Source organism: Candidatus Villigracilis affinis, assembly GCF_016705895.1.
Taxonomy (GTDB): domain Bacteria; phylum Chloroflexota; class Anaerolineae; order Anaerolineales; family Villigracilaceae; genus Villigracilis; species Villigracilis affinis.
In genome coordinates this window covers 226,420-271,096 of sequence record NZ_JADJKT010000039.1, presented here as the reverse complement: position 1 = coordinate 271,096, position 44,677 = coordinate 226,420, and the positions used below count along the sequence as shown (strand labels likewise).

Here is a 44,677-nt window from a genome sequence, read left to right as displayed (position 1 = left end):
GGAAATCAGGATCAAACCCGCGCAACACACTCATGTGATACGAAAGCAACTGCAACGGCAGGACTCCCAGCAACGCGCTGATCTGCGCATCAGACTTTGGAATTACCACCAAATCATCGCCGTTGGCACGCAGGCGGGAGTCCTCTTCGCCGATGGTGATCGTGCGTGCGCCGCGGACTTTCACTTCGTTGATCCCGCTGATGATGAGCGGCACATCGTTCGGTCCTGCCACAAACACAATTGGTAATCCCTTGCTCACCGCAGAGAGTGGGCCATGTTTGAATTCAGTTAGAGAGCATCCCTTCGCAATGGGCATACGTGAATTTCTTTTTAATTTCAATGCACCTTCCAAAGCGATCGGATAGGTCGCGCCGTAGCCGAGACAGTACATATCGTTCCATTCGTTGATGTCTTTGCAATCGCTTGATCTGCGGTCCGACCATCTCAATCGTCTGCTCCATCAATTCAGGGATCCGCAAAAGTTCGCTCCGTGTCTTTGCCCGCGAGTCGATACGCCGATACAGGAACGTCACGACCTGGTTGGTAAATGTCTTCGTGGCGCACGCTGATTTCGTATCCGCAGCACAAGGGGTAGGCAGAACGAAGTCGCCTTCGTCAACGTCGAGCCCACCACGTTCGCCAATCCAAAACAAGCCATGCCGCGCTTCTCGGCGGCTCCAACGCATTGAGCACATCCTTGGTTTCGCCCGATTGACTGACGAAAATCCCCACGTCTTCATATCCCACCGCGGGCGCGTATTGCGCGATGAACTGCGGCGCAAGCACGGGGATGGCGGTCAGCCCCGCCAGCTGCGCGATGTACACTGAGTTTATCGCCGCCGCGTGATAACTCGTGCCGCATCCGATCAAATACAGATGACGCGCGTTCTTCATCTTCTCGACCAACGGCTGCACATCGGGCTGCCATCCAATAAGTGGATTAACTCACGGGCGACTTGCGCCTGCTCGTGGATTTCCTTCAACATAAAATGCGGATACCCGCCCTTCTGCACCGCATCCATCGACTCCGTAACTGTTTCTGGCATTCGTTGAATTATTTTTCCATCTTTGACAGAGCGCACTTCCCACGCGGTCTGCCCACAGCGTCACGATCTCCCCATCCTGCGGACGAATGACTTCGCGGGTGAGCGGCAATATCGAAGGCAAGTCAGACGAAAGACAGGTGAAGCCATCGCCGATGCCGATCACCATGCCCGAACCTTTTTGAACGCGTACAACTTATCGTCATCCGCGCGCCCGATGACAAAAGCATAATCGCCTTCGAGGTCGCCATACGCGAGTCGAATTGCATCAATGAATTCATATCCGCGGCTGATATATCTCTCCACCGCATGCACGCATGTCTCGCCATCATTCTGCGAACGGACAGTCATTCCCTCCGCCATAAATTCCAAACGCAGCTCCACATTATTTACAACATTGCCATTGTGCGCCCCGACCATATCGCCATTCGGATCTAAATGCGGCTGTGAATTAACCTGTGAAGGCTCGCCAAACGTCGCCCAACGCAACTGTGTAATCCCGCGCTGTCCGCGCATTTCGGCGATGTTATATTTCGCCGCGACAGAATCCACTTTGCCAGTGTCCTTGCGTAAATCAATCTTTCCATTGTTGATCGTTGCCGCGCCGACAGAGTCATATCCACGATAAGTGAGTCGTTCTGCTGCTGCAATCAAGATTGGTCCGAGCGCTTCTTCTTTGTTGCTAACATAACCGAATATTCCACACATGGAATGTTTCTCCTTGGTAAAGAATTGATGAAGGCATTATATCCCCAGGTATTGCCAAATCCCTGCTGCCAAAGTTAAAGAAAAAATCATCCCAAATGTTTGGGATGATTTTCCATTTCAGGCGGCTTGCTTTGCTTCCGCAACGATGTGATGATCACTTCCAGCGCGAGGAAGGATAGACCGATCGCATAAAACACGCCATCAATGATCAAGCCGATGGGCAGGAGTACGACCAGCCCGAGCACCACATAGGAATTGCTCGATTTTTCGAAATACCAGGTCTCGCCATTCTCAAGCAGGTCTATGTCCAGGTAGAGCGCCTGCTCGGCGAAACTGCAATCCACGCTAACTTGTGCCTTGACCTTATTCGACATCAGCTCGCTTTGGTATGTGCTGTCTGTGATGGGTCTGCACGTGATCCCCGAATATACGTTTTCGGTTTCCTTTACTTTTATCCACGCGAGTTCCGGGTACATCGAAAACTGATACAAACCGCCATCCTCACCCTCTGCAAAGATTTCTCCGGCGTCGCCCACTTTCAAGGTGGTCAGCGGCTCAATTGGAGAGGGAATCTGAACCCACTTTTTTTCGAGTGCCGGGCGCAGGGCGGCGACATAGACGAACCAGATCAAAACTACGGTTCCAGCAAAACCAAGTAGAAAAAAGATGATGGCGGCAGCCCGCGTAATATATTTGAACATTGGATGCCTCTTATGATGGATTATCTTCGTGAGGGCTATCAAAATCCTGTTTATGGGCAACTCACGAACTGCATATCGGCATAGCCCTCGGTTTTTAACCACCAAGGAAATGGAATCAACTTCCTTTGGCCAGCTGCTGACGGAACAACGATATGATTTGATTCTTTCGTAGAACCGATCAGTCGAATTTCAGGTTTCCATTCTCATCAAACGCAAAGAACGGGTTATACGCCACTTCCCAGCGAAAATCATCGGGGTCGGCAAAATAGGAACTGTATCCGCCCCAGAATGCCTTCGTCGGCTCCTTCACGATTTGCACGCCTTTAGACTTCAAATCACGGATGATCTCATCCACTTCCGTTCACTGCGCATTGTATGCCAGGGTGATCCCAGAAAATCCGCTTCCCTCTGGCGAAACCAGCGCATCCTCTGCCAGTGACTCTCGCGGATACAGCGCGAGTACTACACCGCCAGCCTGAAAGAAGGCGATGCCTTCCTGGGGATTCGAAATCTTCCAACCCAACGTGTCCGCATAGAACTTTTTGGATGCTTCAAGATCCTTCACACCCAAAGTGATAATGTGCAGATGCTGATTCATGGCGCTCCTTTTTGGTAATTATATTCCACGGCTTCCGCCCCGCCATGGGACAATCCTCACTTTGATGTAATCGAATTTGTATTGCGAAATACCCGCATTCCCCAGCGGATCAAATTCATAAGACCCCACGTAAACAACGTCACCACCAGCAAAGGGAGAAAAATGAACGAAGCCCAAAACATTTCATTCTGGGTGTACTCCCACCATGAGCAGGGAGCCTGTCCGTCTGTAAAGCCGTGGCAGACTCCATTCCAGTTTATGGCGGCAGACCCCAACCCAAGAACGGGAATTGCCAACAGAAAGCACAGACTCAATCCCACAAATATCCAATTGATGATGCGGAAAGTCTTCATGTCCTGTCTCCTTGATCTACGTTCACCTATGGTTATAAAACTCATCACAGGAATTGTAGCAAACCTCCGCTTGCAAGGGCTGTCAAACCCCACCACCTTTCCCACCAATGGCGGATGATACTCCGCCCGTGTTGTGCTATAAAGGCGCATACCCTTTAATACTGGAGGCTCAAATGAAGAAGAATTTATTCCTGCTTTTGATTCTGCCCAGCCTGGCTTGTTCCCTGTTGACAGGCGGCGGCGAAAGTGCCGACCCTGCCAACCCGCCCTCTGCCACACAAGAGACGGTGGTGCAACAGCCAAACATCCCCGCCGCCACCCCGACTCCCTTCGACCCGTTGACTGGTTCTGGCAATTCGACCCGCACACTCCTCACCTTTGATGACCTGATGTCGGGCGAATCCTCCAGCCCTGTGGATGATTCCGCCTTCGCCATCCCTGCCGATGCCGCGCCGCCCGCATTCACCTTTCAAGGCAAACTTGAGTTAACCGACGAATCGCAGGCAGGCGGTTTCCAATCTTTGCGCGATGACTTTGGCTACTCCGCTGACCCCACCTGGACGCACCTGCCCGAGATGAGTTTTGAATTCGTTCAAAGCGGCAGCCACTTGATCCCCGTGGACCAAAGCCTTGTGTATTCCAATCAACCCACCTGGAATTATATGGTCGCCCCGGGCCGCGCATGGAACGAATCAGGCGACCAGGGTTTTTCGCGGGCGTCTTTTCCATTTGCACTCATCGAGCGGAATCAGAATTGCGTCCACAACGGTGTGATGACCTTTCTTTTCAACGACACGACCATTTCAAATGTCCGCTATCAGGTGACTCAGGAAACCTGCATGTATTTCAAGTTTGACATGTGGGGACAACTCAAAGCCGCCTACACCCCGTCACAGGTTGCAAATGCCGAAGCGGTCACCGCTGCACATTTTGACTGGCTCAAAAATCAATTGCCCACCAAACCCATCAGCGCACTCGCTTCTGATTACCCCAACGCAAAGGTCAATGAAGCCCTCATGTCATCGGGGACCATGCCCGAACATACCACCACCTTTGGCGTGTTCTACAACGGCGTAAACTATATCTCCAACTGCAACACCCGCCACGGACAATATGCCTATTGTTCCGAAATGCGTCTGCCATCCTATTCCACAGCCAAATCGGTGTTGGCAGGCATGGCGTACATGCGCCTCGGTCAACTGTACGATGAAAACGTCGGCGATATCCTCGTCAAAGAGTATCTCCCCGAAGCCGCCGACTGGGATTCAGTCACCCTCGAACACACGCTGGATATGGCCACTGGCCGTTATGAAGCCCCCACCTACATGACCGATGAAGATTTCTCGCCCATCTCAACCAATTTCCTCGTCGCAGAAACCTATGAAGACAAATTGAAATACGCTCTCAGCTTCCCCGCCAACGGCAAACCTGGCGAGCAATGGGTCTATCAATCCACGGCAACCTTTGTTGCCACGCAGACCATGTCCGCATATCTGCGCCAACAAACAGGCAGTGACGCCGACCTCTTCGACATGCTCGTGCAAGACGTCTTCATTCCGTTGCATCTCAGCCCAGGTGCACTCTCGTCCCTGCGAACCGATAACATCCCCACTGGTCGCGCCTTTGGCAGTCATGGCATGTTTTACACGCAAGATGATATCGCCAAGATCGCCGCTTTCCTCAACACGCAATCGGGCCAAATCAACGGCCAGCAAATTCTACATCCAAGCCTGCTCGCCGCCACCATGCAGCGCGATCCCTCCGACCATGGCCTGAGCACAGGCTCCGAACTTTACAACAACAGCTTCTGGGCAAAAGAATATCGCTCCCCCTGCCAATTTTATGTCCCGTTCATGTGGGGCTACGGCGGCATCAGCATCGCCATGCTCCCCAACGGCGCCACCTACTATGCCTTCAGCGACAACGGCGAATTCACCTTCGATGGCGCGGTCAACGAACTTTCCAAACTCTCTTCTGTCTGCCCCTGATTCTTTTTGAGGATGTCTGCCCCGCAGACATCCTCAACCCTTTGACATTATCCGTCCCACGGAGCCACTCCCCGCCCGCGCCCGCTTCGCAACGACCCGAGAACGGGTTCGGCCAACTCAGGCAGAATCTCCGCTGTAGCCGCCAGCAACCCAAAACATCCTGCGATCATCATGTCGCCAAAAGGCACAGCAAAATATGGGCGGAGATTCTCCCTCTCCTTCTGGGAGAGGGCAAACATGCTTCTCCTTGGCCCCGTCACCACCACATCGAAATCGTCTTTTCCGAACTCGAACTTCTCGTTTGAATACATCAACGCGCCATGTCCCATGTCATTGAACACATCTTCATGCTTGAGCGAACCATCGGCCAACGCACGCAAAAGTGACTCGAGCTTCGGCAGGTCAATTTCACCTGTGTGATGCTCAAAAACGCCTTCGATTCCTTTTTCGCCTAAACGAAACGCCAGCGTGTGGAAATTCCCCACATTGCAAACGATCTTGGCTTTACGCTGCGCCACGGCAGGGTCAAAGTCCGCACCCAACACGGCGGCTGGAGCCGTATCCATCACCACCAGCGGACAGGGCAATCCACTTGCCGAATCCGCCACCGATTGCAGACGGGTCATGATTTTGGGAATGTCATTGGAAAGATAAGCGAAGGCTGAAAGAGAATTCTTTGCTTTGATTCTTTCATCCAAATAATCAAACCTAAACTGCCGATCTGAAATCCCCGCGGGTGCATTGCCATGATCAAATACGGCCACAGCGATTGCCCCTAGATCTTTCAGTGAAACACCGTAATCATTGAAAGTCTTGGAGATCAAATTGAAATCGAAGTCCCTTAATTCCAATTCCTCCACATCTTTTATCTTTTTTATTTCATCGTCGGAGATAATGCGTATCCCCAATGCCTCAACTTTATCCAACTCATCATTCAATGTCGTCGCAGCGGAGGGCGTCATGTACACGGGGATGCCCGCGCGCGCCATTTCTTCGATGGCCCATGCCGAGGGGCCGCCCCCCATTTGGTATCCGCTGAGCAGGATCGGGGTCCGCGTGTGAAGCGCCTGCTTGAGACGGCGATGAACCATCATGGTTGGGGATGGCAAAACGAGTTTGAATCCGTTCTCGATGTCGAGATTCGAATCGTAAAGAAAAATATCCTGTGTGCCTGTGCCGATGTCTACCGATAAGATTTTCATGTCAACTCCCCCCTCTCCTTTAGGAGAGGGGCAGGGGTGAGGTAAGAACTAGATTTCAATCCCAAGCCACTGGCGGATAAAGTAGCCAATGACAAATGAGAAAGCCGCCACACTCAAACTCAGGCCTGCCATTTCCATAAACCGCTCGCGGAAAGATTCGCCTTTGGCGACCGAGATGTAATAGTTGAACACTGCGATGATCACGACGGCGGTTGTGAGCGCGATGACCAGATCGAGATAGTAATTTTCAAAAAGGAGATACGGCAGGATGAGCAGGGTCACCGTGATAATGTAGGCAATGCCCGTATAAACCGCCGCGCGCACTGGGTGCTTGCTTGTCTTTTCTGAACGAGTGGATAGATATTCGCTTGCAGCCATCGAGAGCGAGGCGGCGATGCCTGTGATGAGTCCTGAAAGGGCGATCAATTTCACGTCTTGCAGGGCAAGTGTCAGCCCGGCCAGAGCGCCTGTCAGTTCCACGAGTGCGTCGTTCAAACCAAGTACCACCGATCCCGCATATTGCAGTCGTTCTTCATCCAGCATTTCGATGAGTTGATGTTCGTGCTTGTCTTCTTCATCCTGATATTCAATGGCTTTCGGAATGACCTTGGAAACGGCTTCATAATTGACCTGCGCCTTTTCTTCGCCCATTTCCATGAGTTTGACGCCAAAGGTGAAACCGAACAGCATGCTGACAAGATAATAAAACCAGACAAAGAACCAGCGCGGCTGAACTTCTTCGTTGGTGTATTCCTTCCAGCCGTTGTAGTGTCGCAATTCGTCTTCAGCGATCTGGTCGAGGATCTTCGCGTTCTCCACGGATTTGATCCGCTTTGCCAGACGCTTATAGATATGATATTCGGTGATCTCTGTCTTTTGAAAGAGAATGATTTTCTTGCGAATGTCTTCGCTTAGTTGTTGCATGATGAACTCCTTGTGAAAAATGTCATTGGCAATTGTAAGCGATTTAATAAATCAAAAAGGATGCGCCAAACAGCGCATCCTTTTATTCGTGATTTTCGTTATGCCTTTTGCAGGACAAAATACCAGTATCGGCGATTATCCAGGTGAGGCAGGGTGTCCGTCTGATTCGGAGAAACCCCCGCAAAGTGATAGAACTGTTTGCGTAAGATGGCAGGGACATATTTATCCACCAGTGCAACGCGGCGCTCGCGGTCCAGTTCCATGGCTTTCAACACGTTGTCGGTGATGTCTTCCTCTTTGATGAGTTTCATTCCCATGTTTTTCAATTGCGCATGCCAGATCGAAACTTTTTCCTCGTAACGCAGGTCAGTGTAGAGAAAATATCCATTGGGTTTGAGCACGCGTTTGACGTGTTCATAAAATCTTGTGATGTTCGGATAATAGAGCGACGCTTCCACGTTGACAACTACATCGAAGGAATTATCGGGGAAGGTGAGGGCTTCAGCGTTTCCGTGATGGAATTTGAGGCCGTCCATTTTGTAATGGCTGCGGCAGAATTCGACGGCACGTGTGGAAAAATCCACCCCGGTGTAGGAGCGTGGCTTGAAGTAACGCATGATGAAACTCGCGCCTCCGCCCCGCCCGGAGCTGACCTCGAGCGCATCGGTATTTTTCCAGTCAATGTGTCTTGCCACGTGATGATAGAGCTGTAACGGGTAGCGATGGATTTCCTCCTCTTTTGCAAGGGGAATGGGTTCATGTCCCTGATGATGGGCGGTGTAGCCAAAGTTCATGAAGATCGCATTTTTGTCCCTGTCAAAGGTGGAGATCAATTCGTACTGTATGCGCGTGAGCCAACTTTTGATGTTGGGGAAACGGTGAAATAATAGCTTGTTGAGCATTGCTCCTCCTTGAATTGGTTATAAAGAACATCCAGCAAAATGCTGGATGTTCTTTTGTGTGCAGTCGCTGCTATTATAACCCTGTAAAGTTGCCGGGCTTGGCTCTGTTTTTAAAAGCGAAAGCTCTCTGTGAATTATTCAACAAGCCATATTATCTCGGTATGATGCTGGAAATTAATGGCACAAAAAAGCCTCGAAGATTTTCTCTTCGAGGCTTTTTTGTCACTTTCTATTTCAGTGTTTCATAGTTTTCAGGCAGCCAGCAGCAGAGGACCAACTCTCTTGCGGCTTTGACCTCATCCATTCTTCCAAATGGGGTGCTGTGTGGTGCGTTGTGGAGCAGATCGGGCTGGCTCTTGGCTTCCTCTGCAATGGCAATGAGCGCATCGGCAAAGCGGTCGAGGGTGTCCTTGTTTTCAGTTTCGGTCGGCTCGATCATCAACGCTTCGTGGACGATGAGCGGGAAGTAATTTGTCGGCGGGTGGAATTTGTAATCCATCAGACGCTTGGAGATATCCAGCGCGCGGACGTCACTGCCTTCGAATTGACCTTCCATGACGAACTCATGCATGCAGATGCGGTCATAAGGAATCTTGTAAGTGCTTCGCAGACGTGCCTGCAAATAGTTGGCGTTGAGCACGGCAAATTGCGAGATCGCTTTCAATCCGTCAGGGCCGTGCATGGAGATGTACGTGTAAGCACGGACAAGGCCGCCGCCAAAGTGACCGTGGAAGGCTTTCATGCGTCCGATGCTGTGCTTGGGGGTGACGAAACCGTAAAGCGGTTCGAGGTCGTCATCGCCTTCTTCGATGATCCCGACGAGCGGAGAAGGCAGATAATCGACAAGACGCTGGCTGACTCCGACCGGGCCTGATCCTGGTCCACCGCCGCCGTGCGGCACGGAGAAGGTCTTGTGCAGGTTGAAGTGCATTACGTCGAAGCCGAGGTCACCAGGGCGGACGATGCCGAGCAGGGCGTTCAGGTTCGCGCCATCGCCGTACATCAGGCCGCCACAATCCTTCACCATATTCACGACCTTTTCGATGTTCTCATCGAACATGCCGAGGGTGTTGGGGTTGGTGAGCATCATACCGACGACGGTATCATCGCAGGCGGCTTCGAGGGCTTTGAGATCCACATTGCCGCGTGAATCGGATGGGATGGTGACCACGCTCATGCCCAACATGCCGACCGAGGCGGGGTTCGTGCCATGCGCGGCATCGGGGATGAGCATCTTGGTGCGCTTGGTATCGTTGCGCGCCTTGTGATAAGCGGCCATCATCAGCACGCCGGTGAATTCTCCGTGCGCGCCTGCGGCAGGTTGAAGGGTTACACCCGCAAAGCCGCTGATCTCTTTGAGCCATTCCTGCATTTCGAACATCAACGCAAGGTTGCCTTGCACGGTTTCGATGGGCTGCAGTGGGTGAGTGTACAGGAAGCCAGGCAGGCGGCAGGTGTCTTCATTGATCTTCGGGTTGTATTTCATGGTGCAGGAACCCAAAGGATAGAAGCCATCGTCCACGCTGTAGTTGAATTTGCTGAGTTTTGTGTAATGACGGACAACGTCCACTTCGGCGAGCTCGGGCAGGGGCAGGTCAGAGCGCAGCAAATTCTTGGGAGGCAGGGCAGTTTCGGGTACGTCTGAGGCGGGCATGGTCACGCCGAGTCGTCCCGGGGAGGAAAGTTCAAAGATGGTGGGTTCAACGATGGTAGCCATTATTCCATCTCCTTTAAAACTTCCACGAGGGTGTCGATTTCCTGTTTGCTGTTCATTTCGGTAACGGCAACCAACAGATGATTCTTGAGCGAAGGATAATCCTTGCCGAGGTCGTAGCCGCCGAAGATGCCGTTATCGAGCAAATATTCGTTGACTTCGCTGGCGGGTTTCGGACAGCATAGAACAAACTCATGGAAGAACGGTTCTGTGAAGCACAACCCGAAGCCGTCGATCTTGCTAAGTTCACTCGCGGCGTAATGCGCTTTTTGATAACAAAGATTTGCAACCTGCTGCAAGCCGGTCTTGCCAAGCGATGACATATAAACGGCAGCTGCAAGCGCGAGCAGACCTTGATTGGTGCAGATGTTGGAAGTGGCGCGTTCGCGTTTGATGTGTTGTTCGCGCGCGGTGAGGGTGAGCACGTAAGAGCGCTGCCCGCGGGCGTCCACGGTTTCGCCGATCAGGCGGCCAGCCATTTTGTGAACGTAGGATTTCTTGGTGGTGAAGAAACCGAGATAGGGTCCGCCATACCAAAGCGGAATGCCGAACGGCTGCGCTTCACCGACAACAATATCCGCGCCCATTTCGGCGGGAGTCTTGAGCATGAGCAGCGCGGTGGGATTCGCAACGATGCAAACGAGCGCGCCTTTTGCGTGCGCGTCTTCGATCAGTTTTGTGTAATCGTGGATGCGGCCGAAGAAATCGGGATATTGCACGACGACGATCATGGTCTTGTCATCGACGAGCGACATCAATTCTTCGGGTCCTGCTTCGAGGTCGGCTGATACGTCGTCCCCGGCTTCTTCCAATCCCATGCCTTGTGAGTACGTGCGAATGACTTCGCGGTACTGCGGATGCACGGTGGGAGACATGACGATCTTCTTGCGCTTGCCGCGGAATTGGGCATAAGCCAAATTTACTGCTTCAGCAGTGGCGGTGGCACCATCGTAATGGGAAGCGTTTGAGACTTCCATGCCGGTGAGATTGGTCATCAGCGATTGATATTCGAAGATGGCTTGCAGGGTGCCCTGTGAAATTTCAGGCTGATATGGGGTGTAGGCTGTGAAAAATTCTCCGCGGCGAAGCATGTGATCGACTACCGAAGGAACGTAGTGGTTGTATGCGCCGGCGCCGAGGAAGGAAATCATGTGCTCGCGGACATTTTCATTGGTTTGCGCCATTTCGCTGAGCAGCGTGGCGGCTTCCATTTCAGTGAGCGCGGGGGGCAGGTCTAATTCGGGAAAGCGATGGTTCTTTGGGATGGCGTCGAACAGATCATCCAATGATTTGACGCCGACCGTTTGGAGCATCGCATCCCTTTCTTTGGGGGAAATTGGGATGTAGGTCATGTTACCTCTGGTGTTCAGTTATCAGTAATCATCTGCCAGTTATTCTGACACTATTTACTGATTACTGGTTAATGAGCGCGGCCATCACAGTAAGCGGTGTAAGCATCGGCATCCATCACCTCACCGGCGTTGCCGCCAGCGATCTTGATCATCCAGCCTTCGCCGAACGGGTCAGAGTTGAGGGTTTCGGGCTTGTCGGCGAGTCCCTTGTTGACGGCGCTGACGGTGCCTGAAGCGGGGGCGTAAATTTCAGCAGAGGCTTTCACAGATTCAACGGAGGCAATGGGTTTACCCACTTCCACGGTTTCGCCTTCATCTACAAGCAGTTCAACGAAGACAATATCGGAAAGCTGGTTCTGGGCGTAATCGGTGATGCCTGCTGCGCCGTTGGCGGGGTCGAACCATTCATCGGACTTGGTGTACTTTAAATTAGATGGGACGTTCATTGTCTGTTTCTCCTTTGTCTTTTGTGAGTTATTGGCGAATCAAAAAAGGACGCACGATTCTACAATCGCGCGTCCTCTGTAATGGAACCTGAGAGATTAGTCGGCTAGTTTGTTAGTCGCTGGTCTTGTAGTCGCTTAGCCACAATGACTAACAGACTAGTAGACTATTGACTGGTAGACTACCTAACTTTACACCGTCGGTGTCTCGTTCTTGCATGAGACTTTCCAGAGTTGCATCGGAAGCAGGGTCCTTTTGCCTGAGAGTTTCATCTGGTTTCGCCTGTTTGCCAGATTTGCACCTTCGGCGCTCTTATTACTGAGTCTCTTCCCAACCGTCCGTTGAATTATGCTTCCATTTTATGAGCGAGGGGAATGCTAGTCAAGGTGTAGAACATCACGAATTTGGATAAATAAAGCCGCCTTTTTGAAAAGGCGGCTTGTTGAGGATTACTTTCCCGCGACTTTGCGCGTGCGTTTCGGTTTGACGGGTGGAACTGCTTCGGTTTCGAGAGCGGGAATCTCAGAGACGGTGGGTTCGGCTGGCGAAATCTCGGGCAAGGGTTCAGGGTCAATGTTGGCAGGAGGAGTGGGCATAGGATCTGGGGTAGTGATCTGCACTCCGTTCAATTTTGAAAAATAGTCCCGCACACTTTTGTCGTTGTAAAAGATGAGGGCGAGGATGCCAACCACCATGGAAAATGCATTTCCCAAAAAGGCCGTGAGGATTTGAAAGACGGCAATCGATTGTGATGGTTTTATCGGTTCAGGTTGTGTGCTTAAGAGTTTCGCCGCGTAAATGATCTCGAAAATACCAAGAATGGTCGGCAGGATCGTGATCGGTAAACAGATGACCCCGATAATGGTTCCAAGCGCTGTGGCGGATGCTACAAATCCCCAGAAGAGGTTGATGATGCCGCTGACGAGTGTCATCCATATAATAGCTATCAGCAAGCCTGGTTTTTGATTTGGATATGATGTATTCATTCGTACTCCTTAATTGTTTTATGTAAGATATAACGAATGAAGAGGGGTTTGGTTGCAGATACTTACTTTGAATTAAGGTTGTTGAAAGGTAAGCAATAATCCGCCAGTGTAAATTACCCCATTCGGGTCTGTGCATGTGGGGGCCAGGATGTTGGGCACAATGGCCCCACCCTCTACAACGCGGACACTATAAATGACATCGGGCTGCATGACGAAATCAGCGTATCCATCTCCAAGCTCGGGTTTGAATCCGGTGAAGAAGCGGTCTTCCTTTTCAGTCCATGAGACGATGATCTCGATGCCTGCGACTTGTCTGCGTCGGGAGTCCATGATGATGAATTGCAGTAAACCGGGTTGCAGGCCGGGGTCGCAGACTGTATCTTGACCAACAAGGCTGAACAGAACGCCTGAGGCAGGGATTGCTGTGAAGGTGGGGCGCGGCGCAAATGTGGAAGTGACCACAGGCGCAAGCGGGGTTTGGTCAAATGCAAGGGTTGGAATGGGAGTGTCTTCTTCGAGGATGGTTTGGGTTTCGGTTGCGAATGTTTCCGCAGAAGGCGTATCGATTTCTGTGGGGGTGTTGACCACCACTACAAAAGGCGTGTCTGTGATCGGGGAGCTTGAAAATCCCTGCTGCAGGTCGGTGGCGAGTTGAGCAATGGGTTGCACCTGTTCGAGGGATGCGTTGCCTGCCACCATGTTTTGCGCCAATGCGCTGAGTTGACCAACTGGGTCAACATCGCCAAGCAATTGCAGGCGGGCGCGGGCGCGGGCGAGGTCATGCGATGATGCGTAGGAGGCGGCGACCACGATGCGATATTGATCTTTGAAATCGGTGCGCAGCATGGCGGGGTTTGCGTCCACGTATGTTACGGGGGAGAGAAGCCACGAGTACGCCAGACCAAGCCCAAGTCCAGTAAGAAGCGCGAGGACGATATACAAGATGATGTTGCGGTTGGATGATCTCATGGGGCGTTGACCGGCTGCGGTTGATACGTCTGCATGGCGGTGAGTAATCCTTGCAGGAGCAGGATCTCGTTTTGGCTGAAGTTGTTCGCGATGGCGTAATCCAAAGAGGATGTGACGATCAGGTCTGGGGACTCGCTTCCGATCATGGCGATGCGGCGGGCGGCGGTTTCGGAGTCCTGTTCCCCCTGATAGGCTTCGGCGACCATGAGCACATAATCGGCGCGGTAATCTGCGCGCAGAGCATCGGGGGTGACATCGGTGTACACGACCGGGTTAATCACCCAGCCATAGGTCAGCCCGATGCCAATGCCGATGATGATAGCGGCGATGATCGTGATCCAGTTCGATGATTTCATAAGTGAATTGAAAATGATGGGAATAAAATATCCGGGCAGGCTACCGGCGGCACCCGAAGACTCTTCCTTACCGTTGCTATCTTTCGATCCTGGCGGGATTCGAAAGGCTTCGCCGCGCCGGGCCTGCCCGGACGGGGGCAAGGATACCCGATGTACAGGGGCATGTCAACATGAGCTTTCAGAGGATGGTCGAAATTGCTATTTTTTTTCAGACTCCACCACTGAAAGGAACACATCCACCAGTTTGGGGTCGAAAAGGATACCTGATTTTTCACGCAAATAATTGACCACTTCCTGTTGCGGCATTTTTTTACGATATGGGCGGTCGCTGCAAAGAGCATCCCAAACATCGACAATTGCGAAGAAGCGTGCGACGAGTGGAATATCTTCGCCTTTCAGCCCACGTGGGTAGCCGCTGCCATCCCAGCGCTCATGATGGCAAAGTGGAATCTCAAGCGCGGGGTGGAGATAGGAGATCGGGGAGAGCATTTCGTAGGCATATATGGGATGACGGCGCATCTTTTCCCATTCGGTTTCGTTCAAGGGTCCGGGCTTTTGCAGGATCTCATCTGGGATGGCCATTTTTCCCATATCGTGCAGCAATGCGCCGCGGCGAATGTGGGTAAGTTCCTCTTCCGAGAAGCCGAGCTTTCTGGCAACTTTTATGGTCAGCTCGGTGACGCGTTGAGTATGGCCTTCTGTCTCGCGATCACGCAGGTCCAGCGCACGGACCCAACCTTCGATGGTTCTTTGATAGGCTTCCTGAAGGCCGTCATGTGCGACTTGCAGTGCTTTTTCAGATTTCTTGCGCTCGGTGATATCGCGGGATGCGATCTGTATTTCGCTGATGGAATTGGTCTTGCGGTCGAGAATAGCTTTGGCTGAAGATTCCAACCAGACGTAGTGTCCATTTTTGTGTAATGCCTGATACGAGACCGTATACGTTGCGTCGTAACGATTTCCCCTGAACAGGTTCTTTACAAAGGCGCGGTCATCTTCATGGACGATATCGAAGGAACTGGTGCCGACCATTTCCTCGGGTGTGTATCCGAGAATGGTTTCGCAGGCGGGGGAAACGTAAATCACGCGTCCTTCGGTAGTGAGGCGTGAGATCATGTCACTGGCGTTTTCGGCCAGCAGGCGGAATTGCGCCTCACTCTCGAGCAAGGCCTTTTGCATTTTGGCACGTTCGGCGCGCGCAGCCCATTGTTCGATGGCACGCTCAGCGAGATGGGGCATATCCAGCATGGATTCTGGTGATTTGACAACATAGTCCAACGCACCGGATTTAAGCGCCTCAACCGCAATGCGCTCATTGCCGTAACTTGTCATGAGAATGATGGGGGTGGATAAAGGGTCGTGATGGTCGGGAAGTAATTCCATACTCTCACCATCAGGTAAACGCCAATCTGCAATGATGAGGGTGGGTTCCCGTTCCACCATTTGTGTGCGTGCCTCTGTGAGCGAGCGTACGCGAAATATTTTAAAACGAGCATCCTGGTCTTCGAAGGCGCGCTGGATAAGTTCTGCGTGTGGGTCTTCGTCTTCGATTAAAAGGATGTTGATCCTGTCATCCATATATTATGCTTTCGAAATTGGGTGCCTTAAACTAAATACGAGGGTGTGTATTCCAGCCCAGCCAGTAAAAACCGAGATCGTTCATGAGCTTGCTGAATTCATCAAACCCCACTGGTTTTACCAGATAACTATTGACATGATTGTCATAAGCGCGGGCAACGTCTTTTTCGGCTTCTGATGTAGTAAGGATGATAACGGGTACGTTCTTTAACTCATCACGTTCTTTGATCTGGTGGAGAACCTCAAGTCCGTCGACCCTTGGCAGGCGCAGGTCGAGAAGGATCATGTGTGGGCGGGGGCTGGTTTTGGGGTCTTCATATTCACCACGCCTGAAAAGATAATCAAGAGCGGTCTGCCCGTCCATAAAGTGTTTGATCTTGTTAGCAATGCGGTGATCTTCCAGGGTCCTGATCACCAGTTCAGCATGATCTATATTGTCTTCGACCAACATCACCAGTACAGGTTCGCCATTCACTTTTCTCTCCATATATTTCCCAATTGTAAACGATTTGACCTAAATTGGTATGGTACTTTTTTCCAATGGGTGAAAAGACTGGTTTTTAATTTCTCGATAGCTTCCATGTTTCACTAGAATGGGAGGCGCGACAGTTTTTCATATTCAGAAAAAAGTAAAAAGCAGTATGTTGGGCGTTAAAATCATTCCATTAATTTAGCGAAGATACCGGAGCTAATACCAATGAATAATTTGTCTGGATTTAATCTGTTTGCACAATTGCGCAACCGTTTCAAGGCTGTGCTGGGATCTTTCACAGCGGCTATCTCCGTTTTTGCCTGCGGAGCGGTAATGACCTTTGTTTTGGCGCCAAATCAGGCGATCCTGGCGTATAAGGTTTCGCGAATGCCGATGATGACGGCGCAGTCTGTCGAATCAATTGCAGCGGGCGGCGACATCCTCATCACTGGTTACTTGATCGGAGGTGCTCCGACTCCGTCTCTGCCTGAATTCATTGCATATACGGAAGACACATGGAAGGTGACCGTAACCCAGGACGATAACGGCAATGACAATACGCCTTCGGGGTCATGGTCTCGTGTGCAAACGGTCTTTCCTGAATTGACCCTTGAGATGAACGGTGCTCCCGTTTTGATTAGAGCTTCGAACAGTGCCAGCTTGAGCGGGTCTTTACATGAGAAGGTTGTTGATGGAAACGGCATATTGCAGGCGGACTATGAGGGTCAGCCATTGCATGATGGCGCTTCGCTTTATCGCGGCTTTGCCAGTGGAGATTTGATAACCATCCTGGGAAAGAAGGCGTCGGTGGGCGGGGTGATCCCGAATCAGGTCTTTGGAGGGGATCGAGTTTCATTTGAAGAATATCAGCGCAATCTTGCATCCAGCTATCTGGTAATGGGTGTTGCATTCATGCTGTGTTCGCCGCTCGTGCTGGTGATCGGAATATTGGCGGCGTTGTTTGGCCGTAAAAAGTAACCAGATCATACGATGCAAAATAAAAACAGTCAGCCATTATTTTGGCCGACTGTTTTTGCTTGTCCGTTTATTTCTTTGCAACGGCGAGAGCAGATTTGATTTGTTCGAGATGTGCGGTGAGATGGAAGTTCGGTTGAAGCAGCCCGGATGCGAAGCGATAATAGCTTCCTTTGTTTGCGGTGAATTCAGCGGGGATTAAGGCCACAAATGCCAGGGTCTCCTCCACTGCCCGTCGAAGCGCGCCCAGCATCAGGTCAATGGAAGGATTCGCTTTTACGGTCGCCTGCACCTGCGCGTGGACGTTCGTTCCAAATCCATCTGCGACGGGCTCGTATCCGTCGATCAATCCAGTGAGGATGAGGATATTGAAGCGTTCGCCAGAGATCAAGTGTGCGACTGTTTCCAATGCGTTCCATTCATTCGGCTCGGGGTGTGCCAGAGCTTGCGTATCGGTGAAGCCTTCGAAGGCTTTTTCCACTTCGGCCAATGCGGGTTCGTAAATGGCGCGGGCTTGTCTCTCAAGCTCGGCGGGGTCAAACGGGACTTCAGGCATGGGACGCTTGCTGAGTTCCATGATGACGGTTTTCTTTTCTGCACCGCGATAGTAGATGACTTCGACTTGATCGCCTCCCTTCTTCCCGGCAATTGCATTTGCGAAACTACTTGCATCATTCCCGATGGTTTTTCCGCCAAACTCCACGATGACATCGTTTTTCTGCAGGCCGCATTTTTGTGCGCCGCGACCTTCCACAACACCATCGAGCCGCAGTCCTTCGCGGACGGGTACGCCCAATGCGTTTGCCTGTTCCTCTGTGAAATCACCGGGCACAATGCCCAGCAAGGGACGGTTCGCAATGCGCAGATCAATTCCAGTTTCAAGAACGGATTTTAAGTTCTCGAGGCTCTCCACCCAATATTCGCGGAAGCCATCGGATTTTTGTTTCCATTCGTCATCATTTGGCACTTCATGATCGAGGCGGACCTGTGTTCCGCCATCTTTTTCATTCACAGTTACGGTGACTTCCGTGGGGGCAGGGTCTACGTTCGAAAACCAACGGAACTTTACCTTCCTGTTTTCTTCCAGTTCGAGATAGTGTCCGCTGGAATAAAAATTTCCATTCCACCACAAATACATGCGTCCACTGGCGTGCGGCTCAACAGTGGAGACATCACACAACCACTCGCGCAGAGATGTGGAATTGGTAAAGGCTCGATATGCCATTTTTGCAGGTGCATTGACAAAAACTTCGGCGGTTACAATTGTCATTGGGGTTCCTCCTGAATTGGATATGATTTTATTTATACACTTCCCCCGCGCAACTGACATCCTACTGGAGAATGGAAGTTGCGTAGGGCATCCGCGACAAACGGTAAATTTGGATTAAACTTAAAGTTCAATCAATTAAGTACGGATCAAGGAGTTGCAAATGCAAAGTGTTGTAGTGACGGGAGTTTCGACAGGGATCGGCTGGGGAATTACAAAGATACTCATTCAAAATGGGTACCGTGTATTCGGGAGTGTGCGCAAAACGCAGGACGCAGAACGGCTTCAATCCGAATTCGGCGAGACGTTTGTTCCCTTGATCTTTGATGTCACTGATGAAGAGAAGGTTCATGCCGCCGCCCGACAGGTTCGTGACCAGCTCAATGGCGAGACCCTATTTGGCCTGGTGAACAATGCCGGGGTTGCAGTTCCCGCCCCCTTGGCGCATATGCCGATCGATGAATTTCGCACGCAAATGGAAATTAACCTGACCGGACAACTCATTGTCACTCAGGCATTTCTCCCCCTGCTAGGCATGGACCGTTCTTTGAAAGGCAAACCTGGCAGGCTTATCAATATGAGTTCGACCAGCGGAAAAAGAGGCGCTCCCTTTGTGGGCGCATACGTCACGTCCAAACACGCGCTGGAGGGGATGTCGGAAACATTGCGCATTGAATTGATGCTTTACGGGATCGATGTCATTATCATTGGCCCCGGCGCAGTCGCAACCCCGATCTGGGACAAGGGTGAACAAGCTGACCTCACGAAGTATCAGCATACCGAGTATGTTGAAGCCGCCAGGAAATTCCAAAAATATATGGTCGAAGATGGCAGAAAAGGATTGCCGTCTGAGAAGATCGGCGAAGTTGTTTTGCACGCCCTCACCACATCGAAGCCGCGAGTCCGCTATCCGGTGGTTCCAAATATGCTGAAAAATTGGATCATTCCAATGCTGTTGCCCAAACGATACGTGGATAAGCTCATTGCCAAAGGCCTGGGGTTTCAGAAATAATTGAATTCAAGGAGAACTCATCCATGAAAAATAACATCTGTCCGAAATGCAATTCGAACGATATTCTGAGGATCCCGGGGCAGGTTGGGGCTCACGGAAGCGGAAATAACATCATATTGGGCATGACCATTTTCAGTGGAATTCCCGTCACGCGTTTTGTTTGCAGCCACTGCGGATTCAGCGAAGAATGGATCGATGACCCCAAGAACCTGGAAAAACTAAAGCAAAAATTTGGAACTGGGGCGGGAAAAGAATAGATTTTTGCGAGGTTTGGCTTCTCCCGTGTTGAAAAACCTGCTCTCATTCCTTGAGCGGAGCAATAAGAAAAGCAGGCATTCAACATTTCCGCCGCAATTGAAAACCCTTTGCAAGCCCGTTATTTGCAACCAATTGCACAATAGCGGTAAAATCAAGCGGAATAATTATGCCAAACCCTCTCATTGAATTAAATAACGTATCAAAAACCTACTCCACAGCGGCGGGGGATTTCGTTGCTTTAAAGGAAGTCAACCTTGTCGTGGAAACAGGCGAATTTCTTGGCATTGTTGGCAAATCAGGTGCGGGAAAATCCACCCTGCTGAACATGATCAATGGTGTGGATCAGCTTACGAGCGGCGAAGTGATCGTGCATTCCGATGGCAAAAGCACTTCCATCCACGAAATGAGCGAAGATGCGCGTGCCCTTTGGCGCGGTAAAAAAATGGGTGTCGTTTATCAATCCTTCCAGCTTTTGCCCATGCTCACGCTCATTGAAAACATCACCCTCCCCATGGATCTCTCTGATAGCTACCATCCGCGCCGCTCAAAAGAACGTGCCATGGAACTGCTTCAACTCGTTGAGCTTGAAGAGCATGCCAATAAATTGCCAGCCTTCATTTCAGGCGGGCAGCAGCAGCGCGTTGCCATCGCGCGCGCGCTTGCCAATGACCCTCCCATCCTCGTCGCCGATGAACCCACAGGCAGCCTCGATTCCATCACCGCCGATCACATCTTCGATGTTTTCGAACACCTCGTCGGTGAGCAAAACAAAACCATCATCATGGTCACACACGACATGGGCCTTGCGAGTCGTTTTACGCGCAGTCTCACCATTACGGATGGGGAACTGGTTGCCGGGGAACCCGAATTACAACTGGATAAAACCGTCAGGAGGCGCAGATGAATAAAACAGCGCTTCGCACCAGACCGAAAACGGGTCCCGTCCAAGTAGCAGATTTTGCGCCTGAATCCATGATCGAACTACGCGGCGTCGTCAAACGTTTCAGCAATGCGGCGGGTGAATTCACCGTCCTCAAAGGCGTGGACTTGACGATTAACCGCGGCGAATTCGTTTCCATCGTCGGTAAATCGGGCAGCGGAAAATCCACCTTGCTAAATATGATCACAGGCATCGACCATCCATCCGATGGGCTGGTGGTCGTGAACGGCACCGACATTTACACTGGCGTCTCCGAAAGTCAGCGCTCGAATTGGCGCGGCAAGAACCTGGGAATCGTCTTTCAGTTCTTCCAATTATTGCCCATGCTCACCCTGCTAGAAAACGTCATGCTCCCGATGGATTATGTGGACATGTACGATTTCGACGAACGCCCCACCCGTGCGATGGATCTGCTCAAACTCGTCGGCCTCGAAAAATTTGCAAATAAACTGCCTGTTCTGGTTTCAACAGGCCAACAGCAGCTTGCCGCCATCGCGCGTGCCATGGCCTGTGACCCGCCTTTGCTGGTGGCCGATGAACCCACAGGGAATCTCGATTCCCGTTCTGCAGATACCATCATCCAGTTATTTGAATTGTTCGTTTCGCAGGGCAAGACCATTGTGATGGTCACGCATGATCCATCGCTTACTTCGCGTACGAATCGCAACATCATCATTTCAGATGGTGAGTTGATCAACGAGACCATTTCACGCGCCCTGCCGCAATTGCGCCATCGTCACATGCTTGAATTCACCCGTATCGCCGAGACACGTCCGCTTCAACCGAATGAGATCATTATCCAGCAAGGCCAGCCTGTGGACTATTTCTACATTGTCAGCAAGGGTGAAGTGGAAATGCTGGTAAAAGACCAGGTTGTTTCTCGGTTGCGCACCAATGAGTTTTTTGGCGAGATCGAATTGCTGCAAGGCGGCAATTCTCTAACCGATGTCCGCGCAGGAAATAGCCCTGCAGAGTTGTTAACCATTTCGCGTGCCGATTTTCTGCGGGTGATCCAGGAATCCCCGATCACTGCAGAAGCTTTGTTGAAGATCGCGCAAAGAAAAATGGAAGCCCTGAAAGAAGATAAACTCGCAGCAAAACCATAGCACGTTTTAGGTTTTGAGGCTCTCACAATGACCATGTCAGACCCACGCAGAACTCCGCAGATCCTTTACATTGAAGACAGCGACGAATCCCGTTCGCTGGTTCGGCGTTTGCTTTCCAAAAAATATGTCGTCCTCGAGGCTTCCGACCCGTTGGATGGGTTTCAACTAGCCGAGGAGACACATCCCAGCCTGATCCTGTTGGATAGCAGCCTGCCGCACATGTCTGGCAGTGAAGCCGCCACTCGTTTGAGCAAAATGCTGCCCAATACGCCCATCGTCATCGTTTCGGGTGATCTTACTCCTGGTGTGCGCGAACGTTCGCTTGCGGCGGGGGCGGTGGGGTTCATCACCAAACCCATTGACGCGGATTTTGTGGAGCAGGTGGAAGCCTATCTCAACGGCAAAGTGGAAAAGCTTGAAAATGCCGAAGAGCATTTGCAGGCCTATCAACAGGAACTGGTGGAGCGCCTTGAAGATAACATCCGCCAGTTGACCAACACGGTGGAAAAGAACAAGCACCTGCTCCAGCAGAATGAGCGCATGTTCTCCATGCTTGAACGCAGACACAAATTGCTTGAAACCGCCGCCCGCGTCGGACAAATGGTCACCTCCATTTTGGATCTGGATGACCTGTTGAAGCATACGGTCAACATCATTTGCAGTGAATTCAGTTTTTATTATTCGGGTATTTTTCTAGTTTCAGATGACGGTCATTGGGCGGCCTTGCGTGCGGGCTATGCCGCAGCAGGCCGAAAGATGATGGCTGAAAACTATCGCCTGCCTGTGGACGAAAAATCCATGATCGGCAAATCCATCATTCAGCAGCAGGCGCAGATCGCTTTGGATGTCGCTGGCGAAGAATCGCGTTTCAAGAATCCGTTTTTGCCGAATACGCGTTCTGAGATGGCATTACCGCTGATCGTCAAATCCCGCTCCCTTGGCGGGTTAACGGTGCAAAGCGATGAATTGAATGCCTTCACCGAAGAGGATATTACCTCCCTGCAAACCATGGCCGACCAGGTGGCCATCGCGATCAATAATGCCCAGTTGATGTTCAAGCTGGAAGCGGCAACCTCCGAGTTGGTTCGGTCGAAGACATTTGAAGCCATTGCCACAGCCACAGGCGAAGCCATTCACTGGGTGGGCAACAAAGCCGCGCCGATCCCGGGCAGTATCAAACGTGTGCGCGAAGACATCCGCTATATTCTTGCGCTTGCGTCGGAGTTTGCGCCCAATGATCCAGATGCAAAAAATGTCTCTTTGATGGCGGCAGTTCAAACGGTCAGAGAAGAAGCGCAGGCAATGGGCATTGACCTGATCCAGATCCTCGCCGAGATGTCTGCCATGAAGCCGAATCGTTTGCAGGCCATGGTCAGCGTCGAATCGTTGATGGAAGATCTCGATATCGCCGAAAATAGTGCAGAGACCATCCTTAGCATCAAGGAAGGATTGATCGGGCCTGCGCGGCAGAGAAATGATGCGCCCGTTGCACTTCGTGAGATGATCGCAGATACGGTGTCTAATATGGGCCTGCCCGATGGCGTGGTGGAACTGGATTGGACGGATGATGTGCCGAATGCATTTGTGGATGTGCGACAGGTGGAACAGGTTTTTAATAATTTGATCAAGAATGCGTGGGAGGCGATGGCGGAAACGTCCGAGCCGAATATCCGCGTAAAGGGACAACGCGATGCCGACTCCAATTTTGTTTTGGTGACGGTAAAAGACAATGGCCCCGGGATTCCAAAGGAAATTCAGGAAAAGATCTGGGTTTCGTTTTTCACCACCAAGGGCGGCAGCGGCGGCACGGGGCTTGGCCTTTCTGCTGTGATGCAGATCGTCAATCAGCATGGCGGCAGCATTTCCCTTGAAAGTGAAGTTGGCAAAGGTGCGACCTTTTCTGTGCGCCTGCCTGTTGAGAAGAAAACTTAACGGAGTGCAGACTTCAGTCTGCGTACCACAGGTCGCGGGCTAAAGTCCGCACTCCGTAAACAATATTTTTTGGAGGATGAATGACGACTGTTCTTTTAGTAGATGATGAGAAGTTGATCCTGCGCAGTCTTGAAAAAACGCTGCTGCGCGCGGGCTTCGATGTGATCACAGCCGCAGATTGTAAAAGCGGGAGCGAGACCTTTTCACAAAATGCAGAGGTGGTCAATATTGCAGTGCTGGATCTGAACATGCCAGGTTTTGACGGCATGCCCAAAACAGGTGCAGGCCTTGATCTGCTTGCCGATCTCAAGAAGCAGAAAGATTCCCTGCCTGTGGTCATCCTGACCGCATACGATGAAGTGACCAAAGCCAAAGATGCTGTCTCCGGCGGCGCGAGCGCCTTCTTCGTCAAGGGACGAGAGCAGGGATTGGTGGAATTGATTCAAAAGATATTACAGGTTGCAGGTTAATCGTTTAACTTTCAACTATTAAACTTTCAAACATTCAACCTATAAAAAGAGGAACTTATGACAAACGATATTCACCGACACGCAACGTTGTTGAAAGCTGCGGCGCGCGCTGCGAAAAACATCACCACCATTCTCGATCCGTATGATCTGCTTCAGCGCACCGTGGACATCATCTGCGATGAATTTGGCTTTTATTACGCAGGTGTGTTCTTTCTGGATGATGCGAAGCAGTATGCTGTCTTGAAAGCGGGACGCGGCGAAGCGGGCAGGGAGATGATCAACGCCGGGCATCGGCTTGCCGTTGGTGGGAACTCGATGATCGGTGCGAGCATTGCCAATCGTCAGGGGCGCATCGCACTGGACGTTGGGGCTGAAGCGGTTTTCTTTGAGAATCCCCACCTCCCGAAGACTCGTTCTGAGATGGCGCTGCCGCTTGTTGTGGGCGAAGATGTCATCGGGGCGCTGACCGTCCAATCCACAGAGGAAGCTGCTTTTCACGATGAAGACATTGCAGCATTGCAGACCATGGCAGATCAGCTTGCCATTGCCATTCAAAACTCCAACCTGCATCGTCAGGCCGAACGCCGCTCGCGCTTGCTGAAAGCTGCGAACCGTGTTGGCAAGGAAGTCACTTCGATTCTCGATCTGGAAAAACTGCTGCCGCAAACCGTCAACATCATTTGCGAATCCTATGGCTTGTATTATGCAGGCGTCTTCCTTGTGGATGAGGCTGGCGAATACGCCGTCCTGCGTGCTGGATACGGCAAGGCAGGCAAGGCGATGGTTGCCGATGGGCACAAGCTCAAGATCGGCACCGACTCGATGATCGGCGCCTGTATTGCAATGAGCGAAGCCCGCATTGCATTGGATGTAGGGGAGGAGCGGGTGCATTTCAAGAATCCGCATTTGCCGCATACCCGTTCTGAAATGGCCTTGCCCTTGATTTATGGCGGCAGAGTGTTGGGTGCGGTGACCATTCAAAGCTCGGAAGAGCGCGCCTTCAGCGAAGATGACATCACCACGCTGACCACCATGGCCGAGCATCTCGCGGTTGCGATCAACAATGCCCATCTGATCGAAGAACTCAAGGATGCACACGATGAGATTTTGCGCAACAAAGTCTTTGAAGCGTTGACCACGGCTTCCACCGAAGCCATTCACTGGATCGGTAACAAGACCTTGCCGATCTCCCTGACTGTTTCCCGTCTGCGCGAAGAAATTGCAGATGGTAAGGTCGATCTCGAATCGCTCAAGGAAGATCTCGATATGATCTCCGAAAGCGCGGCACAGATCATCCAGGTCAAAGAACAGTTGATCGGTGCGGTGCGCGAGCAAAGGCCGCGTCCCATTTTGTTTGCTGATGTAGTGCAAACTGCCGCTCACCAGCGCGATATTTCCAGCTCCATGCTCAAGGTGAAGATCGACCACGCTGCTGCGTATGTCATTGCAGACAGCACCCAGCTCGTGCGTGCAGTCGGAAATATTTTGCAAAACGCCGCCGAAGCAGGTGCGAAATCCATCAAGATCACGGCGCGCGAGACCGAAGAGCGCGGTATTCTTGAGATCATGGTCGATGACGACGGCTCTGGCATGGACCGCGACGTCATGGAAAAAGCCTGGTCGCCATTCTTTACCACGCGCGGCGTGGACCATCACGGCCTTGGTTTGCCCGCAGCCATGCATGTCATTTCGCAGGCTCAGGGACGCATTGCCATTGTCAGCGAAAAGGATAAGGGTTCCACCGTTGCCATTTACCTGCCGAAGGGAATTGTGAACGATGAACCCCTGAAAGCTGGCAATGTGAAGCACCTGCTGTTGATCGATGATAACGACGATTGGGCGAATCATTTTTCAGAATTGCTCAAAAACACAAATGTCAAGCTCACCCAGACTACAGATTTGAAGAAACTGCCTGCTGCCGATCTTGTTTTGGTGGATGAGAATATCACCGCCATTCCTCTCGCGGATGTGTTGACTGCGATCGCAAAGGAGGGGCTCGTCTCGAAAACAGTGATCCTCACTTCGGCCATCAACCCCGAACGTGTGACCCAATTCATGCACGATGGTATGAAAGACGTGTCAGTGAAGCCCTACTCTGCCGGGGAAGTAAGCGAACTATTGAAGTAATTTAAGAAGACCTGACAGGTTTGAAGAAGCCTGTCAGGTCTCATTTGAGGATTATGCGACCAAGATGGCGTAAGGTTTTACACGATTTATGGGATAACAAATCCCGCACACTGCTGGTGGTTCTGTCCATTGCAGTGGGCGTATTTTCCATTGGGGTCATTGCGGGCGCCTATCAGATCATTGGTAATGATATGGGCGTTTCTTACGCGGCGAACAATCCGTCAAACATCGAGCTGCGGATGGCGAATTTCGACCAGGACGTGCTGGATAACATTCGTAACATGCGTGGAATTGCGGATGCAGAAGCACGACGCGTGATCAACTTCCGGGCGCGCACCACCCATAGCGACGCCTGGATATCACTGGACGTTATTGCTTTTAAAAATTTTAAAGAGAATAAGATCAACCTGTTGAAGCCTGTGATGGGGGCATCTGAGGCAAAAAAGGATGAGATCCTGCTTGATAAGCGGGCACTCGAAAAGTTCGATTTTGAGATCGGCGAATACATTATTCTTGAATTGTCCGATGGCACCACGAAGCAATTAAAGATCGTTGGTGTCGTGCAGGATTCCAGTTCCAGTGCGGGTGATTTTCTGGCTCCGTCCCTTGGTTTTATTTCAATGAAAACCATGCCCACTCTGCACCAGCCCGAGGACTTGTTCAATCGCGCATACGTGACCCTGTCTGAAGGCGTGGATGATCTGGACTACATCCATGAAGCAGGTGCAGACATCAAGGACAAGCTGGAGAGGAATGGGACGGATGTCATCCGTACACGCTTCTCTGAAAAAAATAAATATCCGCTTGCAGATATCATCAACGCCGTCCTTGGTATTTTGATGGCGCTTGGTATTTTGATCGTCTTCCTTTCGAGTTCGTTGATCGCCAACACCCTCGATGCATTGCTTAGTCAGCACTTGCGCCATATCGGTGTGATCAAACTGGTCGGCGGCAGGGGCAGACAGGTCTTTGCCATGTACGTCACGCTCATCATGGCTTTTAGTTTCCTGGCGCTGTTGGTCGCGATTCCTGCAGGTGGGTGGGGCGCGTATCGACTTGCCGAGTTTATGGCGGAGAAACTGAGATTCAATCTGCTTGGGTACCGCATTGTGCCGCTGGCGTTTGTCATCCAGGTTGTGATCGGACTGCTTGTTCCCTTGATCGCGGGCGTTACACCGGTCATCAATGGATCGCGTATCACAGTGTTGCGTGCCTTGAGCGGAGATATCGCAGGCGACGAAAACAAACCACACAAACACGAGCAGGAGCGCATCTCATGGTTCGACTGGATGCTGGTGCGTTTGACGAATATTTTGGCCAGACGGGGGATTCACTTCCCACGCCCGTTCATCATCTCCATTCGCAATACATTCCGCCGCCGCGGACGTTTGATGTTAACGCTTTTCACTTTAACAATGGGCGGCGCGATCTTTATCGCTGTGTTCAACGTCCGCATTACTCTGCATGATTACATGAACGACATCGGGAAATATTTCCGTGCCGATGTCACGCTTGACTTTGACAAACCGTATCGCATTCGCGAGGTGGAGCAATTTGCCCTGCAGAATCCAGATGTGGTATCTGTGGAAGGCTGGCAGTTCCTTTCATTTGAGCTTCTTAACCCTGATGGTACAGTGGCTGAGAACATAAACGTTTTTGCGCCACCCTCCGACAGCAAATTGATCGAGCCGATCATGGTTGCAGGACGATGGATGCGGTCAACAGACGTCCGCAAGCTGCTCTTGAGCGAGAAAGTACTTGATACCTATCCCTCTCTCAAGCCTGGCGACCCCATCCTGCTCAAGATCAATGGCCACGAAGAGACATGGGAAGTCATCGGATTATTCAAATTTGTCGGGCAGGAAGGCGTGTTTGCGTATATACCGCTTGAATACGCCGCTCAAATCACCAACCTGCCAAATCGCTCTTCGTCCTTCCGCGTTGTAACCATGCAGCACGACCGTACGTCTCAGGATTTAATGGCGGAAAAACTGGATCGATTCTTTCGCGATGAAGGATTCAAAGTCCGCAAAGCGGAATCAGGCCTCGCGTCATTGGATAGCGCCCTCGAAAGCCTGGATATTCTCGTTGCGTTCCTGCTCATCATGGCGGTGTTGACCGCTATTGTCGGCGCGATGGGTTTGACCGGTACGATGGGTATGAATGTATTGGAGCGTACACGCGAGATCGGGATCATGCGTGCCATCGGCGCAGACGACCGCGCTGTCATGCGGACCATTATTGCAGAGGGTTTTGTGATAGGAACGCTCTCATTTATTCTGGCAATTGGCGTCTCCATTCCATTCACATATGGGCTTTCCTATATTGTCAGCCTGGCTGTGTTTGAGACTCCCATCGATGTAGTCTTTACGTTCCTGGGCTATGCCATCTGGTTTGGACTTGTACTGCTGCTTTCAGTGATCGGCTCCATTTTGCCAGCGCGCAGCGCTGCCCGCCTGACGATTCGAGAAGTACTGGCTTACGAATAAAAAAATATGTCATTGTGAGGCCGTTTGCTATTTTGCCGAGACTTCACACAGACATTCACAATCCTATAGAAGGTAAACATGAAAAAACAAATATTGAATATCGTTGCATTACTAACAATTTTCTCTCTCGCTCTTGCCGCGTGTGGAACTCAACCCACCGCCGCACCTGCTCCTGCAGAATCTGTGGTGTCATCCAATGAAGTGGTGGCGGAGGGCCGCCTTGAACCGATTCAGGGAACCAACCTGTCCTTTCAAACTCGCGGAGTCGTTGAGGCGATTCTTGTGCAGGCCGGAGACTCCGTCAAAAGAGGGGATGTCCTCGCGCGGCTGACAAATGCGGGTGTGGCCGAAGCGCAGGTCGTCATCGCACAAAATGCCTATGATACCCTTCTCCGCAATGAGAGCGGCGACCGTGCCCGACTTTGGCAGGCTTACATGGATGCACAAACCAAGCGCGGCGAAGCTGAACAGAAATGGGACGATCTGAACGTGGACAACATCGAAGATAACATTGAAGATGACAAGGCCACAGTTGAGGATCGCAGAGAAGATCTTCAGGATGCGCAGGATGACTTCGAAAAATATAAGGACCTTGACGAAGATAACTCCAACCGCAAATCTGCTGAAGATGATCTCGAGCGGGCACAGGAAGATCTCAATCAGGCCATCCGTAACCTTGAAGATAATATCCGCGAACGCGATGAAGTCCGTGCCAGATACGATGCTGCTCTGGCTGTTGAAGCCGAGGCGAAGTATCAATATGAGATCAGCCTCGACGGCCCCAATGCCGATCAGCTTACGCTTGCCAAAGCCAATTTGGATTCGTCCCAGGACACGCTTTCCAACTATGTTCTGACCGCGCCATTTGATGGGATCGTGGCAGATGTCAGTGTGAAGGCGGGTGAACAGGTCACAGTAGAAACGCGTGTGATCAGCATTGCCAATTTCGATTCGTGGGTCATTGAAACTACGGACATTACCGAACTGGAAGTGGTGAAATTAAGCGTAGGCCAGCCGGTGCTGTTTGTGCCCGATGCTCTGCCCGATGTTTCACTTAAAGGCACGATCACCGAGATCAGCCAGGCATTCACCCAGCAGGGCGGCGACATTCTGTACACGGTTCGCATCGCTGTACAGGAGGCTGATCCGCGCTTGAAGTGGGGTATGACCGTGGAAGTAACTTTTATGGAACCTATTCAACAATAAGTTCCATTTTATATAAATAGAACATCTGAGTGATTGAATTTTATTTTTGTGCGTGCAATAATTTAATTGCTCCGAGAAAAGGCAATACCGGGGAAACCCCGGTTGCGCAAAGTCATGGGCCTAAAGCTGAACTGAGTCATGGCAGCCAGACTACCGACAAAAGCAAAGCCGCCAAAAGACGGCGACGCAAAGTCAGAGCGTCTAAAATCAACATACGCATGAAAGTTGTGCAGTTGATCAAGACCGACCGACCTCCGAAAGGCAAAATCAGGGAAACCTGATGACGCAAAGCCCTGGATCTAAAATCATACGCCTTATTTTGTGGTCATGATCGCCAGGCTGCCGAAGAGCAATCTTTTCTCAGGGATGACCATTATTTGAGTCATCCCTGTTTAATTTGGATGTGGAACCGCCTCTCACTTAACCGAAAGCTGGGAGGCGGTTTATTGTTATAATCGCGCCGACGAATCGTCCTCCTCAACAAGGGCGGAAATCTTTTATGGATATAAATTCTCCCAACTTTCTTTTTCTCTTCCTGCCTTTATTCATGCTGGTGTATTTCATCGTTCCCCAGCGCGGAAAACTCATCATCGGTGTTGCAGGCAGCCTGTTGTTTTATGCGTGGGGAAATCTTCCCTATGTTGCCATGATGATGGTTCTCACTCTCTTCGCTTACTTTCTTGCGCGCGGAATTGACCGTTGGCGTGATCAGAGAACCTCCCTGTTCCTGTTGTGGCTCGGAATTCTTGTAAATGTTGCGCTTCTGGTCGTTTTCAAATTATGGACGGGTGTTAAATATCCGCTGGGGCTTTCCTACGTCACCTTTCAGGTGATCGCCTACCTGCTCGAAGTCTACAACAAGGTGTCCGCAAGTGAAAAGGACATGCTGGCTTTTTCCTTTTACCTGCTGCTCTTCCCAAAGATTCCCGTCGGCCCGATCACACGCCACCGACAACTGCGCGAACAGATCCAGAACATTCAAGTTGTGCCGACAGATGTAGCGGATGGTCTTCGTCGATACATCCGCGGATTCGCTAAAAAAGCCTTGATTGCCGATACGCTTGCACGGGTGGTCACACCGATCTTCAAACTGGCATCTCCGACCATTGATCCCTCGTTCGCGTGGCTGGTTATCATCAGCTATTCCCTGCAATTGTATTTTGACTTTTCAGGATATACCGACATGGCCATTGGTCTCGGGCGCATGATGGGATTTCGCTTTCTGGAGAACTTCAACTTCCCCTACATATCCAAAAGCATCGGTGATTTTTGGCGGCGCTGGCATATCTCACTTTCAAACTGGTTCCGCGATTTTGTGTTTTATCCGCTCGAAAGACGGCGCTTGAAATGGATCGGCCAGCCGCTCAACATTCTGATCGTCTTTGCGTTGACAGGTCTTTGGCATGGCCTGACGAGAAACTTTCTCATCTGGGGCCTGATCCACGGAATGGCCTTGATCTTCGAATCCACAGCCCTTGGAAAAAAACTGCGTACGGCCTGGGCGCCTGTTCAGCATGTGTATGCGCTGGGAGTGATTCTGGTTGGCTGGGTGTTCTTTCGCTCGCCTTCACCCGATTTTGCTTTCGATTTCCTGCGCCGCCTTGCAGGCGATACAAGCGGATTAAGTCCTCTGCCATTCGAAGTGACCAGCCCACTGCCGTTCATCGAGCCGACTTTTCTTCTTGCATTCGCTGCTGGCATTTTGCTGGCGCTTCCGTTGGGGAATTGGTTTCAGAGCAAAGCTGATGTTATTTCCAACGATAAGCCTGTTGTGAAATTCTTTTTTCAATTGGTGTACGATCTGGGACTCGTTTTTCTATTTCTAGCAGCGGTCGCCTCCACAGTGAGTGCCACCTTTCAACCAGGAATTTATGGGACATTTTAGTTTCAACATGTTTCGGCCTGAACAGAGCCGCTTGTTCTCTGCGGAGCAGTCGAGTGACCTTGTTTGCCTGCCCATGAAACTTCAGGAGACCGTGTAAATGAAAATGGGAACTTGGGATAAACTCTATCCAAAAATATTCGTCTCTGTTTTCTTTGCCATTCTGCTGGCCCAACTCCTCGGCCCGCAGTTGACAGTCAAAACGATCTCGGACCGTTTTTTTCTGAAGACGGCATTGATCCAGTCATTTAACGGCTTTCGTTATTCACTTGGCGACCAGGTTTTTAATGAAGGGATCGTGGGCAAGGATGGCTGGTTGTTCTACTCGGGCGATTTCAGCATCCACGATTATCAAAAGACATCCCCCGTCAGCAAAAAGAATTTGAAGGAAGTGGAAGCGATCTTGAATCAAATCAACGATGCCGCCATGCGTAACGGCGGGAGCATGCTGGTGGTCATCCCGCCTGATAAAAACACGATCTACCCGCAGTACATGCCCGATGAAATTCCCGTGCTCGGCGAAACCTCGCGCCTTGAACAGTTCATGCAATACATGCAGGAGCATACCAACATTCAAGTCATGGATTTGCGTCCTGTGTTGAGTGAAGCCAGTCAGACCTCACAGATTTACTTCAAGTCTGATGCGCATTGGAATTGCCTTGGGGCGTACTATGCTTCCGCGGAGATCATCTCGATGGTCAGTATCAGCCATCCCGAAGTGCGACCGCGCTCTTTATCCGATTTTGAAATTGGCACAACGATCGATTCCTCGCTCGATATTTCCAAGACGATGGGGCTTGGCTTGCAAGAAGAGACATGGACCCTGACTCCAAAATTTGAAACTAATGTTGAAGTGATGCCCGCGCCGTTCGCCGAAAATAAACAGATGCGCGTTTCGGTCAATTCAGAAACCGACCTGCCCAGTGCGGTCATTTTGCATGATTCGTTTTACAACGAATGTTTGAATCAGTTGATCGAGCCATATTTCAGCAAGACCTTTTCTCTGCATTACGGCACGTCGAAACTTCCCGATTATATAGACCTGATCGAAAAGGAAAAGCCCGACGTGGTCATTGTGGAATTCGCGGAACGGCACATCGAATATTTCTTTAAATTATTGACGGAATAACCGCTTCGCACTTAACCGAAAGCTGATTGCTGTTTATTGATAGACTCTACCCGCAGGGTATAATCTCCTTATGAGCAAATCTTCCCGACCTCTTGACCCTGAATCAAAACCCGATGACCGCGTGGATAACGCCCTGCGTCCGCAAAAATTGGATGACTTGATCGGTCAGGATCAGGTAAAGGAAAACCTATCCATTCTCATCGATGCGGCCCGTGGACGAAGCGAGGCGTTGGATCATGTTTTGTTTTACGGCCCTCCTGGCTTGGGAAAAACCACCCTCGCGCATGTGCTGGGGAACGAAATGGGCGTCAATGTAAAAGTGACGGCTGGCCCCGCCATCGAACGCGCGGGTGACCTTGCGGCCATTCTCACCAATTTACGTGCTGGGGATGTGATCTTCATTGATGAAATTCATCGCCTCGGGCGCGCGGTCGAGGAAGTTTTGTATCCAGCAATGGAAGATTTCTCGCTGGATATTGTCATCGGCAAAGGTCCGTCGGCGCGCTCGATCCGTTTGAAACTGCCGAAGTTCACGGTGGTCGGCGCAACGACGCGGCTGGCTTTGGTCACTGCTCCGCTGCGCGCGCGTTTCGGCGCTGTGTATCGTTTGGATTACTACGATCTGGAAGCCATGAAAAAGATCATCACCCGAGCTGCGGGGATGCTTAAAGTGGAAGCCGATAAGGAAGGCATTGTTGAAATGGCGCGCCGTGCGCGTGGGACTCCCCGTATTGCCCTGCGCCTGCTGCGCCGTGTGCGTGACTATGCTCAGGTCCGCGCGAATGGGATCATCACCCAGAAAGTTGCCCGCGAAGCCCTCGACCTGTTGCAGGTTGACCCTCTCGGCCTCGATGATGTTGACCGCCGTGTTCTGAAGACCATCATCGAAAAATATAGCGGTGGGCCTGTTGGCTTGAATACCATCGCAGCTTCCATCAGCGAAGAGCAGGACACGATCATGGATGTGGTCGAACCGTATTTGCTCCAACTCGGCTTTTTAGACCGCACTCCGCAAGGCCGCGTTGCCACCAAATCGGCGTATGAACATTTGGGGTACACCTACACGGAACAGGGTCAGCAGAGGTTGTTGTAAATATTGGAAGGTTTGCAAGTTGAATAGTTTGAAGGTTTATTTTTTAACTTGTAACTCTGTGAACTTTGAAACTCAATGAACATGGAATCAATAGCTCGTTACTTAATGCTCGGCGGAATCATTCTCTTTCTTGTGGGTGGAGGTGTGTACTTCGCCGCGAAATTTGGAATTCCGCTCGGGCGCCTGCCCGGTGACATCCGCATTGAAGGGGAGAATGGAAGTTTTTACTTCCCTGTCACGAGTTCGATTTTGATTTCGGTGGTTTTATCCATTCTGCTCAATATCATCTCTCGTTTTCTAAAAAAGTAAATTTTGAAGGCTTTCGTAAAGTCGTTTTTTGGAAGCCTGCATTTTCCACGCAAATTCATGAAACGATTCTTCCTCCTTTTGCCTTTTCTCTTTTTTCTTTCTTCCTGTGGGCGTTTGGATACGATCCTGTATGTCCCGCAACAAACCCCTGAAACCTGGCTTCAGATCCAGCCTTATTTGGAATTCAACAGGCTGGTTATTGTTCAGCCGAGTACATCCATCATTGTTTATTTGCTGGGTGTTTTGACCATCGCCGTTGGGTTGTATTTTCTAAAGATCCGCGATGGACAACGCTCCCGCTTCTGGTGGGGAATTGCCCTGCTTCTTTGGGGACTCGGCGCGCTTTTGGCAGGCACAAGCTATGAAGCCTTCAGTTATGCCATCAAGTGCGAAGGCCGCACCGCCTGCCTGTGGACAAGCTGGTGGGAGATCGCCTATCTCATCGTTTCTGTCTGGAGCATTGATGCAATGATGCTGGCCGTTGCTCATTCCAGCGCCGACGGCAAATTGCGGAAGTGGCTTTCCATGTATGCCCTTATCAATGCGGTTTTCTATTTTGGGTTGGTGATGGCGGGGGCATTTATCCCGGTTAAATTTTTGATTTCTTTTGAATTGCTTCTCGTTGTCGCCGCGCCGAGTGTGATCGCGTTTTTCGCCATCAACGGCTGGCGGTATGCCAAATACAAACTGGATGCTGACCTTGTGTCATTGGGTGCTTGGTTGTGGTTAGGGCTTACCATTGCCGCTTATTTTCTCTATCTCATTTCGGGTAATACAGCGGCATTGTGGGCAAATGGGATTTGGTTTTCCGAAAACGATGTCTTGCACATCGGCCTTATTGTTTGGATGATCTATCTTGCGGTTGCGCTCGCCCCGCGCATTCGCGATATGAACAAAGAGATTTTATGAATAACACAAAACGAACCTATCTGATCGCTGCCGCTGTGTTTTTGTGCCTGTGTCCACTGGTGGCGGCTGGCATTGGCTATCTGTATTTTTCCGATATGCCGCCTGGCTCCCTGAGCGATAGCGGATATTATGTCCGCCGCACAAAGGTTTATTTTCACCCCGGCTTTGGGCTTGCGTCGCCATTTGAGATCACAGGTGCAGACCATGACTCGTTTGTGATCCTCGACCAATCCTATGCACTTGATGCCTCGCATGTTTACATTGATGGAAGCCAGATCCCAGATGCTGACCCATCTACTTTTGAATTATTGCAGCATCCCTTTGCCCGCGATTCCAGGCATGTCTATGCCAGTGGTCATGCTTTCAGTGATGACCCTGCCAATTTTGAGTCTCTCGCTGAAAATATCTCCCGCGATGGCAAACATATTTATTGGAATGCTGGGATCATTTCTGATGATCCATCTCATCTTGTTATTATTGGAAGTTGGAATTACCACACCTATCTCAAAGATTCAAAGACTGTCTTCGTGAATGGCAATCCAATTCAAGGCGCGGATGCCAATTCCTTTGAAGTCATTGCAGATGCTTACTCGCGCGATGAGCGGCACGTCTTTTACTTTTATGAAATAATTCCAAATGCAGATGGCGCCACATTTGAAATGCTTGAAAGCCCCTATGCGCGTGATGGCAATGCAGTATATTGGATGGGTCAAGCCATCCCGAACGCCGACCCGAAAACATTCAAAGTGCTGAACGCTAATTTCGAATGTTCCGCCGACGCTGACCATGCTTATTATCAGGATCAGGTCATCGCGAATGTTGATCCGTCGGCTCTTCCATCCAATATACAGGTCACAGGTTGTTCCGAAACCGAGATTTACACCAATCCATGAAAACATCCGACTTCGATTACGTATTGCCCGAATCTTCCATCGCGCAGACTCCTGCTGAGCCGCGTGATTCTTCGCGACTGCTGGTATTGCATCGTGATTCTGGGGAGGTGGAACATCGCATCTTTCGGGACCTCGGCCTGTTTCTGCAACCGAACGATCTTCTCATCCTAAACAGGACTCGGGTCATCCCTGCGAGAATTTTCGCCAAAAAAGAAACAGGCGGCAAAGTGGAGTTGCTCCTGCTGCGCCGCCGCGATGTGTTGACATGGGAATCCTTGGTGGGTGGTAAGGGTTTGCGTGTAGGCAAGAAGGTTGTGGTAGAAGTTGGTGGGGATGGACATGGTGAATTTTTTTTACAAGCCGAGATCATTGAGATACTCGAAGGCTCGGAGCGGCTGATTCGTTTTTCGGAACCTGTTGAGCCGTATTTTCCAAAAGTGGGGAACATCCCTCTGCCGCCGTATATTCACGAAAAATTGACCGACCCCGAGCGCTATCAGACGGTCTTTGCCAAAGAAGCTGGTTCTGCCGCCGCGCCGACTGCGGGCTTGCATTTCACGCCGCAACTGCTTGATGCTTTGCAAGCCAAAGGCGTGAAGGTGGGCTATGTCACCCTGCATGTTGGCCTGGATACGTTTGCCCCCGTCACTGAAGAGTCTCCCGAAGAGCATAAGATCCATACTGAGTGGTGCGAGCTTTCGCAAGAAACCGCGGACCTCATCAACCAAACCAGACAAAACGGTGGGCGGGTGGTTGCTGTCGGCACCACCTCCGTGCGGACTCTTGAAAGCGCCGCGCAATCTTCAATGGCCGATCCTCAATCACCAATCTCTTCTTTCATCGGCCCCACTTCGATCTACATTCTCCCTGGCTATCAATTCAAGGTTGTGAATGCGATGGTCACGAATTTTCATTTGCCCAAGTCCACGCTGATTATGCTGGTCAGCGCCTTTGCGGGGCGGGAGAGAATTTTGGAAACCTACAATCTCGCTGTCAGGGAAGGTTATCGTTTTTATTCCTTCGGTGATGCGATGTTCATTGAATAAGAGTTCGAAAGTTGGTAGGTTGAAGAGTTGGAATGTTCAACCCAAAACCTGTCAACTTGTAAACTTGAAACCTGTAAACCTGAAAACTCATGAAGACTAAACTTGAATCACTAAACGAAGAAATTATTTCCTGTCGCAAATGTCCGCGTTTGGTGGAATGGCGCGAGGAGGTGGCACGGGTCAAGCGCAAGGCCTACAAAGATGACGAATATTGGGGCAAACCTGTGCCAGGTTTCGGTGACCCAAAGGCGCGCGTGCTGGTGGTGGGGCTTGCTCCCGGCGCACACGGCTCGAATCGGACGGGACGTCAATTCACGGGGGATGCTTCGGGCGGATTCCTTTTCCCAGCGTTGCACCGGGCTGGGTTCGCGAATCAGGCCCGGGCGGAGTCCAGAAGCGATGGTCTGCTTTTGAAGGATTTGTATATCACCGCGTCAGGTCGTTGCGCCCCGCCCGATAATAAGCCAAGTCCAGAAGAATTGAATACCTGCCAGCCGTTTCTCGAAAGGGAAATTCAAATCATTCAGCCTAAAGTAATCATATGTCTGGGTAAGATTGCTTTTGATCGAATACTCAAAATAACGGCAATTCGAGGTTTGAAGTTTTCACACGGAGCAGTTTATGCTCTTTTACCTTCATCATTCATAAATCATCCTTCATCCTTGATTTGCTCCTACCATCCCAGCCAGCAAAATACATTGACAGGAAAACTGACCGTGAAAATGTTCGACGAAATTTGGAAAAAGGCGAAGTTGCTTCTCAATGAAAATCATTAAGCGTATTCTATTTGGACTCGTACTCGTCGTTGTGTTGGCTGTGTTGGGATTTGTGATCTGGGCCGAAACGCCCCTTGGCCCCGCGCCAGAGGCATTGGCGGCCCTCGAAAGTGATTCGAATGTCACGGTCACTACGGGTGACTTTATCATCTTCGAACCTGCAAACCTTAAACCTGTAACTGGTTTTATTTTCTACCCCGGTGGTCGCGTGGATTATCGTTCCTATGCCGCGCCGCTGCGTGAAATCGCTGCGCAGGGATATTTGGTGATATTGCTGCCTGTGAATTTGAACCTGGCCTTTTTTGATGTCAATGCAGGCGATCCTGTGTTTGCCGCCCATCCTGAGATTCAACAATGGGCCGTGGGCGGACACTCCCTTGGCGGTGTGGCTTCGGCTTTGTTCGCGAAAGACCATTTGAGTTTGGTTGATGGAATTATCTTCTGGGCCTCGTACCCTGCGGATGATTCGTTGAAGAATAGTTCTTTGAGCGTATTATCCATTTACGGCACGAACGACATGGCAGGGATGGAAAAGTTTAGTGAGACCAGCACGTTGCTGCCTGCAAGCACTGAGTATGTTGTGCTCGATGGTGGCAATCATGCCCAGTTTGGCGACTACGGCCTCCAGCCCGGCGACAAGCAGGCAACCATTTCTCGCGCAGAACAACAGACACAGGTGGTCAATGCTGTTGTGAAATTCCTTGAAGAGTTGGAAAAATAAACGATTTTTTATTGGTATCAAGCCCGTCGAATACTTTATGAAACGTTGGAAACAGATTCTCTTTAGAGCGTTTATATTTGCCTGCCTTGCTGTGCTGTTCGGGCCTTTTCTCGTGCCTGTGCCAGAGTTGGGCGATTTGGTAACTGAAAAAGAATTCGCCGACCCTGACAGCAAATTCATTGAAGTGAACGATGTCACGGTACATTACAAAGAAATGGGTGAGGGCGAAACCACCTTCATCCTTTTGCATGGATTTGGGTCAAGCGTGTTTTCGTGGCGCGAGGTGATGGATGATTTCTCGAAGCATGGTCGCGTCATCGCGTATGACCGCCCCGCCTTCGGATTGACCGAACGCCCGATGCCTGAAACGTGGAAGGAAAATCCGTACGGTATGGGTGCCAATGTGGAATTGCTGCGCGGTTTAATGGATGCGTTGAAAATTGAAAAAGCCGTGTTGGTCGGCAATTCGGCAGGCGGCGGGGTCTCGGTGGCATTTGCGCTGACCTACCCCGAGCGCGTGAAAAAACTTATTTTGGTGGACCCTGGCGTGGGCGGCGGGTATGGTCCGCAGTTTCCTGCGTGGGCTCTGCCCATCATGTGGACTCCGCAAATGCGTCATCTCGGTCCGTTGATGATGCGCGATTATCAAGAAACGCTTCCGAACACGATCGCGCGTGAATGGGCCAATGAAGCCAATCTCAGCGCAGAGGTCAAGCAGGAATATTTGAGCGCGCTTCAAATAAAGAACTGGGATCGTGCGTTTTACGAATTGACCTTCGCTCCTGCCTACCCGGAACTGCGGCCTTTGCTGCCGAATTTGACCGTGGATACCTTTATCATCGCTGGCGCAGATGACCGCCTGATCCGCTCGTGGTATTTTGAAGCGATCTCGCAGGAGACCCCCGCGCCGCTCGTGTTATTATCCCAATGTGGGCATGTTCCGCACGAGGAATGCCCCGAGCGATTTATGCAGGAAGTTATAAATTTTTTGGAGCTTTAACTACTTTGCGAATGATGCAAAGTGATTCTGTACGGAAAGTGTGAAAGAACAATGTTGCTCAACATCATTACCCCAGGCGAATTTGCGCCTGATTTTGAACTCGAAGATATTCACGGGACTTCGGTCCGCCTCTCCAGCTTTCGCGGTAACAAACCTGTTGTACTTGCATTTTTGCGCGGCTTTATGTGACCGTATTGCCGCGCGCAGTTGGCGCGTATGCGTGATCATTATTCCGATTTCGTAAAGCGTGGTGTGGCGGTCGTTGCCATTGGCCCCGATGGGTTGGATTCCTTTCAACGCTATTGGCAGAATGAAAGCCTTCCTTATATCGGCCTGCCCGACCCCGATCATCGGGTGGCGAAGATGTATCGTCAGGAAGTGAATCTTTTCAAACTGGGTCGCATGCCTTTGAATTGCGTGGTCGATCTCGATGGGCGTATTCGCTATGTTCATTACAGTTCCAACATGGCCGACATTCCCGATAACGAAACTTTCCTCAACGTAATAGATAAACTAAACGAATCATCCAGGTAGTATGACTCTTGGACGAATTGCCTTCCTTGGCTCAGGTGAGACTTCCCTTGCGGGTGGCCGCATCTTTGAGACACTTGCCCGCCTCATCCCCGACCCGTTGCGGGTTGCCATTCTGGAAACGCCAGCTGGCTTTGAGTTAAATGCCTCCCTCGTTGCCAATCGCGTGGCGGATTTCCTGAAGACCCGTCTGCAAAATTACAAACCTGTTGTTGACCTGATTCCCGCTCGCAAGCAAGGTACCGAATTCAGCCCTGATAATCCAGAGATCCTGAAGCCACTGCTACAAGCCAATCTCATTTTTATGGGACCTGGCTCGCCCACGTACACGGTTCGTCAATTGCAGGGTACGCTCGCATGGGATATCATCCGCACGCGGCATAGATTGGGAGCAACGTTAGTCTTTGCCTCCGCTGCGACCATTTCTGTTGGCGCGTGGGCCTTACCTGTCTATGAAATTTACAAAGTAGGCGAGGATGTCCACGCGAAAGAAGGCTTGAATCTATTCTCCGACTTTGGCATGAACGTTTCCTTCGTTCCGCATTGGAATAACGCCGAAGGCGGCATTGATCTTGATACCAGTCGTTGTTTTATGGGGCTGGAGCGTTTCGAACAATGGCATAAACTGCTCCCTCATGAAAATATTATCATTGGTTTGGATGAACACTCAGGCGTCATCATGGATTGCGCGCAAGGTACATGCGACGTGCATGGTGTCAGTTCTGTGACGGTGATGAAAAACAAAAGCATGGAAATATACCCTACGGGCGCAAGTTTTTCATTGAATGAATTAGGTACCTGTACTATACCTGATCCTCTTGAAAAAGGCATCCGCCCTGAAGTGTGGGAGATGGTGAACAATGCCTCAGCAGAAGATGGCCCCTCGGAAGAAGTTCTGGCCTTGCTCGAACTTCGCAAGCAGGCCCGCGCCGAAAAGAATTTCGCCGAGTCTGATCGCCTGCGCGACCAGATCTCATCACAAGGCTGGGTGGTGCAAGACAGCAAAGAGGGACAAAAGCTGGTAAAAGGATAAATCCTTCTTCTGATTTTATAGAAAAGAGTTGCCATCATTTGATGGCAACTCTTTTCTATTTTTGTTGTTTGTAGAAGTGCGATGTGTTCTTAATGGTTTCTGCCGTATCCGTTGCCTCTACCGCCTTGACTTTGTCCATTCCCACCCTGTTGGGTGCTGTTGAAAGCGTTGAGGTGATTGTACGAAGCGCTCATCAGGTTGTTGTAAACTAGTTGAATATCAGCGTTATCGGTTTTTGCAAGGCGGGTTTGCAGGTCGGCGATGTCTACCTGCTCGATGGTCGCGCCGACTTTGAGCGCATCCGCCAGTGAAACTGAACCCTGCGCGATCAGTTGGTTGTACAAAGCCTGCAGGTTGGGATCTGTAAATTGACCGGGAGCCAGCGCAGGGTCAGTCAGACCGTAGCGATCCAACAGAAGTTTGATCTGATCCATGTGAGTCTGTTCGCTGGCCGCGATATTCTGAAAGACGGGTTGTCCCCACAGCGCGAACATCTGGTTGTATACATCGCGCGCAAGTTTTTCCTCTTCGCGCATGAACAACAGCGCTGCGGCTTCTTCTGCGCTCAGATCTGAGGCTGGGATCGCGGTGATCTGCACGCCGCCTCCATTGCCTCCGTTTCCACCATTGCCATTGCCGCCATACAAAGCGGATGATGTGGAAGTTGCTGCGGCTGGTAATGCGAATGCGCTATAAGCACCTGCGCCGATGGCGATGACGAGAAACGCTGCGAGGACGCCGATCAAAATGTTTTTGAGATTGTTGAACATGATTGTCTCCTTATGTTTTCATGTGAGTCACACGTTTTGTGTGGCGTTTTATTTTTTACGACACCCACATGATAGGTCTTCAATATAAAGAGACTGTAAAAGATATTTCAAGATTCCAACAAGGAAAACGATGTAAACAAAAAAAGGCACAGGAGGTTTTCCTGTGCCTTTTGGATCAGTTTTTTTATCTTTCCACTTCGAGCCCGGTGCGCATCCATGCGCCTGTGCCGCCGAGGACGTTGTAAACAGTCTTGAATCCTTTTTGACCAAGCAGGGCCGCCGCCGATTGACTCCGATTCCCGCTCGCACAGATAACAGCCACAGGCTGCTCGGGATCAAGCTCGGTCAGACGCGCTGAGAGCTGGCCCAGCGGAATCAGCATTGCGCCAGGGACGTGACCCTGTTTGAATTCCCACGGCTCGCGCACATCCACAACCTTGGGACAATCTCCATTTGAGCATGTCTGAAGCAGTTGATGTAGTTCTGTTGGCTCAATGTCTTTGATATCTCCAGCAGCGATGGGAAGCCCCATTTCCTCCCAAACATCCAAACCTTCTGCGAGATAGCCAACCACGTTCTCATACCCAACGCGCGCGAGGCTGTAAACAACCTGTTCGTATTGGCTGGCGTCTTCCAATAAAAGGATCATCGGAACATCGGGCGGGAAAACGAACCCGATGCGATTGCTCAATTGTGCATCCGCTTCCATGTGAACGGAGCCGGGGACATGCGCTTTGACATAATCTGCCTTGGGGCGGGTATCCAGCAGTCCTGCGCCGCGCTGAAAATGGGGAATGGCTTCACGGATGCTTAATGGATGGTTTTCAACTGTCCCTAATGGTTTTGCGCCTTTGCGATTCATCGCCTTGATCCTTGTGTGGTTGCCGGGTTGTTCGGGCAGGTCACTGGTTGCGAATTCGATAAATTCAGATTTGTCACGAGGAGCAAGTGCGGGATTGTATTTTCTTTCAAAGCCGAGCGTTGTGGAGCGCATTGCGCCGATGGATTTTCCGCACAGTGAACCCGCGCCATGCCCGGGGTAGATCAACAGACTGTCATTTAAAGGCAAAATTTTATGGTTAATGCTTTCGTGCATGTCGCCCGCGAGCCCACGTGCGGCTTCCATGCCAACCAGATCGGGGCGCCCGATATCGCCAACGAACAGCGTATCTCCGGTCAACGCCAGCCAGGGTTCCTCTGCACGAGTAGTGTCAGCGACAAGCAGAGTGATGCTTTCGGGAGTGTGACCCGGGGTGTGTAAAACATGCAATCGAATATTTCCCAACTCGATCACATCGTTATGTTTTAATACCTTATGTGAGAATTCTGCGCCGCTGTTTTCGTGCAGATAAATTTCCGCGCCGGTATGTGCGGCAAGTTCGGAATTCCCCGAAACGTGGTCGGCATGCAAGTGTGTCTCGATGATATGGGTGATCTTTAGCCCGCGGCCCTGCGCAGTTTCAAGGTATTTCTGCACATCGCGATCTGGGTCAATGACTGCTGCGATGCCTTTTGCTTCGCAGCCCACCAAATAGGATGCGCATCCCAAGCCTTCTACAAAAAATTGCTGTGTGAACATGATAATCTCTCCTACATCTAATAGTCTCAATGGGAAATTTCTAATGAAGTTATCTGCATTGTACAACGTTTTGATGCAAGTACCATGAAAAAGTTGCAAAAATGACATTGGTTGTTTGGAGTTTTGGAAATGTGCGTTTCAGTCATGGATTCAGGCGTTTCGCGTCTGATGCATGCCCATTTCATTTCTGCGATAAAATACTCCAGTAGGAAATCATAAGGAGTTTGGAATCATGCGCGCCGTAGACATTATCATCAAAAAACGTGACAAACAGGAATTGACCTCGCAGGAGATCGATTTTTTCATTCAGGGATTTGTCAGTGGGGATATTCCCGATTATCAGGCTTCCTCCTTTGCAATGGCCATTTTATTGAACGGGATGACGCCCTTCGAAACCGCCGACCTTACGCTGGCAATGGCGAGATCGGGGCAGGTGCTCGACCTTTCCAAGGTGGTGGATATTGCCGTGGACAAACATTCCTCGGGCGGGGTGGGCGATAAGACCAGCATTTCGGTCATGCCGATGGTAGCCGCATGCGGATTGCCCGTTGGCAAAATGTCTGGCCGCGGACTTGGATTCAGCGGCGGTACGCTAGACAAGCTCGAAGCCATCCCTGGTTATCGTGTCAACCTGACAACCGATGAATTCAAGCAGCAATTAAAAGAAAAGGGAATCGTGCTTACGGGTCAATCCCTCGACCTTGCACCTGCGGATGGGAAAATGTACGCCCTGCGCGATGTGACCGGCACGGTCCCTTCCATGCCGTTGATCGCGTCATCGATCATGAGCAAAAAGATCGCAGCAGGTGCACAGGCGATCGTTTTGGATGTGAAAACAGGCCTTGGCGCGTTCATGCAAACCCTCGAAGATGCGCACACTCTCGCCGAATTGATGGTGGATATTGGCCGCCTTGCGGGTCGTAAAACGGTTGCG

Annotated in this window: 44 protein-coding genes, 1 other RNA gene, 1 pseudogene and 3 riboswitches (1 of these 49 cut by a window edge); of the genes and pseudogenes, 24 read left to right on the top strand and 22 right to left on the bottom strand. The window is 50.9% G+C overall.

What is annotated here, in order from left to right:
* The 7 genes and pseudogenes from IPI86_RS22610 to IPI86_RS22580 form a co-directional block, all read right to left on the bottom strand.
* Positions 1-448 (bottom strand): SIS domain-containing protein (locus IPI86_RS22610; protein WP_345300290.1); only part of this gene is annotated, 448 nt, incomplete at its 3' end.
* A gap of 167 nt (positions 449-615) precedes the next feature.
* Positions 616-915, bottom strand: a complete 300-nt coding sequence (locus IPI86_RS22605; RefSeq protein ID WP_345300289.1) for an SIS domain-containing protein — start codon at positions 913-915, stop codon at positions 616-618.
* Positions 916-945: 30 nt separating this feature from the next.
* The gene (locus tag IPI86_RS22600) at positions 946-1,212 is read right to left on the bottom strand and encodes a hypothetical protein (RefSeq protein ID WP_345300288.1); all 267 of its coding nucleotides are present in this window, start codon (positions 1,210-1,212) and stop codon (positions 946-948) included.
* Positions 1,206-1,751 (bottom strand): hypothetical protein, encoded by a 546-nt coding sequence (locus IPI86_RS22595; protein WP_345300287.1) that lies wholly within the window; start codon positions 1,749-1,751, stop codon positions 1,206-1,208. The genes IPI86_RS22600 and IPI86_RS22595 overlap by 7 nt, the downstream gene beginning before the upstream one ends.
* A gap of 86 nt (positions 1,752-1,837) precedes the next feature.
* Positions 1,838-2,452 (bottom strand): hypothetical protein, encoded by a 615-nt coding sequence (locus IPI86_RS22590; protein ID WP_345300286.1) that lies wholly within the window; start codon positions 2,450-2,452, stop codon positions 1,838-1,840.
* A gap of 178 nt (positions 2,453-2,630) precedes the next feature.
* Positions 2,631-3,050: pseudogene (locus IPI86_RS22585) on the bottom strand (VOC family protein).
* Positions 3,051-3,106: 56 nt separating this feature from the next.
* Complete coding sequence (locus IPI86_RS22580) at positions 3,107-3,403, bottom strand: hypothetical protein (RefSeq protein ID WP_345300285.1); 297 nt, start codon at positions 3,401-3,403, stop codon at positions 3,107-3,109.
* A 173-nt stretch (positions 3,404-3,576) separates the two neighbouring features.
* Here IPI86_RS22580 and IPI86_RS22575 point away from each other — a divergent pair, with 173 nt between their 5' ends.
* Positions 3,577-5,391 carry a hypothetical protein gene (locus IPI86_RS22575; protein WP_345300284.1) on the top strand — a complete coding sequence of 605 codons (1,815 nt, stop codon included), beginning with the start codon at positions 3,577-3,579 and terminating at the stop codon, positions 5,389-5,391.
* 47 nt (positions 5,392-5,438) lie between these two features.
* Here the strand turns inward: IPI86_RS22575 and IPI86_RS22570 are convergent, their stop codons facing one another.
* The 12 genes from IPI86_RS22570 to IPI86_RS22515 all read right to left on the bottom strand — a co-directional run bounded on the left by IPI86_RS22570 (position 5,439) and on the right by IPI86_RS22515 (position 16,293).
* The gene (locus tag IPI86_RS22570; RefSeq protein WP_345300283.1) at positions 5,439-6,593 is read right to left on the bottom strand and encodes a DUF1786 domain-containing protein; all 1,155 of its coding nucleotides are present in this window, start codon (positions 6,591-6,593) and stop codon (positions 5,439-5,441) included.
* Between the two features lie 48 nt (positions 6,594-6,641).
* Positions 6,642-7,517 carry a VIT1/CCC1 transporter family protein gene (locus IPI86_RS22565; RefSeq protein ID WP_345300282.1) on the bottom strand — a complete coding sequence of 292 codons (876 nt, stop codon included), beginning with the start codon at positions 7,515-7,517 and terminating at the stop codon, positions 6,642-6,644.
* Between the two features lie 98 nt (positions 7,518-7,615).
* The gene (locus tag IPI86_RS22560) at positions 7,616-8,419 is read right to left on the bottom strand and encodes a class I SAM-dependent methyltransferase (RefSeq protein WP_345300281.1); all 804 of its coding nucleotides are present in this window, start codon (positions 8,417-8,419) and stop codon (positions 7,616-7,618) included.
* A gap of 229 nt (positions 8,420-8,648) precedes the next feature.
* Positions 8,649-10,136: an aminomethyl-transferring glycine dehydrogenase subunit GcvPB gene (gene gcvPB, locus IPI86_RS22555; RefSeq protein ID WP_345300280.1), complete on the bottom strand. Its 1,488-nt coding sequence runs from the start codon at positions 10,134-10,136 to the stop codon at positions 8,649-8,651.
* Positions 10,136-11,485, bottom strand: a complete 1,350-nt coding sequence (gene gcvPA, locus IPI86_RS22550; RefSeq protein WP_345300279.1) for an aminomethyl-transferring glycine dehydrogenase subunit GcvPA — start codon at positions 11,483-11,485, stop codon at positions 10,136-10,138. Before gcvPA ends, gcvPB begins: the two co-directional genes overlap by 1 nt.
* A 68-nt stretch (positions 11,486-11,553) precedes the next feature.
* On the bottom strand, positions 11,554-11,931 hold the full coding sequence (gcvH, locus tag IPI86_RS22545) for a glycine cleavage system protein GcvH (RefSeq protein WP_345300278.1): 378 nt from the start codon (positions 11,929-11,931) through the stop codon (positions 11,554-11,556).
* A 235-nt stretch (positions 11,932-12,166) separates the two neighbouring features.
* Positions 12,167-12,271: riboswitch (glycine riboswitch) on the bottom strand.
* A 107-nt stretch (positions 12,272-12,378) separates the two neighbouring features.
* The gene (locus IPI86_RS22540; protein WP_345300277.1) at positions 12,379-12,915 is read right to left on the bottom strand and encodes a hypothetical protein; all 537 of its coding nucleotides are present in this window, start codon (positions 12,913-12,915) and stop codon (positions 12,379-12,381) included.
* 72 nt (positions 12,916-12,987) lie between these two features.
* Positions 12,988-13,884 carry a hypothetical protein gene (locus IPI86_RS22535; RefSeq protein ID WP_345300276.1) on the bottom strand — a complete coding sequence of 299 codons (897 nt, stop codon included), beginning with the start codon at positions 13,882-13,884 and terminating at the stop codon, positions 12,988-12,990.
* Complete coding sequence (locus tag IPI86_RS22530) at positions 13,881-14,240, bottom strand: hypothetical protein (protein WP_345300275.1); 360 nt, start codon at positions 14,238-14,240, stop codon at positions 13,881-13,883. The genes IPI86_RS22535 and IPI86_RS22530 overlap by 4 nt, the downstream gene beginning before the upstream one ends.
* A gap of 30 nt (positions 14,241-14,270) precedes the next feature.
* Positions 14,271-14,369: signal recognition particle sRNA small type (ffs, locus tag IPI86_RS22525), an RNA gene on the bottom strand.
* 69 nt (positions 14,370-14,438) lie between these two features.
* Positions 14,439-15,818 (bottom strand): HD domain-containing phosphohydrolase, encoded by a 1,380-nt coding sequence (locus tag IPI86_RS22520; RefSeq protein WP_345300274.1) that lies wholly within the window; start codon positions 15,816-15,818, stop codon positions 14,439-14,441.
* Between the two features lie 31 nt (positions 15,819-15,849).
* Positions 15,850-16,293 carry a response regulator gene (locus tag IPI86_RS22515; RefSeq protein ID WP_345300273.1) on the bottom strand — a complete coding sequence of 148 codons (444 nt, stop codon included), beginning with the start codon at positions 16,291-16,293 and terminating at the stop codon, positions 15,850-15,852.
* 222 nt (positions 16,294-16,515) lie between these two features.
* On the opposite strand from IPI86_RS22515, the gene IPI86_RS22510 reads away from it, so the two are divergent.
* Positions 16,516-17,268, top strand: a complete 753-nt coding sequence (locus tag IPI86_RS22510; RefSeq protein WP_345300272.1) for a hypothetical protein — start codon at positions 16,516-16,518, stop codon at positions 17,266-17,268.
* Between the two features lie 67 nt (positions 17,269-17,335).
* Here the strand turns inward: IPI86_RS22510 and IPI86_RS22505 are convergent, their stop codons facing one another.
* The gene (locus IPI86_RS22505) at positions 17,336-18,535 is read right to left on the bottom strand and encodes an SRPBCC domain-containing protein (protein ID WP_345300271.1); all 1,200 of its coding nucleotides are present in this window, start codon (positions 18,533-18,535) and stop codon (positions 17,336-17,338) included.
* A gap of 160 nt (positions 18,536-18,695) precedes the next feature.
* Between IPI86_RS22505 and IPI86_RS22500 the strand changes: the two genes are divergently transcribed.
* The 21 genes from IPI86_RS22500 to IPI86_RS22400 all read left to right on the top strand — a co-directional run bounded on the left by IPI86_RS22500 (position 18,696) and on the right by IPI86_RS22400 (position 41,394).
* Complete coding sequence (locus IPI86_RS22500) at positions 18,696-19,544, top strand: SDR family NAD(P)-dependent oxidoreductase (RefSeq protein ID WP_345300270.1); 849 nt, start codon at positions 18,696-18,698, stop codon at positions 19,542-19,544.
* Positions 19,545-19,567: 23 nt separating this feature from the next.
* Positions 19,568-19,801: a hypothetical protein gene (locus IPI86_RS22495; protein WP_345300269.1), complete on the top strand. Its 234-nt coding sequence runs from the start codon at positions 19,568-19,570 to the stop codon at positions 19,799-19,801.
* Between the two features lie 167 nt (positions 19,802-19,968).
* A complete protein-coding gene (locus IPI86_RS22490) occupies positions 19,969-20,706 on the top strand; it encodes an ABC transporter ATP-binding protein (RefSeq protein ID WP_345300268.1) in 738 nt (245 codons plus the stop codon).
* On the top strand, positions 20,703-21,848 hold the full coding sequence (locus IPI86_RS22485) for an ATP-binding cassette domain-containing protein (protein WP_345300267.1): 1,146 nt from the start codon (positions 20,703-20,705) through the stop codon (positions 21,846-21,848). The genes IPI86_RS22490 and IPI86_RS22485 overlap by 4 nt, the downstream gene beginning before the upstream one ends.
* A 27-nt stretch (positions 21,849-21,875) precedes the next feature.
* On the top strand, positions 21,876-23,780 hold the full coding sequence (locus IPI86_RS22480) for an ATP-binding protein (RefSeq protein ID WP_345300266.1): 1,905 nt from the start codon (positions 21,876-21,878) through the stop codon (positions 23,778-23,780).
* Positions 23,781-23,860: 80 nt separating this feature from the next.
* Positions 23,861-24,250 carry a response regulator gene (locus tag IPI86_RS22475; protein WP_345300265.1) on the top strand — a complete coding sequence of 130 codons (390 nt, stop codon included), beginning with the start codon at positions 23,861-23,863 and terminating at the stop codon, positions 24,248-24,250.
* A 57-nt stretch (positions 24,251-24,307) separates the two neighbouring features.
* Entirely contained in the window at positions 24,308-26,377 is a 2,070-nt protein-coding gene (locus tag IPI86_RS22470) for a GAF domain-containing protein (protein ID WP_345300264.1), read from the top strand.
* Positions 26,378-26,430: 53 nt separating this feature from the next.
* The gene (locus tag IPI86_RS22465) at positions 26,431-28,866 is read left to right on the top strand and encodes an FtsX-like permease family protein (protein ID WP_345300263.1); all 2,436 of its coding nucleotides are present in this window, start codon (positions 26,431-26,433) and stop codon (positions 28,864-28,866) included.
* A gap of 78 nt (positions 28,867-28,944) precedes the next feature.
* Positions 28,945-30,072 (top strand): HlyD family efflux transporter periplasmic adaptor subunit, encoded by a 1,128-nt coding sequence (locus tag IPI86_RS22460; RefSeq protein ID WP_345300262.1) that lies wholly within the window; start codon positions 28,945-28,947, stop codon positions 30,070-30,072.
* Positions 30,073-30,142: 70 nt separating this feature from the next.
* Positions 30,143-30,230: riboswitch (cyclic di-GMP riboswitch) on the top strand.
* A 92-nt stretch (positions 30,231-30,322) separates the two neighbouring features.
* Positions 30,323-30,419: riboswitch (cyclic di-GMP riboswitch) on the top strand.
* A gap of 152 nt (positions 30,420-30,571) precedes the next feature.
* Positions 30,572-31,957 carry an MBOAT family O-acyltransferase gene (locus IPI86_RS22455; protein ID WP_345300261.1) on the top strand — a complete coding sequence of 462 codons (1,386 nt, stop codon included), beginning with the start codon at positions 30,572-30,574 and terminating at the stop codon, positions 31,955-31,957.
* A gap of 97 nt (positions 31,958-32,054) precedes the next feature.
* Entirely contained in the window at positions 32,055-33,083 is a 1,029-nt protein-coding gene (locus IPI86_RS22450) for a hypothetical protein (protein WP_345300260.1), read from the top strand.
* A gap of 70 nt (positions 33,084-33,153) precedes the next feature.
* Positions 33,154-34,176, top strand: coding sequence for a Holliday junction branch migration DNA helicase RuvB (gene ruvB, locus IPI86_RS22445; protein ID WP_345300259.1), 1,023 nt, complete (start codon positions 33,154-33,156; stop codon positions 34,174-34,176).
* A 75-nt stretch (positions 34,177-34,251) separates the two neighbouring features.
* Positions 34,252-34,485, top strand: a complete 234-nt coding sequence (locus IPI86_RS22440; protein ID WP_345300258.1) for a DUF2905 domain-containing protein — start codon at positions 34,252-34,254, stop codon at positions 34,483-34,485.
* Between the two features lie 57 nt (positions 34,486-34,542).
* Complete coding sequence (locus tag IPI86_RS22435) at positions 34,543-35,394, top strand: hypothetical protein (protein WP_345300257.1); 852 nt, start codon at positions 34,543-34,545, stop codon at positions 35,392-35,394.
* Positions 35,391-36,287, top strand: a complete 897-nt coding sequence (locus tag IPI86_RS22430; protein ID WP_345300256.1) for a DKNYY domain-containing protein — start codon at positions 35,391-35,393, stop codon at positions 36,285-36,287. The genes IPI86_RS22435 and IPI86_RS22430 overlap by 4 nt, the downstream gene beginning before the upstream one ends.
* Positions 36,284-37,333, top strand: coding sequence for a tRNA preQ1(34) S-adenosylmethionine ribosyltransferase-isomerase QueA (gene queA, locus IPI86_RS22425; protein ID WP_345300255.1), 1,050 nt, complete (start codon positions 36,284-36,286; stop codon positions 37,331-37,333). The genes IPI86_RS22430 and queA overlap by 4 nt, the downstream gene beginning before the upstream one ends.
* Before the next feature lie 89 nt (positions 37,334-37,422).
* A complete protein-coding gene (locus IPI86_RS22420) occupies positions 37,423-38,109 on the top strand; it encodes a uracil-DNA glycosylase (protein ID WP_345300254.1) in 687 nt (228 codons plus the stop codon).
* The gene (locus IPI86_RS22415; protein WP_345300253.1) at positions 38,096-38,830 is read left to right on the top strand and encodes an alpha/beta hydrolase; all 735 of its coding nucleotides are present in this window, start codon (positions 38,096-38,098) and stop codon (positions 38,828-38,830) included. Before IPI86_RS22420 ends, IPI86_RS22415 begins: the two co-directional genes overlap by 14 nt.
* Positions 38,831-38,867: 37 nt before the next feature.
* Positions 38,868-39,830, top strand: a complete 963-nt coding sequence (locus IPI86_RS22410) for an alpha/beta hydrolase (RefSeq protein ID WP_345300252.1) — start codon at positions 38,868-38,870, stop codon at positions 39,828-39,830.
* Positions 39,831-39,881: 51 nt separating this feature from the next.
* Positions 39,882-40,364, top strand: coding sequence for a redoxin domain-containing protein (locus tag IPI86_RS22405; protein WP_345300251.1), 483 nt, complete (start codon positions 39,882-39,884; stop codon positions 40,362-40,364).
* A 1-nt stretch (position 40,365) separates the two neighbouring features.
* Entirely contained in the window at positions 40,366-41,394 is a 1,029-nt protein-coding gene (locus IPI86_RS22400) for a cysteinyl-tRNA synthetase (RefSeq protein ID WP_345300250.1), read from the top strand.
* Between the two features lie 89 nt (positions 41,395-41,483).
* Here IPI86_RS22400 and IPI86_RS22395 read toward each other — a convergent pair whose 3' ends face one another.
* Entirely contained in the window at positions 41,484-42,164 is a 681-nt protein-coding gene (locus IPI86_RS22395) for a DUF2202 domain-containing protein (RefSeq protein WP_345300249.1), read from the bottom strand.
* A 184-nt stretch (positions 42,165-42,348) separates the two neighbouring features.
* Positions 42,349-43,743, bottom strand: coding sequence for an MBL fold metallo-hydrolase (locus IPI86_RS22390; protein WP_345300248.1), 1,395 nt, complete (start codon positions 43,741-43,743; stop codon positions 42,349-42,351).
* 232 nt (positions 43,744-43,975) lie between these two features.
* Here IPI86_RS22390 and IPI86_RS22385 point away from each other — a divergent pair, with 232 nt between their 5' ends.
* Positions 43,976-44,677, top strand: the 5' portion of a protein-coding gene (locus tag IPI86_RS22385) for a thymidine phosphorylase (protein ID WP_345300247.1). 594 nt of this gene lie beyond the right edge of the window; only the first 702 of its 1,296 coding nucleotides appear in the window; the start codon lies at positions 43,976-43,978; the stop codon falls past the right edge of the window.

Bases quoted from the DNA above. Each gene is read 5' to 3' on its own strand.
- IPI86_RS22600 (WP_345300288.1), bottom strand. From the start codon at position 1,212: ATGGTGATCGGCATCGGCGATGGCTTCACCTGTCTTTCGTCTGACTTG.
- IPI86_RS22595 (WP_345300287.1), bottom strand. From the start codon at position 1,751: ATGTGTGGAATATTCGGTTATGTTAGCAACAAAGAAGAAGCGCTCGGA.
- IPI86_RS22590 (WP_345300286.1), bottom strand. From the start codon at position 2,452: ATGTTCAAATATATTACGCGGGCTGCCGCCATCATCTTTTTTCTACTT.
- IPI86_RS22580 (WP_345300285.1), bottom strand. From the start codon at position 3,403: ATGAAGACTTTCCGCATCATCAATTGGATATTTGTGGGATTGAGTCTG.
- IPI86_RS22575 (WP_345300284.1), top strand. From the start codon at position 3,577: ATGAAGAAGAATTTATTCCTGCTTTTGATTCTGCCCAGCCTGGCTTGT.
- IPI86_RS22570 (WP_345300283.1), bottom strand. From the start codon at position 6,593: ATGAAAATCTTATCGGTAGACATCGGCACAGGCACACAGGATATTTTT.
- IPI86_RS22565 (WP_345300282.1), bottom strand. From the start codon at position 7,517: ATGCAACAACTAAGCGAAGACATTCGCAAGAAAATCATTCTCTTTCAA.
- IPI86_RS22560 (WP_345300281.1), bottom strand. From the start codon at position 8,419: ATGCTCAACAAGCTATTATTTCACCGTTTCCCCAACATCAAAAGTTGG.
- gcvPB (WP_345300280.1), bottom strand. From the start codon at position 10,136: ATGGCTACCATCGTTGAACCCACCATCTTTGAACTTTCCTCCCCGGGA.
- gcvPA (WP_345300279.1), bottom strand. From the start codon at position 11,485: ATGACCTACATCCCAATTTCCCCCAAAGAAAGGGATGCGATGCTCCAA.
- gcvH (WP_345300278.1), bottom strand. From the start codon at position 11,931: ATGAACGTCCCATCTAATTTAAAGTACACCAAGTCCGATGAATGGTTC.
- IPI86_RS22540 (WP_345300277.1), bottom strand. From the start codon at position 12,915: ATGAATACATCATATCCAAATCAAAAACCAGGCTTGCTGATAGCTATT.
- IPI86_RS22535 (WP_345300276.1), bottom strand. From the start codon at position 13,884: ATGAGATCATCCAACCGCAACATCATCTTGTATATCGTCCTCGCGCTT.
- IPI86_RS22530 (WP_345300275.1), bottom strand. From the start codon at position 14,240: ATGAAATCATCGAACTGGATCACGATCATCGCCGCTATCATCATCGGC.
- IPI86_RS22520 (WP_345300274.1), bottom strand. From the start codon at position 15,818: ATGGATGACAGGATCAACATCCTTTTAATCGAAGACGAAGACCCACAC.
- IPI86_RS22510 (WP_345300272.1), top strand. From the start codon at position 16,516: ATGAATAATTTGTCTGGATTTAATCTGTTTGCACAATTGCGCAACCGT.
- IPI86_RS22505 (WP_345300271.1), bottom strand. From the start codon at position 18,535: ATGACAATTGTAACCGCCGAAGTTTTTGTCAATGCACCTGCAAAAATG.
- IPI86_RS22500 (WP_345300270.1), top strand. From the start codon at position 18,696: ATGCAAAGTGTTGTAGTGACGGGAGTTTCGACAGGGATCGGCTGGGGA.
- IPI86_RS22495 (WP_345300269.1), top strand. From the start codon at position 19,568: ATGAAAAATAACATCTGTCCGAAATGCAATTCGAACGATATTCTGAGG.
- IPI86_RS22490 (WP_345300268.1), top strand. From the start codon at position 19,969: ATGCCAAACCCTCTCATTGAATTAAATAACGTATCAAAAACCTACTCC.
- IPI86_RS22485 (WP_345300267.1), top strand. From the start codon at position 20,703: ATGAATAAAACAGCGCTTCGCACCAGACCGAAAACGGGTCCCGTCCAA.
- IPI86_RS22480 (WP_345300266.1), top strand. From the start codon at position 21,876: ATGACCATGTCAGACCCACGCAGAACTCCGCAGATCCTTTACATTGAA.
- IPI86_RS22475 (WP_345300265.1), top strand. From the start codon at position 23,861: ATGACGACTGTTCTTTTAGTAGATGATGAGAAGTTGATCCTGCGCAGT.
- IPI86_RS22470 (WP_345300264.1), top strand. From the start codon at position 24,308: ATGACAAACGATATTCACCGACACGCAACGTTGTTGAAAGCTGCGGCG.
- IPI86_RS22465 (WP_345300263.1), top strand. From the start codon at position 26,431: ATGCGACCAAGATGGCGTAAGGTTTTACACGATTTATGGGATAACAAA.
- IPI86_RS22460 (WP_345300262.1), top strand. From the start codon at position 28,945: ATGAAAAAACAAATATTGAATATCGTTGCATTACTAACAATTTTCTCT.
- IPI86_RS22455 (WP_345300261.1), top strand. From the start codon at position 30,572: ATGGATATAAATTCTCCCAACTTTCTTTTTCTCTTCCTGCCTTTATTC.
- IPI86_RS22450 (WP_345300260.1), top strand. From the start codon at position 32,055: ATGAAAATGGGAACTTGGGATAAACTCTATCCAAAAATATTCGTCTCT.
- ruvB (WP_345300259.1), top strand. From the start codon at position 33,154: ATGAGCAAATCTTCCCGACCTCTTGACCCTGAATCAAAACCCGATGAC.
- IPI86_RS22440 (WP_345300258.1), top strand. From the start codon at position 34,252: ATGAACATGGAATCAATAGCTCGTTACTTAATGCTCGGCGGAATCATT.
- IPI86_RS22435 (WP_345300257.1), top strand. From the start codon at position 34,543: ATGAAACGATTCTTCCTCCTTTTGCCTTTTCTCTTTTTTCTTTCTTCC.
- IPI86_RS22430 (WP_345300256.1), top strand. From the start codon at position 35,391: ATGAATAACACAAAACGAACCTATCTGATCGCTGCCGCTGTGTTTTTG.
- queA (WP_345300255.1), top strand. From the start codon at position 36,284: ATGAAAACATCCGACTTCGATTACGTATTGCCCGAATCTTCCATCGCG.
- IPI86_RS22420 (WP_345300254.1), top strand. From the start codon at position 37,423: ATGAAGACTAAACTTGAATCACTAAACGAAGAAATTATTTCCTGTCGC.
- IPI86_RS22415 (WP_345300253.1), top strand. From the start codon at position 38,096: ATGAAAATCATTAAGCGTATTCTATTTGGACTCGTACTCGTCGTTGTG.
- IPI86_RS22410 (WP_345300252.1), top strand. From the start codon at position 38,868: ATGAAACGTTGGAAACAGATTCTCTTTAGAGCGTTTATATTTGCCTGC.
- IPI86_RS22400 (WP_345300250.1), top strand. From the start codon at position 40,366: ATGACTCTTGGACGAATTGCCTTCCTTGGCTCAGGTGAGACTTCCCTT.
- IPI86_RS22395 (WP_345300249.1), bottom strand. From the start codon at position 42,164: ATGTTCAACAATCTCAAAAACATTTTGATCGGCGTCCTCGCAGCGTTT.
- IPI86_RS22390 (WP_345300248.1), bottom strand. From the start codon at position 43,743: ATGTTCACACAGCAATTTTTTGTAGAAGGCTTGGGATGCGCATCCTAT.